General features: G+C 56.9%; 44 protein-coding genes, 1 pseudogene and 1 other annotated feature (1 of these 46 cut by a window edge). Of the genes and pseudogenes, 9 read left to right on the top strand and 36 right to left on the bottom strand.

Features of this window, described 5'->3' with window-relative positions; translation table 11 throughout:
* Positions 1–67: 67 nt before the first annotated feature.
* Positions 68–634 (bottom strand): flavodoxin family protein, encoded by a 567-nt coding sequence (locus tag B2X55_RS03260; RefSeq protein WP_286820853.1) that lies wholly within the window; start codon positions 632–634, stop codon positions 68–70.
* A 139-nt stretch (positions 635–773) separates the two neighbouring features.
* Here B2X55_RS03260 and thiT point away from each other — a divergent pair, with 139 nt between their 5' ends.
* Complete coding sequence (gene thiT, locus B2X55_RS03255) at positions 774–1,385, top strand: energy-coupled thiamine transporter ThiT (protein ID WP_286820852.1); 612 nt, start codon at positions 774–776, stop codon at positions 1,383–1,385.
* Positions 1,386–1,397: 12 nt separating this feature from the next.
* On the top strand, positions 1,398–2,549 hold the full coding sequence (locus tag B2X55_RS03250; protein WP_286820851.1) for an MFS transporter: 1,152 nt from the start codon (positions 1,398–1,400) through the stop codon (positions 2,547–2,549).
* Between the two features lie 53 nt (positions 2,550–2,602).
* Here the strand turns inward: B2X55_RS03250 and holA are convergent, their stop codons facing one another.
* From holA to B2X55_RS03220, 6 genes are all read right to left on the bottom strand, one after another.
* Entirely contained in the window at positions 2,603–3,625 is a 1,023-nt protein-coding gene (holA, locus tag B2X55_RS03245) for a DNA polymerase III subunit delta (protein WP_286820862.1), read from the bottom strand.
* A 116-nt stretch (positions 3,626–3,741) separates the two neighbouring features.
* The gene (gene gdhA, locus B2X55_RS03240) at positions 3,742–5,091 is read right to left on the bottom strand and encodes an NADP-specific glutamate dehydrogenase (protein ID WP_286820850.1); all 1,350 of its coding nucleotides are present in this window, start codon (positions 5,089–5,091) and stop codon (positions 3,742–3,744) included.
* A gap of 135 nt (positions 5,092–5,226) precedes the next feature.
* Complete coding sequence (locus tag B2X55_RS03235; protein ID WP_286820849.1) at positions 5,227–7,815, bottom strand: 3'-5' exonuclease; 2,589 nt, start codon at positions 7,813–7,815, stop codon at positions 5,227–5,229.
* A 27-nt stretch (positions 7,816–7,842) separates the two neighbouring features.
* Positions 7,843–10,263: a DNA internalization-related competence protein ComEC/Rec2 gene (locus tag B2X55_RS03230; protein WP_286820848.1), complete on the bottom strand. Its 2,421-nt coding sequence runs from the start codon at positions 10,261–10,263 to the stop codon at positions 7,843–7,845.
* A gap of 15 nt (positions 10,264–10,278) precedes the next feature.
* A complete protein-coding gene (locus B2X55_RS03225) occupies positions 10,279–10,866 on the bottom strand; it encodes a helix-hairpin-helix domain-containing protein (protein WP_036373711.1) in 588 nt (195 codons plus the stop codon).
* A 146-nt stretch (positions 10,867–11,012) separates the two neighbouring features.
* Positions 11,013–11,243 carry a hypothetical protein gene (locus tag B2X55_RS03220; RefSeq protein WP_036373713.1) on the bottom strand — a complete coding sequence of 77 codons (231 nt, stop codon included), beginning with the start codon at positions 11,241–11,243 and terminating at the stop codon, positions 11,013–11,015.
* A gap of 420 nt (positions 11,244–11,663) precedes the next feature.
* Here B2X55_RS03220 and brnQ point away from each other — a divergent pair, with 420 nt between their 5' ends.
* Positions 11,664–12,992 (top strand): branched-chain amino acid transport system II carrier protein, encoded by a 1,329-nt coding sequence (gene brnQ / locus B2X55_RS03215; RefSeq protein WP_286820847.1) that lies wholly within the window; start codon positions 11,664–11,666, stop codon positions 12,990–12,992.
* A 91-nt stretch (positions 12,993–13,083) separates the two neighbouring features.
* On the opposite strand, the gene serA is transcribed toward brnQ, so the two are convergent.
* Positions 13,084–14,670 (bottom strand): phosphoglycerate dehydrogenase, encoded by a 1,587-nt coding sequence (gene serA / locus B2X55_RS03210; protein WP_036373718.1) that lies wholly within the window; start codon positions 14,668–14,670, stop codon positions 13,084–13,086.
* A 44-nt stretch (positions 14,671–14,714) separates the two neighbouring features.
* Positions 14,715–14,908: a binding site (T-box leader), on the bottom strand.
* Positions 14,909–15,164: 256 nt separating this feature from the next.
* On the opposite strand from serA, the gene serC reads away from it, so the two are divergent.
* Positions 15,165–16,256, top strand: coding sequence for a 3-phosphoserine/phosphohydroxythreonine transaminase (gene serC, locus B2X55_RS03205; protein ID WP_286820845.1), 1,092 nt, complete (start codon positions 15,165–15,167; stop codon positions 16,254–16,256).
* Between the two features lie 99 nt (positions 16,257–16,355).
* Positions 16,356–17,099 (top strand): DeoR/GlpR family DNA-binding transcription regulator, encoded by a 744-nt coding sequence (locus B2X55_RS03200; protein WP_286820844.1) that lies wholly within the window; start codon positions 16,356–16,358, stop codon positions 17,097–17,099.
* A 78-nt stretch (positions 17,100–17,177) separates the two neighbouring features.
* Here the strand turns inward: B2X55_RS03200 and B2X55_RS03195 are convergent, their stop codons facing one another.
* From B2X55_RS03195 to B2X55_RS03160, 8 genes are all read right to left on the bottom strand, one after another.
* A complete protein-coding gene (locus B2X55_RS03195; protein WP_051652145.1) occupies positions 17,178–18,755 on the bottom strand; it encodes a DUF4127 family protein in 1,578 nt (525 codons plus the stop codon).
* Positions 18,756–18,852: 97 nt separating this feature from the next.
* Positions 18,853–19,539, bottom strand: coding sequence for a hypothetical protein (locus B2X55_RS03190; protein WP_286820843.1), 687 nt, complete (start codon positions 19,537–19,539; stop codon positions 18,853–18,855).
* A 157-nt stretch (positions 19,540–19,696) separates the two neighbouring features.
* Complete coding sequence (malQ, locus tag B2X55_RS03185) at positions 19,697–23,152, bottom strand: 4-alpha-glucanotransferase (RefSeq protein WP_286820842.1); 3,456 nt, start codon at positions 23,150–23,152, stop codon at positions 19,697–19,699.
* A gap of 45 nt (positions 23,153–23,197) precedes the next feature.
* Complete coding sequence (gene glgA / locus B2X55_RS03180) at positions 23,198–24,640, bottom strand: glycogen synthase GlgA (RefSeq protein WP_286820840.1); 1,443 nt, start codon at positions 24,638–24,640, stop codon at positions 23,198–23,200.
* 56 nt (positions 24,641–24,696) lie between these two features.
* Positions 24,697–26,988, bottom strand: coding sequence for a 1,4-alpha-glucan branching protein GlgB (glgB, locus tag B2X55_RS03175; protein WP_286820839.1), 2,292 nt, complete (start codon positions 26,986–26,988; stop codon positions 24,697–24,699).
* A 63-nt stretch (positions 26,989–27,051) separates the two neighbouring features.
* Positions 27,052–29,520, bottom strand: coding sequence for a glycogen/starch/alpha-glucan phosphorylase (locus tag B2X55_RS03170; protein WP_414683480.1), 2,469 nt, complete (start codon positions 29,518–29,520; stop codon positions 27,052–27,054).
* A 115-nt stretch (positions 29,521–29,635) separates the two neighbouring features.
* Positions 29,636–30,742, bottom strand: a complete 1,107-nt coding sequence (glgD, locus tag B2X55_RS03165; protein WP_270527843.1) for a glucose-1-phosphate adenylyltransferase subunit GlgD — start codon at positions 30,740–30,742, stop codon at positions 29,636–29,638.
* Positions 30,743–30,804: 62 nt separating this feature from the next.
* Positions 30,805–31,962 carry a glucose-1-phosphate adenylyltransferase gene (locus B2X55_RS03160; protein WP_055159972.1) on the bottom strand — a complete coding sequence of 386 codons (1,158 nt, stop codon included), beginning with the start codon at positions 31,960–31,962 and terminating at the stop codon, positions 30,805–30,807.
* Positions 31,963–32,126: 164 nt separating this feature from the next.
* On the opposite strand from B2X55_RS03160, the gene B2X55_RS03155 reads away from it, so the two are divergent.
* Entirely contained in the window at positions 32,127–32,348 is a 222-nt protein-coding gene (locus B2X55_RS03155) for a hypothetical protein (protein ID WP_286820837.1), read from the top strand.
* 65 nt (positions 32,349–32,413) lie between these two features.
* Here the strand turns inward: B2X55_RS03155 and B2X55_RS03150 are convergent, their stop codons facing one another.
* Positions 32,414–32,968, bottom strand: coding sequence for an N-acetylmuramoyl-L-alanine amidase (locus tag B2X55_RS03150; protein ID WP_286820836.1), 555 nt, complete (start codon positions 32,966–32,968; stop codon positions 32,414–32,416).
* Between the two features lie 249 nt (positions 32,969–33,217).
* Between B2X55_RS03150 and B2X55_RS03145 the strand changes: the two genes are divergently transcribed.
* Entirely contained in the window at positions 33,218–33,973 is a 756-nt protein-coding gene (locus B2X55_RS03145) for a DeoR/GlpR family DNA-binding transcription regulator (protein WP_286820835.1), read from the top strand.
* Between the two features lie 80 nt (positions 33,974–34,053).
* On the opposite strand, the gene B2X55_RS03140 is transcribed toward B2X55_RS03145, so the two are convergent.
* From B2X55_RS03140 to B2X55_RS03115, 6 genes are all read right to left on the bottom strand, one after another.
* A complete protein-coding gene (locus B2X55_RS03140) occupies positions 34,054–34,371 on the bottom strand; it encodes an L-rhamnose mutarotase (RefSeq protein WP_226867917.1) in 318 nt (105 codons plus the stop codon).
* Between the two features lie 13 nt (positions 34,372–34,384).
* Positions 34,385–35,620, bottom strand: a complete 1,236-nt coding sequence (locus B2X55_RS03135) for an MFS transporter (RefSeq protein ID WP_264293524.1) — start codon at positions 35,618–35,620, stop codon at positions 34,385–34,387.
* An 80-nt stretch (positions 35,621–35,700) separates the two neighbouring features.
* Positions 35,701–36,519: a rhamnulose-1-phosphate aldolase gene (rhaD, locus tag B2X55_RS03130; protein ID WP_226867919.1), complete on the bottom strand. Its 819-nt coding sequence runs from the start codon at positions 36,517–36,519 to the stop codon at positions 35,701–35,703.
* Between the two features lie 47 nt (positions 36,520–36,566).
* Positions 36,567–37,802 carry an L-rhamnose isomerase gene (locus tag B2X55_RS03125; RefSeq protein WP_286820832.1) on the bottom strand — a complete coding sequence of 412 codons (1,236 nt, stop codon included), beginning with the start codon at positions 37,800–37,802 and terminating at the stop codon, positions 36,567–36,569.
* A 104-nt stretch (positions 37,803–37,906) separates the two neighbouring features.
* Complete coding sequence (rhaB, locus tag B2X55_RS03120; RefSeq protein ID WP_286820830.1) at positions 37,907–39,328, bottom strand: rhamnulokinase; 1,422 nt, start codon at positions 39,326–39,328, stop codon at positions 37,907–37,909.
* A 291-nt stretch (positions 39,329–39,619) separates the two neighbouring features.
* The gene (locus tag B2X55_RS03115; protein WP_286820828.1) at positions 39,620–41,329 is read right to left on the bottom strand and encodes an ABC transporter ATP-binding protein/permease; all 1,710 of its coding nucleotides are present in this window, start codon (positions 41,327–41,329) and stop codon (positions 39,620–39,622) included.
* A 142-nt stretch (positions 41,330–41,471) separates the two neighbouring features.
* Between B2X55_RS03115 and B2X55_RS03110 the strand changes: the two genes are divergently transcribed.
* Positions 41,472–42,167 carry a hypothetical protein gene (locus B2X55_RS03110; protein ID WP_278742404.1) on the top strand — a complete coding sequence of 232 codons (696 nt, stop codon included), beginning with the start codon at positions 41,472–41,474 and terminating at the stop codon, positions 42,165–42,167.
* A gap of 102 nt (positions 42,168–42,269) precedes the next feature.
* On the opposite strand, the gene B2X55_RS03105 is transcribed toward B2X55_RS03110, so the two are convergent.
* From B2X55_RS03105 to B2X55_RS03085, 5 genes are all read right to left on the bottom strand, one after another.
* Complete coding sequence (locus B2X55_RS03105) at positions 42,270–42,551, bottom strand: family 1 glycosylhydrolase (protein ID WP_286820826.1); 282 nt, start codon at positions 42,549–42,551, stop codon at positions 42,270–42,272.
* A complete protein-coding gene (locus B2X55_RS03100; RefSeq protein WP_036373755.1) occupies positions 42,487–43,200 on the bottom strand; it encodes a GntR family transcriptional regulator in 714 nt (237 codons plus the stop codon). Before B2X55_RS03100 ends, B2X55_RS03105 begins: the two co-directional genes overlap by 65 nt.
* 136 nt (positions 43,201–43,336) lie before the next feature.
* Positions 43,337–44,215, bottom strand: a complete 879-nt coding sequence (locus tag B2X55_RS03095) for an ROK family protein (RefSeq protein ID WP_286820825.1) — start codon at positions 44,213–44,215, stop codon at positions 43,337–43,339.
* A 165-nt stretch (positions 44,216–44,380) separates the two neighbouring features.
* Complete coding sequence (locus B2X55_RS03090) at positions 44,381–45,334, bottom strand: type I phosphomannose isomerase catalytic subunit (RefSeq protein ID WP_286820824.1); 954 nt, start codon at positions 45,332–45,334, stop codon at positions 44,381–44,383.
* Positions 45,335–45,486: 152 nt separating this feature from the next.
* A complete protein-coding gene (locus B2X55_RS03085; RefSeq protein ID WP_286820823.1) occupies positions 45,487–45,864 on the bottom strand; it encodes a VOC family protein in 378 nt (125 codons plus the stop codon).
* Positions 45,865–46,196: 332 nt separating this feature from the next.
* Between B2X55_RS03085 and B2X55_RS03080 the strand changes: the two are divergent.
* Positions 46,197–46,966: pseudogene (locus tag B2X55_RS03080) on the top strand (deoxyribonuclease IV).
* Here B2X55_RS03080 and B2X55_RS03075 read toward each other — a convergent pair.
* The 8 genes from B2X55_RS03075 to B2X55_RS03040 all read right to left on the bottom strand — a co-directional run.
* Positions 46,899–47,672: a response regulator transcription factor gene (locus B2X55_RS03075; protein ID WP_286820822.1), complete on the bottom strand. Its 774-nt coding sequence runs from the start codon at positions 47,670–47,672 to the stop codon at positions 46,899–46,901. The pseudogene B2X55_RS03080 and the gene B2X55_RS03075 sit on opposite strands and share 68 nt — an antisense overlap.
* Positions 47,669–49,375: a cache domain-containing sensor histidine kinase gene (locus tag B2X55_RS03070; RefSeq protein ID WP_286820821.1), complete on the bottom strand. Its 1,707-nt coding sequence runs from the start codon at positions 49,373–49,375 to the stop codon at positions 47,669–47,671. The genes B2X55_RS03075 and B2X55_RS03070 overlap by 4 nt, the downstream gene beginning before the upstream one ends.
* Before the next feature lie 86 nt (positions 49,376–49,461).
* Positions 49,462–51,129 carry an ABC transporter permease gene (locus tag B2X55_RS03065; RefSeq protein ID WP_286820819.1) on the bottom strand — a complete coding sequence of 556 codons (1,668 nt, stop codon included), beginning with the start codon at positions 51,127–51,129 and terminating at the stop codon, positions 49,462–49,464.
* Entirely contained in the window at positions 51,126–52,193 is a 1,068-nt protein-coding gene (locus tag B2X55_RS03060) for an ABC transporter ATP-binding protein (protein ID WP_286820817.1), read from the bottom strand. Before B2X55_RS03060 ends, B2X55_RS03065 begins: the two co-directional genes overlap by 4 nt.
* A gap of 67 nt (positions 52,194–52,260) precedes the next feature.
* Positions 52,261–53,286: an ABC transporter substrate-binding protein gene (locus B2X55_RS03055; RefSeq protein ID WP_286820816.1), complete on the bottom strand. Its 1,026-nt coding sequence runs from the start codon at positions 53,284–53,286 to the stop codon at positions 52,261–52,263.
* A 99-nt stretch (positions 53,287–53,385) separates the two neighbouring features.
* A complete protein-coding gene (locus B2X55_RS03050; RefSeq protein ID WP_286820815.1) occupies positions 53,386–53,868 on the bottom strand; it encodes a hypothetical protein in 483 nt (160 codons plus the stop codon).
* A gap of 186 nt (positions 53,869–54,054) precedes the next feature.
* Complete coding sequence (locus B2X55_RS03045) at positions 54,055–55,497, bottom strand: Rne/Rng family ribonuclease (RefSeq protein ID WP_036373765.1); 1,443 nt, start codon at positions 55,495–55,497, stop codon at positions 54,055–54,057.
* A 56-nt stretch (positions 55,498–55,553) separates the two neighbouring features.
* Positions 55,554–55,575: the 3' end of a TIGR03960 family B12-binding radical SAM protein gene (locus B2X55_RS03040; protein WP_286820813.1), read on the bottom strand. 2,633 nt of this gene lie beyond the right edge of the window; the window shows 22 of its 2,655 coding nt (coding positions 2,634–2,655); its start codon lies off the right edge, out of view — the gene reads right to left on this strand; the stop codon is at positions 55,554–55,556.

Here is a 55,575-nt window from a genome sequence, read left to right as displayed (position 1 = left end):
ACCAAGGGTTTTCTATATACAAAAAACAAGTTCAGGAAATACTCCTGAACCTGTCTGCGATATTTCTTCATTTCTTCTGCAGAGCCGCTAGCTTGGCTGCCTTCTTTGCCAGGAACCGCTCGCGCATGGCCATCTTGTGCTTCATGCGATCGACAAGATCCTTAGCGTCGGCAATGTCCTGTGCATCGGGATGCGTGGAGGCGAGTTTCCAGCGCTCCATGCTCTTGGGACCGCCGTGCGGGTCATCGGGACCTGCGTTCTTGCGTTTGGCGAGCATCGCGGGGTTGATCTTGCCTCGGCATCCGAACGTGCCGAGGATCGTGCAGCCGGGGCCGAGATTGTATCCAGCACGCGCGAAGCTCGTGATGGCGTGCTCGCTCGTCGGTGACGTGCCATGCGTCTGGAAGAACACGACCTGTGCATCGCGGACCTTTGGCAGATACTTGAGCATCAGCGGGTCCGGCTGCCCGAGGCGGAGCCAGTAGCCGAGTGCCACCACCTCATAGCTCGAGAGGTCCTCCGGCGCATCCTGCACGCGAAAGACATCGGCGTCTCCTGCCTGCTCTGCGATTGCCTCTGCGATCGTTCTCGTATTGCCCGTAACTGACGAATAAATAACGGCCCATTTTCCCATGTTCGTATCCTCCTCTTTCACTCTCTGTATCGTAGCACAACGCCTTGTATTTCACAGTAACCTTTGTTACACAGTAACCTTTGTTACAATGAGAGTCGTTGTAAATCGTCTCACATTAATATTAGAAAGAAGTGTTATCATGACTGAACTTCTCGCCTCGCCGACAGCAGGCTTTGCCATGCTCGGCACGCTCGTGCTGATCCTCGGCGGGCTCTACACGCGCCACATCCGCCTGACAACGCGCACGATCATCGACATCGCGCTGATGCTCGCACTGACCATCGTACTCCATCAGATTCGCATCTTCCACATGCCGCAGGGCGGCAGTGTCACGCTCGGTGCCATGGTCCCGCTGCTCCTGCTCTCGTACCGCTATGGGCCCGGCATCGGCGCGCTCGCCGGCTTCCTCTACGGACTCGTCAACATCATCCAGGACCCGTTCATCGTGCATCCAGTCCAGGTGCTCTTTGACTACCCGCTGCCGTACATGGCGATGGGTCTCGCAGGCCTCTGGAGCGGCCATCTCTACCGCGGTACGGCGCTCGCGTTTCTCGCGCGCTTCCTCTGCCACGTCGTGTCCGGCGTCGTCTTCTTCGCCTCGTACGCGCCGGAGGGCATGAACCCGCTCGCCTACTCGCTCGTCTTCAACGCGACGTATCTCATCCCGGAGTTCGTGATCTGCTGCATCATCCTGCGCCTACTGCCCATCAAGCGCCTGCTCGCGGCCATGGGCGGCAATCCGCGTTCATAAGGGGGTATTTCCATGAAAAAAGATGGCACCTGGCTCCTGAGCACAGGCCACTTCCTCAATGATTTCTACTGCAATTTCCTGCCGATCCTGCTGCCGATTATCATGCCGCAACTCGGCATCTCGCTGACAGTCAGCGGCCTTCTTGTCATGGTCCTGTCCATCACGAGCAACATGATGCAGCCCGTCTTCGGCTACGTCATGGACCGCCACAACCTCAGCCGCATCCTCATACCGGTCATCCCGTTCGGCGCCATCTGCATCTGCTCGATTGGCCTGATCTCGACGAAGGCGATGCTCTTCATCATCATTGCCCTCACGGGGCTTTCCGTCTCGGCCTTCCACCCGCTCGGCTCGACGCTCGTCGCCAAGACGGCGCCGTCGGAACGCCAGGGCCGCTCGATGTCCTATTACATCGCGGGCGGCAACCTCGGCTACGCGCTCGCGCCGATCATCGTCATCGCCTTCCTCGACCGCTTCTCGATGGCAGAGCTTCCGTGGTTCATGGTGCCCGCCTTCCTCTTCGCCTTCGTCTGCCTCAAGAGCGGCCTGACGCGCTTCTCGACAGTCGCGGAGCAAGCCAAGGGCAAGGTCTTCCACCTGCGCGAAGTTTTCCACAATGCTGCCATCCTGCGCCTCAACGTCGCAATGGGCCTGCGCTGCTGCACGCATGTCTCGATGTCGACGCTCCTGCCCCTGCTGCTCGTCAGCCACGGCTACTCGGGCATCCTGTCAGGCACGCTCCTGACGTTCTTCCTCGTCGGCTGCACGGTTGGCGGGCTCGTCGGCGGCTACCTCGGCGACCGCATCGCCCACAAGCGCATCATCATCATCGCACTGACCCTCGCAATCTTCCCGACGGTCTACTTCTACCTACATCCTGGCACGGAGCCGCTGTCGCTCATCGCACTCTTCCTCACAGGGGCCCTGCTGCTCGCGCCGCAGCCGAGTTCTCTCGTCTGGGCACAGCGCGCCATGCCCGGCAGTGAGGGCATGGCTTCGGGCATGATGCTCGGCTTCTCGTTCGGCCTCGGCAGCCTCGGCACGGCCATCACCGCCGCCCTCGGCGACCAGATTGGGCTGACACCGGCGCTGCTCATCTCCTCACTGACACTGCCGCTCGCCGCCATCTGCACGGTCTTTGCGCCATTCCCGCAGAAAAAATGATCCTGTATATGAAAACGCCATGGACTGCCGCACACAGCAGCCCATGGCGTTTTTCATCGCTTGCAGAGTGTGATGACGGCCTCTTCCAGCAGCTCATTACCGGCCTTTCCTGTCTTGAGCAGATAGTCGGCATCGATGAGCCGCAGCATCGCGCCCTTCAAGGTATCCTCCTTGAAGGCAGCAGCCGCCCGCCCGAGTTTCTCGGCGATGAAGGGATTGAGCTCCAGCGGCTTGGCGAGCGCCTTGCCGCGCACGCCCCTCTTCATGAGCACCTTCGCCTGCCAGAGCTGGCGCACGTGGCGCGTCAGCAGGGCCAGCAGCACGGTGAAGTACGTGCCGTCTGCCAATTGACGGTGCAGCAGCATCAGGGCCTTCTTGCTGTCGCGCGCGCTGATGGCATCCATGAGCGCAAAGACCGAGACTTCCGGCAGGCCCGAGAAGACTTCGACGAGCTCCGCCTTCGTGATGCGCCGCCCCTCGCTGAAGAGCGCGAGCTTGTCGAACTCCTTATCGAGGTACGAGAGCGAGATCTGCTGCATCATGCTGACAGCTCCAGCAAAGTAGGCGTAAGCATCGCGGTCCATCTCCTTGTGGATGGCGCGCAGCTTGTCCTGCAGCCAGTCCTGGATGTTCCAGGCGCGCAAGGGCTCCGCCTCGAGCACGAGCCCTGCCTTCAAGAGTGCCTTGTAGAGCTTGCGCCGCTTGTCCGCCTTGTAGGGGGCGACAAAAATCAGGTAACTGTAGGGCGGCATGTTGCCGAGCTGATGGCAGAGCGCCTCGAGCTCCTTGCCGTCTGCCGGTGATCTGCTCTCGCGGAAGAGGTTCGTGCCCGCGAGCAGGATGACATTCTTGTCGGCAAAGAACGGCGCCGCTTCGATGCTCGCGAGCAGGTCCGCGAGCGCCATGTCACCATTGACCTTCTGCAGCGCATCCTCCATGCCGACGCCGTCGGGGAAGAGCCTCCCGAGCAGGGCCCCCTTCGCCTTATCGATGTAGTACGGCTCCTCGCCGCTCAGCAGGAATACATGCGGCAGCTCCCCCTTGCGGATGGCCGCCATGAACTCGCCGAATTTCACCAGCAACGCCCCTTTCCAAAGTCTTTCTTCCTGATAGCATTATAGCATAAAAGAACGCCGCTCCACCAAAAGATGAAGCGGCGTTTTTATATCCGTCTTATCGGAAAGGCTCGCAGTCAGACAAGGCCCTGTGCGAGCATGACATCAGCGACGCGCACGAAGGCCGTGATGTTCGCACCGGCGACGAGGTCGTCGGGATCTGCGTACTTCTCGGCATTCCTGCGGGCATTCTCGTAGATGTTCTTCATGATGGCCTTGAGGCGGCCGTCGACTTCCTCGAAGGTCCACTGCAGGCGCTCCGAGTTCTGCGCCATCTCGAGAGCCGACACGGCCACGCCGCCGGCATTTGCTGCCTTGGCCGGTGCAAACAGCACCTTGTTCTTCTGGAAATACGCGATGGCTTCGAGCGAGGACGGCATGTTCGCGCCCTCGCCGACAGCTGTAACACCGTTGGCGACGAGCGCCTTGGCGCTCGCGAGGTCGATCTCACCTTGCGTCGCGCACGGCAGCGCGATGTCGCACTTGACCATCCAGACACCGCGGCAGCCCTCGTGGTACTCAGCCTGCGGATGCGTCTCGACGTACTCCTTGATGCGGCCGCGGCGCATCTGCTTGATCTCCTTGACAGCGGCGAGGTCGATGCCTTCCGGGTCGTAGATGTAGCCGTTCGAGTCGGAGCAAGTGACGACCTTCGCGCCGTACTCCTGCGCCTTCTCGATGGCATACGTCGCGACATTGCCCGAGCCCGAGACGACAATCGTCTTGCCTGCAAGGTCAATGCCCTTGGCATCGAGCATATTCTTGACGAAGTACAGCAGGCCGTAGCCCGTCGCTTCCGTGCGCGCAAGAGAACCCCAATAATCGACGCGCTTGCCCGTCAGCACGCCGGCGTCGTAGCTGTCGCGGATGCGCTTGTACTGGCCGAAGAGATAGCCGATCTCGCGGCCGCCGACGCCGATGTCCCCGGCCGGCACGTCGACATTCGGGCCAATGTGGCGGCAGAGCTCCGTCATGAAACTCTGGCAGAAGTGCATGACCTCATTGTCGCTGCGCCCGTGCGGGTCAAAGTCCGAGCCACCCTTGGCGCCGCCGATTGGCAGTCCCGTCAGGGCATTCTTGTAGACCTGCTCGAAGGCCAGGAACTTCAGGACATCGAGCGTGACGCTCGGATGGAAGCGCAGGCCGCCCTTGTAGGGGCCCATCGCGCTCGACATCTGGACGCGGTAGCCGCGGTTGACCTGGACCTCGCCCTTGTCGTCCTGCCAGACCACGCGGAAGGAGACGGTGCGCTCTGGCTCGACCATGCGCTCCAGGATCTTGTTCTCCCTGTACTCCGGATGCACTTCCAGGACTGGGACAATACTCGAGAATACCTCGGATACCGTGTCGTGGAATATCTTCTGCTCTGGATCCTTCTGCTCGATGCTCGCGAGCACATCCTCAACATACTGTTTCATATCAGCCAAAACTAACCCTTCCTTTCCAAATCGAAAATCCCCATTCAGGCTTACAACGTTACAGTCATAGCCATCTAAAAAAATTATACTATACGAGCGCGGCAATGTATATAGTATTTCAAAAAGAAGTATAATTCCAACATCTCACTCATTCTGCACGAACTCGCGCGGCAGGTCGAGCAGGAAACGGCTCATGTGCGTGTAGTGGCCGTATTGCGTCTGGCACCAGGACAGGAAGAGCTGGCGCTTCGGACGCGTGATGGCGACGTAGAAGAGGCGCGCTTCCTCATCGAGGCTGTCGTTCTTCTCTGCCTGGAGTCCCGGGAACGTCCCCTCCTGCAGGCCCGCGACGAAGACGTAGTCGAACTCCGCGCCCTTTGCCTGATGCACGGTGACGATGGGGATCTGCTGCCGCTTCGTCATGGCGTCGAGGTTCGTGTTGGAGAGTGTCACGTAGTTGAGGAAGCGCATCAAGGCGTCGAATGGGCGCGCCTCGCTGTCGTCCATCGCGCGCGCCTGCCGGAAGAGGTCGCGAAGGTTCTCGATACGCTGCGCCTCCCCGCGCCTGCGGTAGTAATCATCGATGCCGATGTCCACGACGATCTTGGCGAGCAGCTGCCAGGGGCGCATCCTCACGGCCTCGCGCCGGATGGAGCTGATGTGTCCCGCGAGCTCGTTGAATACATCCTGCCACTTCTCCATGAATTCCTTGCGCTCTCTGGCATGCGGGCGTATATCCTTCTCGATGGCGTAGACGAGGATCTCGGCCGTCGCGCAGACATCGTCCATTGCATCGTGTGTAGAGCGGTGCGAGACATGACAGAATTCGCCGAGGTACTCGAGCTTGTGGTTCGGCAGGTTCGGGTAGAAGCGGCGAAAGATGTCGAGCGTGTCGTAGTAACGCCGGTACGCGAGTGGCGGCAGGCCGAGCCGCGCGAGCTCGCTGCCGAGGATGCTGAGGTCATACGTGACGTTGTGGCCGACGATGACGCTGCCCGCGGCAAAGGCGCAGAACTCGCGCAGGACTTCCTCCGGCTCCTGGCCTTCCTGCTGCAGTAATGCGTCGCTGATCTTGTGCACCTTGTAGCTGTCTCCAACAGAGCGGCGTGCCTTCAAGAGGCGCTTGAACTCAGCCTTTGCCTTCCCGTCCCGGCCGAGACGCAGGCCGGCAATCTGGATGATCTCATCGCGCGTCGGGTCGACACCCGTCGCCTCGACGTCGAAGACGACGATATCCTCCGCCTCGAACGCCTCTACAAGCACTGCGAACGGGTCGCCCGTGCGCCGCGCATCCTCGTCGAGGTAATCCGTGATGCGGATGCCAGCCCGGCGATACGACTCGTGCGAGATCTTGCGTATTGTGCCCGGGCCGATGCCCCTGCCGAAGCGGTTGAGAATGCGCACGAAGCTCGCCGCATCGTGCGGGTTGACGACGAGCCGCAGGAAGGCCAGCGCGTCCTTGACCTCCTGCCGCCGGAAGAACTTGAGCTCATCGAGTAGCATGAAGGGCAGGCGCTCGCCCTCCGCCAGATGGCAGCCAAGGTTGCGGAAGTAGAGCGACAGGTCTTTATTGTAGCGGTTGCTGCGCGTCAGGATGCAGACGCGCCCGTAATCCTCCACCGGCAGCTGTTGGATCTTGTAGTAGATCCACTGTGCTTCCTCCGCGAAGCTCATCGCGCCCTTCAGCACGATGGGCAGGCCGTGCTCAGCGCTGACCGCATGGATGCCCTCGGGGTAGAGCGCCGAGACGCGCTCGGGGAAGCGGTTCTTCAGCCACGCGAAGGACGCGCTCAAGAGGACCTGCGTCGAGCGGTAGTTCTCCGTCAGCACGATGCGGCGCGGATGCCAGTCGCGCTGATAGGCGCGCAGGACGACCTCGGGATGCGAGCCGCGCCACTCGTAGATGGTCTGGAAGTAATCGCCGCAGAGCAGCAGGCGGCTGCTGCCGAAGATGCGCGAGAGGATGCGGTACTCGAGCTCGCTCGTGTCCTGCACCTCGTCGATGTTGATGTAGAGGAAGCGGCGCGCCCACTTGATGGCGATATCCGCCTGAGCAAAGAGCGCTTCGGCCTGCACGATGAGATCCGTGAAGTCGAGGCCGTGCACATCGTGGAGGCGCGCATCGTAACGCGCCGCGATTGTCGGGCCCCAGGCCTGCCACGCTTCGAAGAGCTGGCGGTAGAACTGGTAGTGCTCTGTGACGGCGAGCTTCCGGACAGCAGCGGGGTCTTCTGCCAATAATCTCTGCAGGGCAGCCTTGTAGTCGGCCTCAGCATCATCCGTCTGGAGGCCGTACGCCGTCCGCGCTTCCTTCAAGAGAGCAATCAAGGATTGGACGGAGCGCACGGGCCAATCCTCGGACAGGAGATCTCGGATGATGGCGAGGCAGTCCGCCTCATCGAAGATCGTGAAGTCCGCGAAGAGATCCGAGTGGCGCTTGGCCTCCGTCTTGATGACGTCGTAGCAGAAGCCATGGAACGTCCGGACGAGCACGCGCCGCCCGGCCTCGCCGGCGCGCAGGACGATGCGCTCCTTCATCTCACGGCACGCCTTGTTTGTGAAAGTCAGGCAGAGAATCTCCTCCGGCTCGGCCCGCTCTGCCGCCAGTATGTTGGCGATGCGGCAGGCCAGCGTATTCGTCTTGCCCGTACCAGCGGGCGCGAGCAAGAGGATGTTGTCCGACAGGTTCTCCACCGCCTCGCGCTGCGCCGGATTCAGTTCTGCAAATTCCATACGATCACCTCAAGATCTGCCAATACGTCACGACTGCTTGACATGCGTCCTCACCCACATCTTCTCTCCGTCCGTCTCAAAGACGATGGCCCCTGCCTGGTCCGTGCGCAGGATCTCGATGCCCTGCTGCTCATAGCGGCGCAGGACCTCTTCCTTCGGGTGGCCAAAGGAATTCTCGAAGCCCACACAGAAGACACCGTAGCGCGGCTTGACAGCCTGAAGGAATGCCAGCGAGCTCGATGTCGCGGAACCGTGGTGGACGGCCTTGAGGACCGCTGCCCGCACGTCTTTGCCCGTCTCCAATAGCTTTGCCTCCTGTTCCTTGACGAGGTCGCCCGTGAAGAGGAACTGCGCCCTGCCGTAGGAAACGCGGTAGACGTTCGAGACTTCATTGCCCGTGCCGCCGCCCTCCGGCGCAGGCGGGGCAAACAGCACCTCCACCTTGACGCCGTCTACGGTCAAAGCATCGCCCTCCTGTGCCCGGCTGAACTTCTGCAGCAAAGGGTCGGCATCGCCTATCCCCATGCTGTGCGCATAGGCGGCCGTGCCCTCGCCCGCCGTGTATACATGGCCGACCGGCATCTTCTGCAGGATGGCACCGCAGCCCTGTGCGTGGTCCTCGTGCGCGTGCGTCAGGAAGACAGCCTCGACCTCCCGGATGCCGTGATGCAGGAGATACGGCACATCGACGCGCGCGCCGATATCGAAGCTGCCATCGCGCGTGCCGCCCGTATCAATGAGCAGAGCCCGCCCCCTCGGCGTCACGACGAGCGCCGCATCGCCCTGTCCCACATCGAGGAAGTGGACCGCGAGGCGCTCCGGCGTGACTGCACGGTAGACTGCGACAGCAGCCGCCAACGCGAGAAACAGCGCGAACGCCGGCCGTCGCCAGGGCACAAGGCGGGTCCGCAGCCATTCCCGCTGCTCTTCTGTCAGCAGCAGAGTGCCCAACGCGAAGTAGTAGAGCACGACGGCAGGCCAGCCCATCGCCGAGAGGTAGAAGATGCCGCCTGGGAGACTCGCGAGTACGTGTGCGAGCTCCGCCGCCAATCCCAGCAGCAAACTCGTCGAAGCGAAGACGACATGGCCGAGAAGCGGCAGCAGGAAGGCCACGAGCCCCGCAAAGAGCCCGAGGATGATGATAAGCTCCAGGATGGGCACGACGAGCAGATTGGCGAGCAGTGCCGAAAGCGACACCTGCCCGAAGTACCAGGCGAGCACAGGAAGCGTCGCGAGCTGCGCTGAAAGCGTGATGGCGATGCCCATCGCTAGGACATCTGGCATACCCCTCGCACGTAGCCATGCCCGGAAAACAGGCGCGAGGAACAAGAGCCCGGCCGTCGCCAGATATGACAGCTCGAAGCTGATGTGGAAGAGCAGCAGCGGGTTCCAGAGCAGCATGAAAATGCCCGTCAGCAGCAGGACACAGCGCGATTCGCGCTCGCGCCCGAGCGCCAGGGCCAGGAAGGCCAGTCCGCCCATGATGCCCGAGCGGATGACAGGCGGCACGCAGCCCGCCAGGATGCTGTAGAGGGCAATGCAGGAGAGCACGAGCGCAGCAGAGACGGCGCGCGGCAGGCGCAGCGCCGCGGCCAGCCAGGCCATGACAGCCGCAATGAGGCTGATGTGCGAGCCCGACACCGAGAGGATGTGCACGATTCCCGTCGCCTGGAAGTCCGCGACGAGGTCCTCAGAGAGCCCTTGATAGCCGCCGAACAGCATGGCAAAGACGGCCGCGGCATCTTCCTTCGGCATAGCGCGCTCCATGCCCGTCCTGTAATGTTCGCGGATCCCGGCAATGAAGCGCCGGAATGCATGGCCTTCGCGTGCCTCGGTCTTCGCGCCGCCCTTGCCCGCCACGACGCTCGCCGTGATGCCGTCGGAGCGCAGCAGGAGAGCTGTGTCAAGCTGGCCGGGATTCTGGTAGCCGCGCGGCAGGCGCACCCTGCCCGAGGCCGTCACAGCATCGCCGATGCGAGCGACCTTATCCGGCATGACGGGCGCCCTCGCGTAGAGATAGCACTTCCCTGCGGCCTTCTGCCAGTCGCCGCCCGGGCGCCTGACCTGCTCCACCGCCACGAGATAGCGGACCTTGTAGATGCGGCTGCCATCCGGCAGCACCGCCTGCGTCCAGCGCGGCTCATCGTCGATCGTGCCGCTGACCTTGACCTCTGCGCCCGCCCCCGCGAAATACGAGATGTCCGCCGGCGGCAGAAAGAGCGCCGCCTGCAGCCGGACGATGCCGAGTGCGAAGAAGAGCAGCAGCACCATGATGGCGCAGAGACGGTTCCCGCGCCATAGCAGGAGCAAAGATGCAAGCAGCAAGGCAGCCAGAGCAGCCCCTCCCCAGCGGATGGAGAACGACTGTGCAAGCGACAGCTCAATGCCAAGTGCCAGCACGAGCAGCACAGCGGCGAGGAAGAGTACGGGATACTGTCCTGTCTTCATGATACCCTCCCGATATTAAAGGCAGATCTTGTCCTTCATCTTCTCGAATTTCGCCTCACCGATGCCCTTGACTTTCTTGATGTCCTCGATTGCGGTGAAAGCTCCCTCCGTCTCGCGGTACTCGATGATGCGCTTGGCCATGGCGGGGCCGATGCCAGGCAGCGCATCGAGCTCCTCCGCGCTGGCCGTGTTGATATTGATGGGGCCGTCCGCCTTCGTCTTGACTGCAGATGATGCCTTGCCGGTATTTGCCGGCAAAGCAGAGCTCCCCGCCTGCTTCTCCGGCACGCGGACCTGCTGTCCGTCCTTGAGCACCTGCGCCATGTTGACCTTCTCGCCGTCAGCTGTCGGCAGCAGTCCGCCGCAGGCCTTGACCGCATCCGCCATGCGCGCGCCCTCCCTGACGGTCACGACGCCGGGCTTGTTGATGGCCCCCGTCACATACACCGTGATCTCCGCGCGGTCTTCCTGACTGACGGCCTGCGAGGCTGCATCGAGCTGGATGCTCTCCTTCTCCTGCATGTAGCAGCCATAGTAGGTGCCCCCGGCCACTGCCAGGACGATCAGCAGCAGGATCAGCATCGATTTCCGGTACATCGGCAAGATAATCGCCTCCTTTGACTCTGGCAATTGGATTGCAGACGAGTGTATCCCTGTTAAGAACATTCGCCCTCAACGAAAAAAACTCCTGCCTCAGCAGGAGTTTTCGGAATCAAAATGATGGCAAAGGATGGCGGCCGCGCCATGACTCAGGCAATGGCAGCGCGCACGCGGAAGTAATCTTCGAGGTAGCTCGTCCAGCCGATGTCGTAGATCGTCTCTTCCCCGATCTCGTTCTGATAGAGTGCGAGGACGATCATCATGAGTGAATCGGCCACATAGCAGTCATCGGCCATGCCCATCTCCTCGTAGTTCTCGTAAATCGGAACGACGATGCGCGTCAGGCGCTCTTTCGACATGCTCGCAATGATATCGTACATCGCCTCACAGTATTCCATTGTGTCTTTTCGATACGCCATCGGATTCCGTTTTACAGAATCTTCAATATTGCGAATCTGACTCAGTGCAATCAACTTTATTCTCATTACAAGCATATCTTTCATATACATACGTCATTCCTCCATCCGTGGATTTATTATAGCGCAGGTTTACATGTATTGCAAATTGTATGCATGTATACTTTAGATATGTTTCTTTAATAGCGTGATTATTTTATATCTGTATACATGATACAGGATATTGCTGTGTACATTTTTGGGGAAATCAGAGTGGATAGAGGCAGAAAAAAATAAATTTGTCCATGCAGAATTGACATTTCTGAGAAAAGCACTTAGAATGGATGAGTCATGCCCATGGCAAACACATATACGCATCCCATCAATACGAAAGGAGTCTTTCCTATGTTCAAGCACGGCCTGCAGATTGGACTCTTGCTCTTCGGCATGTTCTTCGGCGCTGGCAATCTGATTTTCCCGCCATCGCTCGGCTTCATGTCAGGCGGCATGTTCGCACCTGCAATCCTCGGCTTCCTGCTCTCTGGCATCGGCATGCCGGTCATCGCGCTGATCATCGGCACGTTCAACCCCGGCGGCTTCCGCGCCGAGATGAACCGCAAGATCTCACCGCTGTTCTCATTGCTGCTGCTCTCCCTCATCTATCTCTCGATTGGCCCGCTCATGGCCATCCCGCGCACGGCGGCCACATCGTTCTCCATCGGCGTCCTGCCGATCACGGGTGACGGCGCCCTGCCGCTCGCCATCTTCACCATCCTCTACTTCGCCTTCGCCTGGTGGCTGGCCATCACGCCGACGAAGCTGCTCGCACGCCTCGGCAAGGTCCTGACGCCGATGTTCGCCGTGCTCATCGTCGTCCTGATGATCACAGGCCTCTTTGCCTACACCTCGACGAGCCTCCCCGCACCTCTCGGCAAGTACAGCGCCTCGGCCTTCGGCACAGGTTTCATCGAGGGATACAACACGATGGACACGCTCGCTTCGTTCGCCTTCTGCATCCTCGCGCTCAACGAGATGCGCCGCATCCACTTCCGCTCCGAACGCGAGCACTACACGAGTGTATGGATGGCCGGCCTCGCCGTCGCCGTCCTCATGGGTTCGCTCTACCTCGGGCTGGCGCTGCTCGGCAATCACTTCCCAATCCCGCCAGAAGTCTACGGCGACTCGCACATCAACCTCGGCGCCTACGTGCTCTCCCAGTCCTCGCTCCAGCTCTTCGGACCGGCTGGCATGTACTTCCTCGCCGTCATGGTCACGCTGACCTGTTTCACGACGACAGTCGGCCTCATTGCCGCCGTCTCGACGTTCTTCTATGAGGAGTTCCCCATCATGTCGTACCAGCGATACGCGACGCTCGTCAGCCTCGTCAGCCTGCTGCTCGCCAATCTCGGGCTCAACCAGATCATCAAAGTCTCACTGCCCATCCTGCTCTTCATCTACCCGATCGCTATCACGATCGTCCTGATGACGATCCTCAACAAATTCGCCGCGCTCTCCCGCTTCGGCATGCGCCTGACGGTCGCTGTGGCCGCCCTGATCTCAGCCCTTGACATCCTGCACCAATTCGCAGGGATTGACTGGGCCGGTGCTGTCATAAAGAGCCTGCCGCTCCACGAGAGCAGCCTCGCCTGGCTCCTGCCCGTCCTTGCTGCCCTCATCCTCTCCCTCTTCCTGCCCGGCAAGATCCGCGGCGAGACAGAGCTGGAGCTCCACTGAGATAACGTAGAGACAAGAATCATCACGAAATAAAAAAGCCTGTTGCAGATGCAACAGGCTTTCCTTGTCTTCCTATATATAGGGCGCAAGCTCAGATCTCATAGAAGTTGACGAGCTTGGCATCGAAGATGCCGTCGAGCGCCTTGACCGTCTCTAAGAGAGCGGCCGGGATGTCATTGTCGACCGTCAGGACCATGAGGTTCTTGCCCTCTTCTTCCGTCGTGCCGACCTGCATGGCCGAGATGTTGACGCCATTGCCGCCGAGCAGCGTGCCAACCGTGCCGATGACGCCTGGGCGATTGATGTGCGGGCAGATCAGGATGCGCGCATGCGGATCGACATCGACGCGGAAGTCATTGATGCGGACGATGCGGCCCTGCGTGCCGAACAGCGTGCCCTGTACGGAGAGCTTCTGGCCGCCGGCGACGACGTCGACCGTGATGAGGTTGGCGAAGTCCTCAGATGCGCGGTCCTTGCGTTCCGACACCTTGATGCCGCGCTCTTTGGCGAGGCCCGGTGCATTGACGTAGTTGACCTCGTTCTCCATGACAGGATTGAGGAGCCCCTTGATGACGGCCGTCGTCAGGAGACCCGTGTTGACCTCCGTGATCTCGCCGTTGTAGGTGACTTCAACCGACTCGATTGGACCGTCGGCGAGGCCGACGACCGTGCCGCCGAGGCGCTCGGCCAGCGTGAGGTACGGCGCGATGACGCGCATGACCTGCGGGGAGACAGGCGCCATGTTGACGGCCGTCGCGACGGGTTCACCGTGCAGCGCCGCGATGATGCCCTTGGCGACATCGACCGATACACCGATCTGCGCCTCGACCGTCGAAGCACCGAGATGCGGCGTCAGCACGATGTTCGGTGCCTCGAGCAAAGGATTGCCCTTCTCGGCAGGCGGCTCGCTCGTGTAGACATCGATGGCAGCTGCTGCGACAATGCCCTGCTTGAGCGCCTCGGCGAGGTCTGCCTCGTCGATGATGCCGCCGCGCGCGCAGTTGACGAGGCGGACACCCGGCTTCATCTTCTTCATCTGCTCCATCGCGATCATGCCCTTCGTATCCTTTGTCAGCGGCATGTGGACCGTGATGAAATCGGAGTTCTCGATGACCTCATCAAACGTCGCAATCTTGACTCCGAGCGCCTTCGCGCGCTCTTCATTAATATACGGATCGTAGGCGAGCACATTCATGTCGAAAGCCATCGCGCGCTTGGCCACGCCCGAGCCGATGCGGCCCATGCCGATGACACCGAGCGTCTTGCCGCGCAGCTCGACGCCGACGTACTTCTTGCGGTTCCACTCGCCCTTGTGCATCGTCTCATTCGCGATTGGGATGTTGCGCGACATCGCGAGCATCATGGCCATCGTGTGCTCCGTTGCCGCGATCGTGTTGCCGCCCGGGGAGTTGATGACGATGATGCCCTTGGCCGTCGCAGCCGGGATATCGATGTTGTCGACGCCGACACCGGCGCGGCCGATGATCTTGAGCTTCTCGGCGCGCGCGATGACCTCTGCCGTGACCTTCGAGGCCGAGCGCACGATCAGCGCATCGAAGTCCGGGATGATCTCGAGCAGTTCCTCTGCCGGAAGCTTATCCTTGACGACAACCTCGAAGTCCTTCTGCAAGAGCTCAATGCCTTTCGGCGAAATACCATCTGCTGCTAATACCTTCATGATTCTTCTCTCCTTGTCCATCAACAAAAAAAGCGCCCGTCCCGATTTGGGACGAAACGCTCGATTCCGTGGTGCCACCCAAGTGAGGCAAAGCCTCTCTCTCGATGCTGTAACGGGCATGCCCGTCTGACTTTCATCAGCTGCTCCGGGGCGGAACCTCGATGTTCCCTGCTGGCTCGCACCTGCCGCCAGCTCTCTATAAGGGTCTTCATCTCGGCTTCCCCATCTTCGCCTTTTCGTATTGTGCATTTTTCGTGCATAAGTGTATTATAGGCCATCCATTTTCAGCCGTCAAGTGTCTGCTCCGAAAAAACAGTTTTTATTTTTCTGCTTGCTTTTCTGTTTTTTTCGCGCTAGAATATAAAAAACGCCGCTTGTCCACAATGAATGGACAATATGAGGAATCAGGCGCTTCAAAAGCTGGAAAGCAGCGAATCACCCGCAAGGGATATCAAGGAATACCAAGATTCTATACGTTTTGGGAGGTTTTTTTCATGGAAGCAGGTCGCGTCTACAATTTCAATCCTGGTCCGGCAACGCTGCCGCTCGAGGTACTCAAGGAAGCACAGGCAGAGTTCCTGAACTTCAACAACAGCGGGATGTCCATCCTGGAGATCAGCCACCGCGCACCGCAGTACGCCGCTGTCCACGAGAAGGCAAAGCAGGACATCAAGGAGCTCATGGGGCTCGGCGATGACTACGAAGTGCTCTTCTGCCAGGGCGGCGCCAGCCAGCAGTTCGCGATGATCCCGCTGAACTTCGCAACGAAAGAGCATCCGGGTAGCTATGTGCTCTCCGGCAGCTTCGCCGAAAAAGCCTACAAAGAGGCCGAGCATCTCGGAGTCGGCGAAATCGTCGCCTCGAGCAAAGAGACGGGCTACCACCATGTGCCGCAGCAGCCTGAGCTCAAGATTGACCCGAACGCTGCCTACGTCCATGTCTGCTACAACAACACGATCTACGGCACAGAGTACCACTACATCCCGGAAACGAACGGCGTGCCGCTCTTCGCCGACATGTCCTCCGACATGCTCTCGCGCCCGATTGACTTCCACAAGTTCGACTTCATCTACGCCGGTGTCCAGAAGAACCTCGGCCCGGCCGGTGTCGTACTCGTCGTCGCCAAGAAGAGCCTGCTCGAAAACAGCCCTGAGTCCCTGCCGACGATGTTCCGCTACAGCACGTTCTACAAGAAGGATTCGCTTTACAACACGCCCCCAGCCTTCTGCATCTACATGGTCGGCAAGGTCGCTGCCTGGATCAAATCGCAGGGCGGCCTCGAGGAAATGGCACGCCGCAACGAGCGCAAGGCCAAGGTCGTCTACGATGCCATCGATAGCTCCAACGGCTTCTACCGCGGTCATGCTGACAAGGATAGCCGTTCCTTCATGAACGTCACCTTCCGCCTGCCGAGTGAGGAACTCGAGAAGAAGTTCATCGCCGAGGCGCTCACGCATCAGCTCAGCGGTGTCAAGGGTCACCGCAGCGTCGGCGGCATGCGCGCTTCGATCTACAACGCGATGCCGTACGAAGGCGCTGTCGCCCTTGCGGATTTCATGGAGAAATTCCGCAAAGAGAACGCCTGATTGCATTGCCTGAAAGAGCTCCCCTTGCCTGCGGCAGGGGGAGTTTTGTGTTGTTGACAAATATTGACGAAAGGAACGAATCTGATGCACCCCCGTCATATGAAACTCCTCGATCTCATCTGCCAGAACGGGCGCCTGGCCGTTACGGAACTCTCCGCAAAGCTCGGTGTATCCGAGGTCACGATACGCAAGGATCTCAACATGCTCGCCCATCAGGGCCTCCTGAAGCGCGAGCACGGCTTTGCCTGCATGGTGGCGAGCGACGACATCGGCCATCATCTCTCCTTCCACTACGAGAACAAGCGCCGCATCGCCGAGCGGGCAGCGTGCTGCGTCCAGCCTGGCGAGACGGTCATGATCGAGTCAGGCAGCTGTTGCACGCTGCTCGCCGAGGAACTCTGTGCGCGCGACTGCCACATCACCATCATCACGAATTCCGCCTTCATCGCGAGCTTCGTGCGCAAGATGCGCTCGGCCCGCATCATCCTGCTCGGCGGCAGCTACCAGAATGAAGCGCAGGTCATGGTCGGCCCGCTTGTCGGCCTCTGCGCCCGCAACTTCAAGGTGGACAAGTTCTTCCTCGGCATCGACGGCATGGACGAGCGCGGCGTCAAGAGCAGCGACCACCTGCGCATCGAAGCGGCGCAGGCCATGGCCGCCCAGGCCCGCGGCATCATCGTGCTGACGGAGTCTGTGAAATTCCACTGCGATGCGTCCGAGCTGATTTTCCCCTACGAGAACATCCGCGCCATCTACACCGACGCAGATGTCGCGGACAGCGACGTCGAGCGCTGCCAGGCGCTCGGCCCCGAGATCGTCACGGCCGCAAAGCGCCGCTCTTGAATGGCACAAAAAAAGACCTGCTGGAAGCAAAGCTCCCGGCAGGTCTTTCTTTTATCTCATAGCTCCGCGTCGCATCTCTCACTTCTTGGGGAAGTAGGAGATGTCGACCGGCTCATCCGCCGTGTGGATGATGTCGGACTCGAACATGCGGTTCCACGGGAAACGCACTTCGATGTAAGCGAGCGAGTCGATCGGCGGCAGATTTTCCTCGACGAAGCGCGTGAGCATGCGCTCGGAGCGCGTCGCCACGGCCCCCATCTTCGAGTCGAGGCTGCCGTAGACGCCATCGCCGCGCAGCCAGGTCAGCTGACGGGCAATCGTATTGCGCACGTTGGCCTGATAGGCCCAATCGTCGAGGTAGCGCGTGAGCAACAGGTCATCGACGGCCTCATCCTTCATGTGCTCGGCCATCATGCCCTCGCCGATGACGAAGCCTGTGCTGTTCGTCGGCGTGTTCCAGCCCGCATAGGCGCGCAGCTTGAAGAGCAGGCCGCGGTCGCGCAGCTCGTCCATCAGAGCATTGTCTGAGCCGTTCGCATAGGCGATATCGGCAATAGCGACAGGATATCCCTTGCCGACGTAGTCGCTGACGATGTCGGCGAAGTACTTCGTGCCCTCGCGCGGCGTGCCGTCATTGGCGCGGTCATTGGCCTCGTACGTCTTGCCGTTCGGATTCGTGTTGACCGTCAGCACGAGGTCAGCCTTCTCAGGAGACTTGACCTGCATGCCGCCAGCAGCCGTGATGGCCGCCGCGATTGAATCGCCGATCTTCTCATCGGAGTACGACGGGACCGTGAACTCGCCCTTGCCCCAGTTGTAGCGGACGTAGACGAACGGCACATCGCGGCGCATGTCATTGACGGCACGCGTGAGCAACAACATGCCGATCTCATCGATGCCCGCCATGGCCTGGAAGCGCGTCTTGCCGAGGTCCTGGCCCGCTGCGGCGAGGTGGCGGCTCTCGAGGTGCGTCTGCGAATACGGCGCATTGTCGTCGCGACCCAGCACGAAGTAGTTGAAGGCATTCTTGCGCGTCAGGTCGATCATCTTCTCGTTGGCCGCAAAGTTCTTCTCGCGGCGGCCCATCCAGTCCGCGAGCGATGCCTTTGGAATCAGGCGCTGCAGGAAGTCGTACTCCTTCTTCTCGCGGCGCGTCAGGCCCTCCATCTCCTCCTTGTCCTTGAGGACGGTGTAGCGGAAGATATCCGCGCCGTAGTTGCGGTAGTAGCCCGGCTCCTCATGGCCCGACGCCTCACCAGAGCGCGGCGTGCGCATGATCGAACCGAAGACGTAGAGTTCCATCTTCGGGTGCTCCTTGCGGAACGACTGGAAGCGGTCGGCGCGCTCGAGTACCTCTTTCTTGCTGTACTCGTGCTTGCGCGAGCCGACGAGGCTGCCGTAGAGCATCGAGTCCGACGAGATGACGGCAGCATCGGCATCCTGCGCGTTCTGCTTGAGCCAATCCCAGAGCTCATCGGGGTGACCGAGATCCGTGCGGCTGCCAAGCATGTTGTCGGGCGGCACGACGACTTCATAGCCGAGCTTGCTGATGACTTCCGCCGTCTGCTTGTCCGAGATTGGGCGGTTGTCGTGCGGGATGTAGAGGATCTTCTCTACTTTCTGTTCATTCTTGTGGTGCGCCGCGGCCTCTGGCATGCCAGTGAGCGTCACGGCGAGTGTACAGAACACTGCTGCGAGTGCTACAATCTGCTTTCTCAAAGAATCGCTCCCCTCTTATCTCATTCCATCTTTTTTATTCCAGCTGGTCGGCCAGCACGGCCACCAGCGCCTTCTTGACATCGTCGGGGACATTGAGCTTCGTGTCGAACTCGATGCCGCCGTCTTTCGGCTTGGCGCCCTCGATTTCCAGCATGTCCATGAGCTTGTGGGCCTGGTACTCTGTCTTGCCGAAGTCCGACTCGGCGAGCACCTTGCTGTAGTCAACGGTGACCGTATTGTGGCGGATGGATATCGGCAGGTCATCGGAAAGCTCCACATGGCCCACCATGCGTTCTGCCATGGCAAGCGAGACGCGTGAGAAAATCCACGACATCAAGCCGTGCTCCGGGATGTTGCGGCTGCGCACGCGGTACTTCATGTACGACTTGTCGCCCTCGTGGACGAACTCCTGGATCTCGCCCGACAGCTCGACGGGGCCGACTCTCTTCGTCTCCGCCCGGATGTCGAGGCGTCCGTTCGCATGCGACTTGATTGTCACGCCTGTGACGGAGCCGCCCTCCGGGATCTTCTTAGCAATGGCTTCATTGATGACCGAATCCGGCACGAAGAGCTTGCCCTGGCTGATCTCGAGCAGGGATTCTTTCGACCAGGTCTGCTGCAGCACCTTGATGGCCGGGCCATAATCCTTGACGGATTCCCGGACTTTCGACCAATCGACGTTCTGGATCTTCTCCATCCAGTTCGCTGGTATATCGATCATGAAAAACACCTCTATTCCTGCAGGTATCCATATTGCTGAAAAACAATACGATACTAGGATACCACAAAAACATGAAAAACAAAAATGACAGCTCCATCTTTTTCAAGATAGAGCTGTCATTCATCTCATTCCCACAGTGAAGTGGCCAGTCGATTGATCAGGCGCGGCCCGTGCGGACGGCAAGCGCATGGAGCTTCGCCGCATCAACTTTCTCGAGGTCGCCCGGGCGCATGCACCACTTCCAGTTGCCGTCCGAAGTGCCCGGTGTGTTCATGCGGGCACTGCCGTCGAGCTGCAGGAGGTCCTGCATCGGGATGACGGCGAGGCGCGCGTTCGACGCATAGGCAAAGCCGATGAGATGGCGTGCAATCTCCTCCGGCTTGCGCACATCGGCGCGCACGAGATCGGCAATGGCCTTGCGCAGCGACGGTGAGATCTCGTCCTTGAGCCAGCCGACAATCGTGTTGTTGTCGTGCGTGCCCGTATAGACGATGCTGTTCTCCGGCACAACGGTGCTCAGGCGGTGCTGGTGGTTGAGATAGAGCGTGAACTCGAGCACCTTCATGCCCGGGAAGCCGCAGTCATCGCGGAGCTTCTCGACCTCCGGCGTGATGATGCCGAGGTCCTCTGCCACAATGGGCAGGCTGCCGAGCGCGCGGCGCACCTCGTCGAAGAACGGCTTGCCAGGTCCCGGCAGCCAGCGCCCCTGGATGGCGTTCTTCGCCTTGCCGTCGACTTCCCAGTACGACTCAAAGCCGCGGAAGTGATCGATGCGCACGATGTCCACCATCGAGTAGAGCTTGTGGAAGCGCTTCTTCCACCACGTATAATTCTCCGCCTTCATGGCCTGCCAGTCATACTGCGGGTTGCCCCAGAGCTGCCCCGTCGCGCTGAAGTAATCGGGCGGTACACCGGCGACCGTATGGGCCGTGCCGTCCGGATTGAGGTCGAAGAGCTGCTGGTTGGCCCAGACATCGGCGCTGTCCTGCGCGAGGAAAATCGGCATATCGCCCATGATGCGGATGCCCTTCTCCTTTGCGTAATCGTGCAGGTGCTGCCACTGGCGGTGGAAGATGTACTGCATGAACTTCTGCAGCGCGATGTCTTCCTCCAGGCGGCTCTTCAGCGATGCGATTGCCGCCGGCTCCCGTTTCTTGACGTTCTCCGGCCAGTCCATCCAGCCCTTGTTGTCGTATTCCTTCTTGGCTGCCTCAAAAAGCGCGTAATCATCGAGCCAGTCTGCCTCCTCGCGGCAGAAGGCTTCGTAGTCCGGCTGTGCTGTTGCATCGCGCTGGAAAGCTGCAAGTGCCTTGCGCAGGCACTTGTTCTTGAAGACGCGCGCCTGCTCGAAGTCAGCCGACGAATCGAAGTCGGCATAGGTGACCTTGGCCTCCTGCTTGCTGAGCCAGCCCCTCTCGATGAGCGCATCGATGTCGATGAGCAGCGGGTTGCCCGCAAACGCCGAAGGCGACTGGTACGGCGAATAGCTGTAACCGACCGGGCCGAGCGGAAGGATCTGCCAGACGTGCTGGCCCGCCTTAGCGAGGAAGTCGACGAAGCGGTAAGCTTCTTTGCCGAAATCGCCGACGCCGTACTTTGACGGCAGCGACGTCGGATGCAGCAGGACACCGGCCTCATGCTTGTAGTGGTGCTCTGGCGGTATGTTCTGCAGCAGGAAACCCTTGAGCGGCAGGATATCGACGGTCAGCTGGCCGTTCTCGACTGTGAAGCGCGTCTCCGGGTGGAAGGCATCGGCGAAGACGCCGTCCGCAAAGTCGCCGACCTGCAACGTGACCGTCTTCGTCTCCTTGAGACTCCTGTTGAAGAGCGAGATGAAACACTCGTCCTTCGCTGGCTCGCCAAAGACATCGCGGCCGCCGCGCACGAGGCGCGCGAAGGCCATGACATCGTCCTCCGCATAGAGCGGCAACAGCTCGCCCGTCTGCAGGGCCGTGTGCTCGTTGCGCACGCGGATCATGCGCTCATAGCGGCTCCTGACGTACGTGTCGCCATTCGCCCAGTTGTAGGGGCGGCGGTTGTACGGGTCCTTGAAGCCCTGCATCGCGATCTCATCACCGTAGTAGATGCACGGCACGCCCGGATATGTCATCTGCCAGAGCGCCGCCATGAAGAGACGCGCCATGCCGAGGTTGTACTGGTCGTCCGACAGGTGCGCGCGCGACTGCTCGATGGCCGGCATGCCGTCGTAGAACGGCTCCTCACCGAGCACCGTGACGGCGCGTTCCACATCGTGGCTGCCGATGAGGTTCATCATCGCATAGAAGTTCTCGCGCGGGTAATTCTCGCGCAGGCTCTCGAAGCGGCGCAGGCTCATCTTCGCGTCTGTGCGGCCGAGCAGGAAGTCAAAGAGGATCTGGCGGAACGGGTAGTTCATCGCCGAATCCATCTCCTGCCCGCAGAGGTATTCGCGCGGCACGCCGTAGGCGACTTTGTGCGACGCATCCTCCCAGACCTCGCCGATCATGACGGCATCGGGATCTGTCTTCTTGAGCTCTGCAAAGAACGACTGCGAGAAGGCCGCCGGCAGCTCGTCGATGACATCGAGGCGCCAGCCAGCAATGCCTTCCTTCATCCAGTGGTGCAGCACGCTGTCCTTGTCGTAGATGATGAAGTCCATGTAGGAGGGCGTCGTCTCCTTGACGTCAGGCAGCGTGGAGAAATTCCACCAGCTCTCGTATTCGTAAGGGAAATTGCGGAAGTTATACCACTCAAAATAAGGGGAATCCGGTGACTGGAAGGCGCCTATCGTGTCGTACTGGCCCTCGCGGTTGAAGTAGCGGCTGTTGCTGCCCGTGTGGCTGAAGACGCCATCGATGATGATGCGGATGCCCTTGGCCTTTGCCACATCGACGAGATGGCGGAAGTCTTCATTCGAGCCGAGGATTGGGTCGATCTTGTGGTAGTCGCCCGTGTCGTAGTGATGGTTGCTCTCCGACTCGAATACCGGGTTCAGGTAGATGACCGAGATGCCAAGGCCCTTGAGATAGTCGAGTTTCTTCTCGATGCCCTTGAGATTGCCGCCGAAGAAGTCGTAGGCGACGATCTCCTTCGTGTCCGGGTCCTTGTAGTAGCACGGATCATCCTGCCAGCTGGCATGGAAGACCGCGCCCCTCTTCTCGATGATGGCATTGCCGTCGCGCGAGAAGCGGTCCGGGAAGATCTGGTACATGACAGCGTGCTTGAACCAGTCCGGCGTCTTGGCCCCCTTGTTGAATACCGTGATCTGGAACGATGGCGGCACATGGTCGTAGAGCGTGCCCATGCCGCCGAGATGTTCTGGATTGTTGCCGTAGTACCAGGTACCGTCCTCCATCGAGATGATGAAGTAATACCAGACGAGGCCTCCCTTTTCTGGCAGCGGCAGCCAACCGCTGTAGAAATGCTCCTCCTGAAACGGGTCGTCCTGCGTCTCCAAGGGAATCAGATGCTCCCCTGTCTGGTCCTGCCAGCAGCGCAGGATGACCTGCCGGATGCCCTCCTTCGTGCGCAGGCGCAGCCCCATCCTGACCTTTGATCCCGCTTCGGCCGCCCCGACGGGCGATCGGTAGTTGATATCCTGAGAATCATGCCAGACTTGATCCTGTGTCAGCATGAAAACTCCTCCTTCTCACTTACTTGCTCTATTTTCTATTTTCTCTCATGCTTCCGAGCCAGTCAGCTTCTCATAGAGTGCCTTGTATTCGCGAGCCGATTCCTTCCAGCTGTAATCCGAATTCATGGCATTCTCCACGATCTGCTTCCATTCCTCATAGTTCTCGTAGGCGCTCAGGGCGCGCTTGAGGGCATACATCATCTCATGCGCATTGTAGTCGGCGAAGCGGAAGCCATTGCCCTGCTTCGTGTACTTGTCGTACGGGATGATCGTGTCCTTGAGACCGCCCGTCTCGCGCACGACCGGCACAGAGCCGTAGCGCAGCGCGATGAGCTGGCCGATGCCGCACGGTTCGTAATTCGACGGCATCAGGAAGATATCCGAGGCCGCGTAAATGCGCTGTGCGAGCTGGTTCGAGAAGTAGATATTGGCCGAAACCTTCGTTGGGAAGCGCCAAGCCAGGCCCTTGAACCAATCCTCATACGCCTTGTCGCCCGTTCCCAGCAGGACGAACTGGATATCCTCATGCTGCAGGATCTCGTCCATCATGCGCACGACGAGGTCGAGGCCCTTCGCAGCGACGAGACGCGTGACCATGGCGACCATCGGCGTGCGGCGGCTGATTGGCAGCCCGAGGTCCTTCTGCAAGAGGACCTTGTTGTCGGCCTTGCGGTCGAGCGTCGTGACATCGTAGCCCTCGTAGAGGTTCTTGTCCTTGCTCGGGTTGTAGACATCATAGTCAATGCCGTTGACAATGCCGAAGAGCGTGTCTTGGCGGCTGCGCAGCAGGCCGTCGAGATGCTCGCCGAAGTACTCGTACTGGATCTCCTTGGCGTACGTCTTGCTGACCGTCGAGATGTAGTCGGCGTAAATCAGGCCACCCTTCATGAAGTTGACGGCATCGTAGAACTCGAGGTCGCCGTTGTTGAAGTACTTCCAATCGAGGCCGAGTACATCGCTCATGACGTTCTTCGGGAAGACGCCCTGATACTTGAGATTGTGGATCGTGTAGAGCGTGCGGATGTTCTCGTAACGCTCATCGCCCTGGTGCTCGATCTTCAGCAGAACATTGACGAGGCCAGAGTGCCAGTCATTCGTATGGATGACATCCGGCCAAAAGTCCATGGCGGGCAGCAGGTTCAGGACGGCGCGGCAGAAGAACGAGAAGCGCTCTGCATCATCGTCATAGCCGTAGAAGCCCTCGCGCTTGAAGTACTCTTCGTTGTCGACAAAGTAGTACGTGACGCCGTCGTGCTCGAGCCTGTCGAGGCCGACGAACTTGGAACGCCAGGCGACAGGGATCTCCCCGTCGTAGACATGCTCCATCGCATCGCGGAACTTCTCCGGGATTTTGCCGAATTTCGGCATGATGACGCGGACATCGACGCCCTCGGCCTTGAGAGCCTTCGGCAGCGAGCCAGCCACATCGGCAAGGCCGCCCGTCTTGGCAAAAGGCACAGCCTCAGAAGCAACATATAGAACTTTCATTCCAGAATCCCCCTCATAGTGTACATTGCAATATCGATAACAGGAACTGAACAAGATCAGGATTCACCGGCTGCGGCTTTTGCCGTCTTGCTGGCGGTCTTCTTGGCCGTTGTCTTGCGTGTCGTCTTGGCGGCCGTAGAGCGACGGCGTCGCGCCTTCTTCGGCGCAGCCTCGCCCTCTGCTGCGGCCTTGGCGGCCTTTTCGGCCTCTCTCTTGGCCTTGGCGGCAGCCTTCTCTTCCTCCGTCATGCGAGGACGGCCGCGGCGCTTCGGCTTGTCCGCAGGAGCCCCTTCCGAAGGCTCTGCTTTCTTCGCAGCCGTACGTCTCTTCACCGTCTTCTTCGGCATTGCTTCGGCGGCTTCTGCCTTGTCGGCAGAACTTTTCTCTTCATGGCCTCTGACCTCGAGCTCCGCCGGAGCCTCGTCAAAAGAATTCCGGCCAGATGCCACTTGTCCCTTGTGGCGCAGGTAGATGGTCGCCATCGGCGGGATGGTCAAGAGGATGGACTGATCGCGGTCATGCCACTTGACATCCTCCGTCTTGATCTCGCCCTCATTCTTGACACCGCTGCCGCCGAAGGTCTCATCATCCGAGTTGAACACCTCGATGTAACTGCCCTTCTCCGGCACGCCGATGCGGTAATCGTGGCGGACCTCCGGCGTGAAGTTGCAGACGGCGACGATGTAGTCGGACGGGTCCTCCGCCTTGCGGATGAAGGAGACGACGCTGTTCTCGTTGTCGTTGCAGTCGATCCACTGGAAGCCATTCCAGTCGAAGTCGACCTGCCAGAGCGCCTTGTGGTCGCAGTAGAACTTGTTGAGCGCGCGGCTGTACTCGAGCATCTTCTTGTGCATCGGATACTGCTGCGGCAGATGCCAGTCGAGGCTGTCATCGTAATTCCACTCGATGAACTGGCCGAACTCGCCGCCCATGAACAGCAGCTTCTTGCCTGGATGTGCGATCCAGTACGCGAAGAACGTGCGCAGGCCGGCAAACTTCTGCCAGTAATCGCCAGGCATCTTGCTGATCAGCGAACACTTGCCGTGCACGACCTCATCGTGCGAGAGCGGCAGCACGAAGTTCTCGCTGAACGCATACATGAAGGAGAACGTGACCTTGTCGTGGTTCCACTTGCGGTAGATCGGGTCGAGCGACATGTACTTGAGCATGTCGTTCATCCAGCCCATGTTCCACTTGTAGTTGAAGCCCATGCCACCCATGTAGACAGGCTTCGAGATCAGCGGCCAGGCCGTCGATTCCTCGGCAATCATCAAGGCCTGCGGATGGTACTTGAAGATGCTCTCATTGAGTTTCTTGAGGAAGTCCATGGCCTCGAGGTTGCCCGTGTCGCCGTACTTGTTCGGCGTCCACTCGCCGTCCTTGCGGCCATAGTTGAGGTAGAGCATATTCGCGACTGCATCGATGCGCAGACCGTCGATGTGGAACTCCTCGAACCAGAACATCGCGTTCGAGATCAGGAAGCTCTGGACCTCCGTGCGGCCGTAGTCGAAGTTTGTCGTGCCCCACTCCCAGTTCTCGGCAAGCTGCTCGTTGTCGGACTCGTAGAGCGTCTGGCCATCGAAGTGGCGCAAGCCCTGCTCATCCTTGCAGAAGTGGCCCGGGACCCAGTCCATGATGACGGCGATGCCGTTCTCATGCGCCTTGTCCACGAGATAGCGGAAGTCGTCCGGTGTGCCGAAGCGACTCGTCACGGCGTAATAACCCGTAATCTGGTAGCCCCACGAGCCATCGAAGGGATGCTCGCAGAGCGGCATGAACTCGATGTGCGTGTAGTTCATCTTCTTGACGTAGTCGATGAGCTGATCCGCGAGGTCGCGATAGGACAGGTACTCTCCATCCTTCGTGCGGCGCCAGGAGCCTGCATGCACTTCATACGTCAGCATCGGGCGCTCATAGGATGATTCCTTCTTCTTCTGCTCGAACCAGTCGCCGTCCTTCCACTCGTACTTCGAGAGGTCGTAGACGCGCGATGCCGTGTTCGGCTTTTTCTCCGCATAGAAGCCGTACGGGTCGGCCTTCATGATGCGCGGCCCTCCCCACTGCGGCTCGATCGCATACTTGTAGATGGCGCCTTCCTCGATACCTGGGACGAATACCTCCCAGATCTCGCCGTCGCGGCCGCGCGTCATCGGATTGACGCGCGTATCCCACTCATTGAAGTCACCGACGACGCTGATGGACTTCGCATGCGGTGCCCAGACAGCAAAGCGCACGCCCTTCTTGCCGTCGCTCTCGACAAAATGAGCGCCGAGCATCTCATATGCATGATAATTCGTCCCCTGATGGAAGAGATAGAGGTCGAACTCGCTTAATTCTGATGTTTTCACAATAATCCCCCTCTGTGTATCCCCTTGGAATCGGGCAGGGGCATAGCCCCTGCGATTCACAGCTTACGGGATCATGACCGGCTTGACCTGCCAGATTTCATTTGCGTACTCATCGATCGTGCGGTCGGACGAGAAGACGCCCGAGTTCGCGATGTTGATGGCCGAGGACTTCAGCCACTGGAAGCGCTTCTGGTAGCGCTTCATGATCTCGACATGCGCGTCAGCATAGGCATTGAAATCCTTGAGGATGAAGAACTCATCGTTTGCGCGGATCAGGTAGTCCGACAGTGACTGGAAATTGCCGTACGTGCCGTCCGTCAGCTGGTTGACGACGAGGCGCACGTTCTCATTCGTATTGTACTCATCCCAGGCAGAATACGTGCCCGTCGCATAGTAGTTGAGAACTTCCTCTGCCTTGAGGCCGAAGATCACACAGTTCGCGTCGCCACCGACCGCTTCGCGGATCTCGACGTTCGCGCCGTCGAGCGTGCCGAGCGTGATGGCGCCGTTCATCATGAACTTCATGTTGCCCGTGCCCGAAGCTTCCTTCGAAGCCGTGGAGATCTGCTCACTGACATCGGCCGCCGGATAGACGATCTCGCCGATGGAGACGCCGAAGTTCTCGATGAATACGACCTTGATCTTGCCCTTGATGCTCGCATCGTTGTTGACCTTGTCCGCGACGGCATTGATCAGGCGGATCGTCTCCTTCGCGATGTAGTAGCCCGGTGCAGCCTTGCCGCCGAAGAAGTACGTCGTCGGCAACATGTCGAAGTCCGGATCCGTCTTGAGCTTGTGGTACTGGTACATGATGTGCAGGATGTTCATGAGCTGGCGCTTGTATGAATGGATGCGCTTGACCTGGATGTCGAAGATGCTGTCCGGATCGACATCGATGCCATTGTGCTCTTTGACGTACTTCGCGAGTGCTTCCTTGCGCAGATGCTTGATGGCGCCGAGCTTCTCGAGAAACGGCTTATCCTCGACGTAGTCGTTGAGCAGGTCGAGCTGCTCCGGATGGCGGTGCCAGCGGCGGCTGCCGATGGTCGCATCGATGAGGTCCGAGAGCTCCGGGTTTGCGCCCATGAGCCAGCGGCGGTGCGTGATGCCGTTCGTCTTGTTGTTGAACATGCGCGGGTTGTACTCGTAGAAGTCGTGCAGCGTCGTGGACTTGAGGATGTCCGTGTGGATCTTCGCGACACCGTTGACGCTGTGCGAGCCGACAATCGACAGACGGGCCATGTGGACCATGCCGTCCTGGATGATGGAGAGCTCGTGGACTTTCTGCTCGTTGTTCGGATAGCGGTCGCGCACATCGATGAGCCAGCGGCGGTTAATCTCGTCGATGATCATGTAGATGCGCGGCAGCAGCGGCTTGAACATGTCGATTGGCCACTTCTCGAGTGCCTCCGGCATGATCGTGTGGTTCGTGTAGGCAATCGTGTTCTTCGTGATGGCCCATGCCTCATTCCACTCGAGACCCTCCTCATCGACGAGGATGCGCATGAGCTCGGCGACGCAGAGTGCCGGATGCGTGTCGTTGATGTGGATGGCGATCTTCTGGGCGAAGTCATGGATGTCCATGCCGACCTTCTTGTAGTGACGGACGATGCTCTGGACACCGGCCGAGACGAAGAAGTACTCCTGTATAAGGCGCAGGCGACGGCCATCGTAGGTGCTGTCATCCGGATAGAGGTAGCGCGTGATGCTCTCGACGAAGTTGCGGTACTCGTTCTTCTGGCGCATCTGTTCCTGCGTCAGGCGGCCGTAGTCGGAGAAGTCGCGGTTGACCTCTGCATTCCAGAGGCGCAGTGTGTTGACCGTGTTGTTGTGATAACCGACGATCGGCACGTCGTACGGCACAGCCATGACCGTCATCGGATTCTCGTAGACGAGCTTGAGACTGCCGTCCGGCATCTTCTTCATGTAGGCATTGCCGTTGAACTTGACATCGATGGCCTTATCCGGCTTGCGGTACTCCCAGGCAAAGCCGTTCTTGAGCCAGTTGTCCGGGATCTCGACCTGGTTGCCCTCGATGATCTTCTGCTCGAACAGGCCGTACTGGTAGCGGATGCTGCAGCCGTGGCCCGGCAGGCGGTGTGCTGCCATCGAGTCGATGAAGCAGGCGGCAAGGCGGCCGAGGCCGCCGTTGCCGAGGCCTGCGTCTGGCTCTTCATCGAACGTCTTGACGAGGCTGAGATCGAAGTCCTCCAGGACTTCCTTGACAGCCTCTTCGATGCCGAGATTGATGAGATTCGACTTGAGCAGGCGGCCGAGCAGGAATTCGATGGAGAAATAGTAGATCTGCTTCTCCTGGCGCTCTGCATACGTCTTATTTGTCTTGATCCAGTTGTCGGAGATGAACTGCTTTGCGGTAGCAGCCACCGTCTGGTAAACCTCATTCTCCGTGAGGTCTTTGATCTCACGGCCATACATCAGATGTGCCGTGCTGACAAAACGAAGTTTCAGATTCTCCTTGAGCTTGTCAAACTCGCGGCTCTTCTGTTTCTGTTCCTTTGTTTCTCGTGCCAAAAAAAACACTCCCCTTGGCTTTGACTTACTTGATTTATAAAAGAAAAGCCGTCGTAAATGAGTTGCCAGCCCATACCTGCCAGCGCATTTCTATTTACAACGGCTTGTCTCAATCTTAGATCACCACATTTTTCGCAACGATCAGCGGATAGTTCTGAGCTCCCTTGAGCCACTTCTCCTTCGTGATCACTACGTTCTTATCACAGATGACATTCTCGAGCAGGGAATTCTCCTGCACGTCGCACTTCTGCATGATAATAGAATTCTTGACCTTGACACCCTTCTCGATGGTGACGCCGCGGAACAGGATGCTGTTCTCGACTTCACCGCGGATGATGCAGCCATTGGCAATCAGCGAATTCTTGACGACGGCAGTGTCCTTGTACTGCACAGGGACTTCATCCTTGACCTTCGTGTAGATGGAATTCTCGCCCATGAAGAGCTCTTCCCATACAGAAGGATTGAGGATGTCCATGTTTGCCTTGTAGTACGAAGCCGTCGAATCAACATGTGCGACATAGCCATCATGCTCATAAGCATAGATGCTGTACTCGTCCGAACGGCGGATGATGCCGTCGAGCAGCAGGTCCTGGCCGCCATGCTCGTAGCTGTAGCGGATCATCTCGACGAAGATACGCTTCTCCATGAGGAAGACATTCATCGAGACTTTCGAGCCATCGTAGATGGCCGGCTTCTCGGCGATGTCCTCGACGAGCCCGTTCTCAGCCGTCTCGATGACAGTGCTGCGGCCCGCAGCTTCGTGCGAGGCCGTGTAGTAGACCATCGTGATGTCGGCATTCGTGTTCTGGTGGAAGCGCAGCAACTCGTTGAAGTTGATGTTGTAGACGAAGCTGCCGCCTGCCAGCAGGACGTATTTCTGCGAGCTGTGCTCGAAGAAGTCGAGATTGTAGTAGAAGTTGCGAAGGTCACCGCGGCGGCGCGATTCCTCGTCATGCGGAGCCGGCAGGTAGAAGAGGCCGTCATGGCGGCGGGCCAGATCCCAATCCTTACCGGAACGCAGGTGATCGAGGACGGAACGCGGTTTGTCCGGCAGCATGACGCCGACATTCTGGACGCCCGAGTTCACCATGCTCGACAGTGCAAAATCGATGAGGCGATAGCGGCCGGCAAACGGCAGCGATTCGACGACGCGACGGTCGGTCAGCTCTCGGATGAGGCTATTGTCCTCCTGAAGATTGATGATCCCCATTACTGTTTTCAATTTGATTCACTCCGATCTTCTGGTCTGTGTTCTGTTGTATCTATGAGGTTGAGCTGACAATCTTAGCCGGCCTGCTTGCTGCCTGCCGCTGTTGCGACAATCGTCTCGCCATCTGCGACGACCGTGATGGCACCCTTCTCCCCCGTCACCTTTGCTCCTTCGCCGATCTCGCAATTCTGTGCGAGGATCGCATAGTCGACGACAGCATTCTCACGCACGACTGTCGACGGCATGATGACCGAATTGCGCACCTTTGCGCCCTTGCCGATGCGGACGCCCGGGAAGATGACCGAGTTCTCGACATCGCCGAGGATCATCGAGCCCTCGCTGACCATCGAGTTCTTGACCGTAGCATCAGGGCCTACATAATGCGGTGGCATCGAGGGATTCGAGGAATAGATCTTCCAATCGCCATTGAGCTCGAACGGCGGCTGATCCTGCAAGAGGTCCATGTTTGCCTGCCAGAGGCTCTCAATCGTTCCGACATCTTTCCAATAGCCATCGAAAGCGTACGAGTAGAGACGTGCCTTATCGGCAAGCATCTTCGGGATGATGTTCTTGCCGAAGTCATGGCTCGACGTCTCATCCTTCGCATCCTCTTCGAGGTACTTCTTGAGGAAGTCCTTGTTGAAGATGTAGATGCCCATCGAAGCGAGGTTGCTTTTCGGCTTAGCCGGCTTCTCCTCGAATTCCTCGATGCGGCCCGTCTTGTCCGTGTTCATGATGCCGAAGCGCGGGGCCTCATCCCACGGGACTTCGATGACACCGATCGTGGCCTCAGCCTTATTGGCCTTGTGGGCATCGAGCATCCAGGAATAATCCATCGTGTAGATGTGGTCGCCCGAGAGGATCAGGACGTACTCCGGGTCTGCCAAGTCGATGAAGTTCAGGTTCTGGTAGATGGCATCTGCCGTGCCGCGATACCAGTCCGCACCTTTCTCGCGTGCATACGGCGGCAGAATGAAGACACCGCCCTCTTTCTTATCGAGATCCCAGGCACTGCCGGAAGCCAGGTAATTGTGAAGCTCGAGCGGACGGTACTGCGTCAGTACACCGACCTTGTCGATGCCGGAATTGGCGCAGTTACTGAGTGGAAAGTCAATGATGCGGTACTTCCCGCCGAACGGGACGGCCGGCTTTGCAATCTTCTTCGTCAAAGCGCCAAGGCGGCTTCCCTGTCCGCCAGCCAGTATCATTGCTAAGCATTCTGTCTTTCTCATACAAAATCCCCCTTGGATATACTCAGCAAGAACAGCCTCCCCTTACATCAATACGCCGCTCTTGCCGATCGTGCACTGTCAAAAAAAGATGGTACTCTGTCAGTATACCTCTTTTATCAATAATTGCAATACCATTTTATTTATCAATGAATTACGTAACATTTATGAAACTAATCGCAGTCACCTTGCTTTCTGTGAAAAACCATGAGAAAACCGCAAGTTTTCCGTTAATTCGAAAAAATCCAAAGGAACAGTTGCGCCTACCGCCCCCTGATTTCCCGATCCATCCAGAAAACTTCTTTGTATATTATGTAGGTTCTATGAAAACGAAAAAAATCCTTCACGTAAATCGCAATTTTTCGCACTTTTTTAGAAAAAAAAAATAAAAAGACCGTACCAGCCAAAATGGCCAGCAGGTCCTGTCTGCATTTTCCCATCCCGCATGCATCGGTCAGTAGAGTGCCGCCGCTCCGCGAATGATATCGGGCAGCCTGTCGTAGAGATTCTGACCGGGGCAGGCCGTCGCATTGAAGTCACGATGGCCGAAAATCGTCGAGCGCGATGGAGCAAAGCCGTAATTGCGGCAGAGCGCAGCGAGCAGCCGCTTCGCGGAGGCCACCTGCGCATCTTCCGGCATGTAATCTTCAAAATTCCCGACGATGTTGACCCCGACTGTGTGTTCGTTCTCCCCGTAGCAGTGCGCACCGACCGTGTCCATCGGCCGCCCCTGCTCGATGGAGCCGTCCTTGCGGATGAGGAAGTGATAGCCGATACCCGCCCAGCCGTTGGCCAGATGCCATTGATGAACCGTCTCAGCCGACACGTCGGCATTCGTGTTGCCAATATGGTGCACGATGATTGCGTCCGTCACACGCCGATTCGTCAGGGATCGAAAAGAAAGATGCGTCTGGCGGATGGCGACGCCCGGCAGCACGTTGCCGCCATCCTGCCAAGCTGCTTCTGCAACCTGTTTGGCGATGACTTCCGGTGCTAGAGCTAGTCCCATCCCCATGATCATCATATTCCGAATAAAATCCCTGCGCTTCATCGATTGTCATGCCCCCTGTAATTTTATCATTGTACTGCTTTCATCTGAAAATCAGCAGAAAAATGATATTGCCCCAAAAGCCAAGTCATCCCATATGGTTTTTGATTTGTTTCTATTGTACTTCGCGCAAAAACAGCCTATAATAAAAGAAAAGGGCAACAGAAACAGACGATGCCGCCGAGCGGCTGCCTCACAGGAGGGATTTTCATGCTGGGATTAGAGAGAAGACAGCGAATCATGGAGAAGATCCGGCTTGACCGGAAAGTCTACGTCTCCGACCTCGCCAAGACCTTCAAGGTAACAGAAGAGACAATACGGCGCGACCTCGAGAAACTCGAGGGACAGGACCTCCTGCGGCGCAGCTACGGCGGCGCCGTCATCACAGAGAGCACGAGCGAAGACCTCTCCTACAAGCGTCGCAGTGCCATCAACAGCGAGAGCAAGCTCGCCATCGCCGAGAAGGCCGCCCGCCTGATCCAGGACGGCGACACCATCATGATGGATTCCAGCACGACGTGCCAGGCCCTGTTGCAGCACCTCAAAGGACAGCGCGACATCACCGTCATCACCAATTCCATCCGCCTCATGAACGACTTCATGGGCAGCGGCTTCAAGATGATCTGCACGGGCGGCACGATGCGCGAGAGTTCCTGCGCCCTGACTGGCACGATTGCCAGCCAGACACTCGAGAAGTACTACGTCGACTTCACCTTCATCAGCTGCAAAGGCATCGACCGCGAGAAGGGCATCATGGAGTCAAACGACAGCGAGGGGCGCATCAAGAGCGTCATGATCCGCCAAGCCCGCAAAGCTGTGCTGCTCATCGACCACTCCAAGTTCGACAGGACCGCCTTTGTCAAATGCGACGACTTCTCCCACATCGACACCCTCGTGACGGACGAAAAACCATCCAGCGAATGGCAGTCGTATCTCGCCGACAACCACATCAACCTGATTTTCTGAACATCATCAAAGCAGCCCCGATCCTCCACAAAAGAGAATCGGGGCTGCTCATTTTTATTCTTTTTATTCCGATGAGACTGTCAGGGCAAGAAGAATACCTGCTGCATCTTCGGCTGTGCACCAGTTTCCGGATCCATCTCCATGACCATGACATCCTTCATGTACTCATTCCACTTGTCAACGACAGGGCTCTCAGCCTGATACTTCTCGGCATAAGCAACACCCTTCTCACATTCGAAGTAACCGAAGAGCTCATTGCCAACGTTCCAGATCGTATAGTTAGAGATACCCGCTTCCTTGAGAACCTGTTTCATCTCCGGCCAGATATGAGCATGGCGGTACTTGTATTCCTCGATCTTGCCATCCTTGACCGTCGCCTTCCATGCAAAACGTTCCATTTTGCAAGCCTCCTCATTTCACCTCATGGCCATAGCGTTCAATTTCAATCTGTTTCAACGTCTTGCCTTCCGTCTTCGGTGCACCGATCGTGCCGACCAGCCAGCTTATTGCGGCAAATGCTACGATGAGCATTGCTGCGTAACGGAAACCGAACGACTCCATAATCATCGGAACGCTGAAGCCCCAGATGGCAGCGAGAATACGCGTGATAAAGAACGTAAGGCCTTGTGCTGTCGCACGGTACTTCGTCGGGAACAATTCAGAGCACCAGAGCTGGTAGAAAGCCTGTTGGCCAGAACCATTGTTGATACCGGCAAAGACGACGAACATGACGAGCATCCACATGCTGAGCATATCTGCAGGCAGTGTCCAGACGAACCAAGCAATGACGTAGATACCACCAATGATACCATAGAGCAAGCGGCGGCTCATCCGGTCACCCAGCTGCATGAAGATGAAGAAAGTAGCCAGGAACGAAATGACAAATGAACCAACGCTCATGAGCTGCGAGACACTGTTGGAGAGCTTGCCGACATTCTCAAAGATGTACGGCATGAAGAATCCCCACGTGCTCGCGCAAAGGTTCCAGATTGTATAGACACCGCAGAGGAACAGGACCGTCTTCAAGTTGATGCCAGAGAGCAGCGTTGCATAGGAAACTTTCTCAACCTTGCCTTCGCGAATCAGACGTTCCTCTTCTTCCTTCGCCGCACGCCAGTCCTTTGACTCCGGCATCTTGAGGCGCTGATACCAGACCCAGGCCGCAATGATGATCAGATGGCCGAATACGATACGATTGCCCAAAAGTCCGTAGGTATTGAGCCAAGCTGACATCAATAGGACCACTGCCGGTCCGAGTGCCCAGGCAAACTGAGCCGAGCCGCAGTGCTTTGCCCTGTCCTTTGCAGGTGCCTCTTCTGCAATCAATGTCCAAGATGCCACAACATCCGCACCAACGCCAAGGCCGACGATGATGTAGCCTCCCAAAAGCATCGGGTAGTTGACACCAAAGACAATGAACAGCATGCCGACGATGTAAATCAGTAAATCATACGTATAAACGAATTTACGACCATACTTATCGCAGATACGGCCGCCAATCAGCGCGCCGACCGCCGCCGAAGCGGCATTGGATGAAAGTGCTGCCAAGAGTCCCATCTGGAGCCCGCTCATGCCGAGATACGCCTGCCACAGAGAAAGACCTGCAGCACCAGCTACGATGGACCCTGCATCAATATAACTTGTCATGGCCGCAAGAATGGTCTTTTTCCATGGAGATGGTTCCTGCATTGTCATGCTTCCTCATTCCTTTCAAGAAATCTATTCCGTCAATCCAAGAGATCTGTATTGAGATCGATGTGAAAATCCTTTGCAAGCTGGATAAAGCCCTCGCGCGGGATGGTCTGCTTCTTGCCGCCCATCGAGAGCACCTTGACGCAGATCTCAGAGGCCTTCTCGACCGTATCCATGAGGCCAAAAGCCTCATCGAAGTCGTCGCCGCAGACGAAGAGGCCGTGATGCGCCCAGACGATGACGCGGTACTTCTCCATGAGCTTGACAGATGCATCGGCAATCTCCTTGCCGCCCGGGACCATCCAGGGAACGACACCGATGCCCTCCGGGAAGATGACGGGGTCTTCCGTCGCCATCTCCCAAAGCTCGCGCGTGAATTCCTTGTCGTTGAGCGGCAGCACGAAGGTCAGTGCGATGAGATTCGTCGGATGTGCATGGTAGATGATGCGGTTCTTGCCATCCGTCATCTTTTTCTTGAGCTCGTGCGCTGCGAGGTGCGTCGGCAGTTCGCTCGTCGGACGGCCACCGTTGACGAGCCCCCAGACAATGCCGTATTTCTCACCCTTCTCATCGATCTTGATCAGCGCGACATTCTCCTCTGGTGCCAGCGAGACATTGCGCATGTACTTGCCGCTGCCCGTGACGAGGAAGTACTCGCCTGCGAGGCCCGGAACCGTGTTGCCGATTGGCTGCCATTCCTTGACCTCATGGAGAGAATCCTTGACGGATTCGACCTCCTCCGGCTTGACGCGGTACGTCAGATTGCCGCCATTGCGCTCATGCCAGCCCTTCTTGAAAGCATCGGCCGTCAGGCGCTTGAATCCTTCCATGAATGTTGAATCCTTGATATCCATGACTCTTACCTCTCTTATCATTTTCTGCATGTTTCGCGTCCTGCATCTCATCTCTTGAACAGGACATCCTTCTCGTATTCCTTGACGATTGGATACCATTTTCCATCAACCGGCACCTCATTGCGCTGGCAGAACTCTGCCCAGACATCGCCAAACGGCAGCGTCTTGATCTCCTCGAGGCCCTGCAGGACCTTCGTGAAGTCTGCACGATCCTGTGCTTCCTTGAGTTCCTTGTTCGGCGTCAGCAGGCCGTAGAGCAAAGCCTTCTGCATGTTGCGCATGCCGATGACCCAAGCCGCGATGCGGTTGATGCTGGCATCGAAGAAGTCGAGGCCGATGAAGACCTTCTGGAGTGCATCACAGCGCACGAGCTCCGTCGCGAGTTCCTTGAGCTCATCGTCGAGCTTGATGACATGGTCGCTGTCCCAGCGGACCGGACGGCTGACGTGCAGTGCGAGGCTGTCGTTGAAGAGCAACATCGAGGAGATCTTGTCGGAGACAACCTCCGTCGGATGGTAATGGCCTGTGTCGAGCAGGCACATGAGCCCGTTCTTGGCAGCGTAGTTCATGTAGAACTCGTGCGAGCCGACCGTGTAGGACTCGACGCCGATGCCGAAGACCTTGCCTTCCACAGCATCTGCCACGTTCTTGCGGTCATACTTAACGGAAAGAATCTCGTCGAGCGCTTCCTTGAGGCGCGCACGCGGTCCGATGCGGTCAGCCGGCACATCCTTCGTGCCATCCGGAATCCAGATGTTGTCGAGCGCCGTGATGCCGAGTTCCTCACCAAAGTAATTGGCGATCTTGCGGCAAGCTTTGCCGTGCTCGATCCAGAACTCGCGGATGGCCTTGTCCGGACTCGAGAGCGTCATGTTGTCCTTGACCTTCTTGTGGCTGAAGAACGTCGGGTTGAAGTCGAGGCCGATGCCCTCTTCTTTGGCGAAGTCAACCCATGCCTTGAAGTGTTTCGGCTCGATCTTATCGCGGTCGACCTTCTCATCCGTGATGCGGTACGATGCGTGCAGATTGAGCTTGTGCTTGCCCGGGATCAGGGAATACGCCTTGCGGATGTCGGCCATGAGCTCTTCTGGATTGCGGGCGCGGCCCGGGTAGTTGCCCGTCGTCGCGATGCCGCCCGTCAGGGCATCGGAGTCAAAGCCCAGGACATCATCGCCCTGCCAGCAGTGCATCGAGATGCGCACCTGCTGCAGTTTCTTCAGGGCCTCTTCTACGTCCACACCAATGGCTGCATATGCTTCTTTTGCTTCTTCAAATCTCGACATCAAAAAAACCTCCTATTAACCTTCTAACTTTTGAAATTCCCTATTCTTGTATGTATTCCATTGCTTATCTTTATTCTGAATATTCCATTTAAATAAACAGAACATCATTCGTCCATTTCGTCAGCAATGCGCTTGACATCAAATGACTTAGCAACCACCCGACGCGCTTCTTTAAGGTCTTCAAAGACATCATCGCGCAACATCTGCGCCATGATATTGCCAATGGCAGTCGCTTCGACAGGACCTGCGTAGACTTCTTTGCCCGTCACCTCGACGAGCAGGCGGTCAAGGAACTTATCCTGACAGCCACCACCCACTACATGAATGGTATCATAGGTGCGGCCCGTGACCGTCTCGATCTCTGCGACCGTCTTCGCATAGCACTTCGCGAGGCTGCGGTAGACACAGTAGAGAAGTTCACATTCCGTCTCCGGCTTCTCCTGGCCGGTCTGCTCGCAGTAATCCTGCAGGGCTCGGATCATGCTCTCCGGCGCTAGGAAAGTATCGTCATTGACATCGACAATCGATGTGAAGTACCGGCCGATGTGTGCCAGTTCATAGAGTTCCTCAAACGTGTACTTGTGCTTGAACTCGCGGCGCAGATTCTGCATGACCCACATGCCCATGATGTTCTTGAGGTAACGATAGCGGTGATGGTAGCCGCCCTCATTCGTGAAGTTGTGCTTGCGGCTCATCTCCGTGCAGTCTGGGATCAGGCGCTCGATGCCCATCAGCGACCACGTGCCGGAGCTCAGGTAGATGCTGTCATCTGAGTTCGTCGGCACAGCCATGACAGCTGAGCCTGTGTCATGCATCGCAGGCAGGACTACATTCGTCTGGAAGCCGACGCGCTTTGCCATATTGCTCGAGAGCGGCCCGACGAGCGTCTTCGGCATATTGAGCTCGCCGAAAATCTTCGTCGGCAGGCTCAGCATCTCCATGAGCTCGAAGTCCCAATCCTGCGTCTTGGCGTTGACGAGCTGCGTCGTCGTCGCATTTGTGTACTCGTTCATCGCCACGCCCGTCAGGCGGTAGTTGAGGTATTCCGGGATCATCAGGAAGCGTTCCGCGCGCTCCAATAGCTGCGGTGTCTCCTTCTTGATGGCCATCAACTGATAGATGGAATTGAAGAGCTGCTTCTGGATGCCGTTGCGCCCGTAGAGCTCCGACTCCGAGATGACCTTGTAGACTTCCTCGTCCATGCCCTTCGTGCGGCCATCGCGATAAGCGACCGTATTGCCTAACACATTACCATTGGCGTCGAGTAAGACAAAATCAACACCCCACGTGTCGATGCCGACACTCGCGGGGATACGGTCCAGCTCCTTGCACTTGCGCATTCCCTCCACCACTTCATGAAAAAGATGATCGAGGTCCCAGCAGAGGTGACCATTGCGCTTTTCCAGCTTATTCTCGAAACGGTAGATTTCCTCCATGCGGATTTTTCCTTTATCCATCCATCCGAGGATATGGCGGCCGCTCGAGGCGCCGATATCGACAGCCAGATAGTACGTGATTCCTGACATGCGTCCCATCCCTTCCAAGAACAGACATTTCAAATACTCACATTATTTATTTCTGTCTGTTATTCTTTGTTCTTACAGGTATTATAATAACGCGCCCTACCACAAAAGTCAACAGTATAATCTTCTTTTTTATATTTTAATCTTTGTTTATATGGTTTTTGTTGAAATTGCTATATTTATTTATAGTATATATCGATATATATTGATTATATTTATTATAAAACCATCAAAAACAAAAAAATCGGTCAAGTCATAATGACTTGACCGATATCAAATGATCTAAATTAAAGATTATGCTGTGACAGGACGGCACTGCCAGCTGCCGTCGCCACTTAAGTGGAGTTCTTCTTCATGCTGGGCAAAGAGCGTGGAGCGGTGGCCGACGCTGATGATGCCGGTATGCGGCAGTTCCCTGCGCATGAGCTCGTACATCTCCTGCTCGCGCGGCTCGTCGAGGGCCGACGTCGCTTCGTCGAGGAAGACCCAGTCGGGCTTAACGAGCAAGACGCGGGCAAAGGCAAGGCGCTGCTGCTCGCCGAGCGAAAGGATGCGGCTCCAGTCGTCGATGTCGTCGAGGCGCGGGATAAAGTCCGCCAGGCCGACCTTGCGCAGGACTTCCTTGAGGTTTTCTTCCGGCCCCGAGGCACTCAGCGGATAGTAGAGCGCCCGGCGCAGACTGCCGAGCGGCAGATAGGGGCGCTGCGGCAGGAAGAGGATGCGACTCTTTTCCGGGATCTCAATCCTGCCCTGGCCATACGGCCAGATACCAGCGAGCGTGCGCAGAAGCGTGCTCTTGCCGCAGCCGGAGGCGCCCGTGATCAAGAGGCGCTCCCCTTCCTTGATGGTCAGGTTGCAGTCAGCAAGCAGCACGCGGCCGTCCGGCAGTTTGACGTCAAAGTCGCGCACGACGAGCGCACTGCCAGCAGTTGTCTCGCGCGTCACCCTATCCTCGATGTCCGAGGCGCCTTCCATGTGGCGCGTGAAGCCCGAAAGACGACGGATGACTGCAGCGAGCTGTGCGATCGTATCGTAGACCGAAACGAAGTACGACAGCGCATCCTGCACGCGGCCGAAGGCCGAGGACGTCTGCATGAGGCCGCCGAGCGTCATGGCACCGGCGAAGTACTGCGGCGCCGCCATGACGAGTGGCACGATGATGGCCAGCTGGCCGTAGCCGTTGACATAGAAGTTCAGGAGCTTCGTCCGGCGCATGAGCTGCCAGTAATTCTTGATGACTTTCGCAAAGCGCTCCGCGAAGCCGACAGATTCCGGCTGCTCGCCGCGGTAGAAGGCAATGCTCTCGCTGTTCTCGCGCACGCGCATCATATTGAAACGGAAATCCGCCTCGTAGCGCTGCTGGTCAAAATTGAGCCCGATGAGCTTGCGGCCGACGAAGTGGACGCCGATTGTGCCGAGCACCGAGTAGAGCAGCGAGAACCAGAACATGTAGCCGTAGATGACGAACTCGTGGCCACCAAAAGGCACGGTGAAGGCGCCTGAGAGATTCCAGAGCACGACGCCGAAAGCGCCGAGCGTCGTGATCTGCTTGAGCATGCCGATGAGCAATTGCAGCGTCAGCGAGACAAACTGGTTGATGTCCTCGCTGATTCGCTGGTCCGGGTTATCCGTATCGCTGCGCAGGACCTGCAGGCGGTAGTAGACCTGGCCCTTCATCCAGTCGTCGAGGTAACGGTTCGTCATCCAGGTCCTCCACTTAATCTGGAGCATCTGGCGCAGATAGATTGCGTAGACCGCGAGGATGATGTAGAGGAAGGCAAGCCCCGTGAACTCCCCGATGAGCGGCCAGAAAGATTCCGCCTGATACTGCTGCAGTGCGTTATAAAAGACATTATACCAACTATTGAGGCGGACGAGCAGATAGACCGACGCGAAATTCAGGCCAATGACGAAGGCCAGGAGCCCCCTCGCTTTCCACTTCTCCTCTGAATTCCAGTATCCGCGGAAGAGATGCCAGAAATTCTTCCAAAACTTTTGCTTCAAATTATCACATCCTTAACGAATCTCAGTATAACGCGTTCCCTGCTTCCCTGCAAGGCCGCGCCATTGTCTTTCCGGCAAGCATTTGCTAGAATAGCATTATGTGCAGTATAAGACAAAAATCTGAATTTCCGGAGGTGGGAACATGCTCATCTACATAGGCGCGGCCATCGCAGTCGTGCTGCTCGCACTGCTCTACCACTACATCCCCAGCCGCAAGATCTTCTTCGCCTTCTTCTTCGTGCTCTGCGCGGCCAGTGCCATCGTCTTCTTCGCTTGGCCTTCGCCGCACCGCAATGGCGATGCCGTCATCAGTCAGGAGATGCGCGAGGAGCGCCAGCAGCAGCAGCAGATCTTCGCCGGATGGTACAAGGATTATCAGAAGGACATCGAGGACCTCGACCGCAACTGGCAGCGCTACCACAAGATCCTTGCGGACTTCAAGGCAGACATCATCAGCATCCAGACGGCCTACCTGCGCCTCTCGCAGCTCGAGAAGGACAGCCAAGCGCTCGATACGCGCATCGCGAGCCGAACGCCGCCGCTCGCCCTCAATGATACCTGCTACGACCAGTCCATCGAACTCGTGCGCAAGGCACACGCCTATGCCGAAGCCCAGCACCGCGCCATTGCGCTGACGCGCGCAGCGGCCGACCCGGCCAACCTGAAGACCGACGACCAGGAAGAGCAGAGCCGCATGCTGCAGGCCGTCATGATCCGCGAATCGCCGCCCGCCCTCTTCATCGCCGACGAGATCGCGGCCATCCGCAATTACCTCGCTCTGCCTGAAGAAGACGTCGCGACAGATATCGCAGAAGACGCCGCAGCAGAACCACAGTGAACCCTTGCACGGTTGGTGCAGACAGAGAAGCCCCCGGCTCACAAAAGACGTGAGCCGGGGGCTTCTTGCAGGAATCAACAAAAACAATCAAGAGCGTGCGATTCATAACCCATTCTGTGCAGCGACTTCGCGGAACCAGCGGCCGGACTTCTTGATGGTCTTCATCTCATCTGCCGTCGCATCCCAGAGCACGCCGTCGCGCGCCAGGACCTCGACGAACTTCTCGGGGAAGACGCCCTTGACAGCGGGGTCGAGGAAGGACTTATAAATAAAAAGAGCAGCCCTCTCGGCTGCTCTCTTCTGTTTGTTCAGGCTGCGTTCAGCGAATGCTGACGACCCGGAATACCTGTTTGTCTCCGCGATGGTGTGCCTTGGAGTACTCAAAGGCACGCCCATCGTCGAGGAATGCAATCTGCTCGACCTCCAATATCGGCATCGTTCCATGATCGATGCGAAGCAGTTCCTCCTCCTCAGGCGTCGGCAGAAGGGCGCGGATGAAGCGGTGTGCCGACTGGATCTTGAAATGAAGCTGTTCCTCGATGTAGCGGTAAATCGAGTGTTCGAGCACCTCGCGCTTGATGCCTGGAATCAGCTCAATGGGCATATTCGTGTACTCGATGACGACGGGATCCCCGTCCACCTGGCGCAGGCGCACGATATCATAGACGAAGTCATCCGTCGTGATGTTGAGCTTCTCCGCGACCTCTGCCGTCGGATGGATGATGTCAAAGCGCACGACCTTCGTCGCAATCTCATGCCCTTCGAAGACCTTCGAGAAACCTGAGAACTGGTTGGCCATGCTGATATCGTGGACATCCTCACTCGCAAGGCTCTTGACGAAGGTGCCCGATCCGCGCCGCTTGACAACAAGGCCATCCTTGACAAGCTGGTCAACAGCCTTCTTGATTGTAATGCGGCTGACGCCGTACTGCTCACACATCTCGCGCTCCAACGCAAGCTGTTCCCCTGCCTTATAGACACCCTCCTGAATCTGATTGCGCAACTCATTTGCTATTTCCTGGTATTTTACCATAACACATATTCCTCTATAATAAATCATGTCTTTTTCTTTTTATTATATAACATATTTATTATTTTATCAAGAAAAAGATATAAAACAGCGGCCCCTCAAAATGAGGAGCCGCTATGGGACATCCACCCCCCTAAGGTCATTTCGTCTGCAGGAAGTGGCGCACCGCGCCGATGAGGTTCGCATCGTTGCCAAACTCAGCCGTGCGGACGTCGGGGCGGATTCTGGCGACCTTAACGCGCTCCAAGATCGCATCGATTGCTTCCTGGATGGCAGGAACGAAGTCCTCGCGGGCACTGATGCCGCCGCCGATGACGAAGCATTCCGGGTCGTACGAGTACTGGATGTTGTAGATGGCGCGTGCCAGAGACTCTATCATCTGCTTGACGGCCTTTGCCGCCTCCGCATCACCCTCTCCGGCCAGTGCAAAGACCTTGCGCCCATCGAGGCTGTGGTCTGGAAGACCTTTCAGTCGCTCGCAGAGACGCGCGATATTCTCTGTCGAGCCAGCGGTGCTGAGGATTGTGGCACCATCGTCGCCGACCATGTAGCCGAATTCACCGCCGTGGAGATGCGCGCCGTGGTGAACGTGGCCATCCTTGACGATGGCGCCGCCGACGCCACTGCCGATGACGAAAAACGCGACATCCTTGCAGTCCTTGGCGATGCCGACCCAAGTCTCGCCGAGCGCCGCACAGTTCGCATCGTTCTCCATCGCGATGGGCAATCCGAGCACATCTGCCATCGCTGACTTGATGTCAAAGTCATGGATGTACGGGATAGCGCTCGAACCACCGATGACGCCACGGGCATCGTCCACTGCACCGGGCATGGAGAAGGCTGCGCCGCTGAAAGCATGCCCCTTTTCGAGCTTCGCCTTCGTCTGCCTGAGCCCCTCGTAGAATCCCTCGAGGTCAGATGGCGTCTTGAACGAGCCTTTATCCTCAACCGTTCCATCTTCCTGCACGACAGCGTACTTCACGCTGCTGCCACCGACGTCAAAAGCTAGAATTGCCATACTCAACATCCTCTCAATAAACATTTTTTCTATTTTATCGTATTTATTATTATAATAAAGTATCTAACTAATGTCAACTATAAAATATATCTTTTGTATTTATAACAAATTATATAAAAGACACCTTTTCACTGCGGAAAAAGTGTCCCAAAAGCAAATCCTATTTTATATCTTGCTGAGGACCAGGCGTGCCTTGCCCATCAGCGTGTAGGCACCGAGGCCAGCAGGCAGGAAAGAAGTCTCCCCCTTCTTGAAGGTCAGCTCCGCGTCACCGGCCTGCAGCTGCACGCTGCCGTCGAGCACCGTGAAGCTCTGGAACGAATCCTCGCCAGCCATCAGATGGCTCGTGCCGTCAATCTCGAGCTCATAGACCGTGAAGTACTCGCACGATGCGAGCAGGCGGGCCTCAGTATCCGCAAAGATATCGATGGGTGCATCGAGATGCGGGCGCTCCTTGACCGGCTCGAGGTTCGTGACGTCGATGGCCTTCTTGACGTGGAGCTCACGCGGCTTGCCGTCCTTGCCGAGGCGGCCGTAGTCGTAGACGCGGTACGTCGTGTTGGAATTCTGCTGAATCTCGCAGATGATGATGCCCTTGCCGATGGCGTGCAGCGTGCCCGAAGCGATGAAAAAGACATCCCCCTTGTGAACGGGTATCTGGTTGCAGACCTCGAGCAGCGTGTTATCGGCGATGCGCTTCTCGAATTCCTCCTTCGAGACGGCGTGCTTGAAGCCATAGATCAGCGTGGCGCCCGGTTCGCAGTCGACGATGTACCACATCTCCGTCTTGCCGTACTCCCCCTCGACGCGCATCGCGTAATCGTTGTCCGGATGGACCTGCACCGAGAGGTTGTCCTTCGCATCGATGAGTTTGATGAGCAGCGGGAAATACGGGAACTTTCTGGCGTGCTCGCCGAGGACAGCGGGGCCCGCCTCATCGAGATACGACTTGAGCGTACGGCCCACCTCCGGACCATTCTCGATGATACTCATGCCATCCTTGTGGCAGGCGAGTTCCCACGACTCCGAGACCTTCTCGAGGTCCGTCTTCTTGCCGTAATCCGTCTTGAGCTTCGTGCCGCCCCAGATGTAATCCTTGAGCGGTGCCTGTAATTTCATTGGATACAAATCCATCAACCCCCTATTGCACTCACGTATCGTCGATCGGGCTTTTCCGGTCTATCTGCCTTTCATTATACGGACTCTCCCGACCTCTGTCAATAAAAATCATATCTTTTATTTTTATAAAAGATTACTTTTATAATGTAAGCTCAAGCATAATGACAGAGTTCGACGAGATTGCCGTCGGGGTCGCGCAGGTAGATGCTCTGCATCGCACCGCGGCAGCCGTGACGCGCGACGGGGCCAAGCTCAATGCTCGCACCTTTTGCCAATAGCTCCTGCTTCACCTGCTCGATATCCTGGGTCACGACAAGGCAGAAGTCCAAACTGCCGCGCTGCGGATGACGCGCCGCCGGCAGGAACTCCGCCGGTCTCTGGTGGATATTGATCTTCGTCGTGCCAAAGAACAGCGCATAGCGCCCCTGCCGCTCCTCCACCCGCATGTCGAGCAAATCGCGATAGAAGTGCAGACAAGCCGCCAAATCTCCCGTCGTCAGCACAATATGATCGAGTGCTGCAATCCTCATACCATCGTCTCCTCTCAAAAAATCCTTCACACCTGTCGAAGGCACGGGTACGACGTTGCGTCGTCCTCGGGCCTCGTTGGCATGCAGTGGCAAGGCGCGACGACGATATTCGTTACAAATCTGAAAAGAATCATCGCACTGGGGGGGCTGAAAGGCCTCCTATTTCGCCTCTTTTCGCACATCAAAAACAAAAAGCGCATCAGAAGATGAGAATATTCATCAACTGATGCGCTTTTTTCTACCTGTGGATAACTCTTCCTCAGAGAATCACAGCTTTTTCAGCGGCCTCCCATATCGGCTGCCACCTTTCTTCGGCCAAGGGTTTCCTTGCCATGGGCAAGGAAGCCGTAACGCTCGGTGCCGATGTATTCGCATTCTTTACGCGCAATCCGCGCGGCGGACGGGCAAAAGCACTCGACCCTGCAGATATCGAGGCTTTTCTCACTTTCCAGCAGGAGCATGGCATCGGCACACTGGTCGCCCATGCGCCGTATACCATGAATGCCTGCGCCGCCAAGGAAAACCTGCGGATCTTCGCGCGAGAAACCATGGCTGATGATCTAAAGCGCCTCGACCAGCTGCCAGGCAACCTTTACAACTTCCATCTAGGCAGTCATGTCAAGCAAGGCGTGGAAACTGGCATCGAGCTGATTGCCCAGCAGCTCAACGAGGTCCTGCGTCCAGAGCAGAAGACCACCGTGCTGCTTGAGACCATGGCCGGCAAGGGTACAGAAGTAGGACGGGGCTTTGAAGAGCTTCGTGCCATCATCGACCGCGTAGGACACGCGGAACGGCTCGGTATCTGTCTCGATACCTACCACGTCTGGGATGCCGACTACGATATCCGAGGACATCTCGATGAGGTACTCACAGACTTTGACCGCGTCATAGGACTTTCGCGCCTGTGCGCCATCCGGCTCTTCGTCAGCTGCCGTTCATCCTCGAGACGCCCAATGATGCCACCGGCTATGCCCGCGAAATCGCCATGATGCGCGAGCGCGCGTCCCTTAAAAACCAATCAAATCCATCATCATTCAGGCCTGACGCCCTTCTTTATACTCAGAAGGCGTCAGGCCTGTTATGCGTCGGAAAACCATGCTGAAATAGCGCGTATCCTTATACCCGCAAAGTTCCGCGATTTCATAGATCTTGCGGTCACCGTCATGGAGCAGGCGTATGGCGCGCCGGATGCGGCACATGGTCAGATATTCCCCGAACGTGTAATTCGTATATTGGACAAAGAGGCGATGAAGATAGGAGGAACTGATCTTCACCACTTCGGCCACGTCACGGATGGTAAGATTCTCCTGGCACTCTGCTTCTATATAGCGGATGGCTTTTTCCAGGTATTGGTTCTTGCTCTTGCCTTCCCCGAAATTACGGAAGATATCCAGCTGGACACCATGCTCCAGCTCCATTTTCTTACGCTTTTTCCCTTCATCCACATAAGCAGCCGCTTTCCGGACGGCCTCAAGCAACTCATCATCATCCACAGGCTTCAGCAGGTAATTGCGCACGCCCAGACGGATTGCCTGCTGCGCATAGGAGAATTCTCCATATCCCGACAAGATGATGTATTCCACATGGCTCTCCCTTTGCATCTTTTCAATCAGTTCCAATCCCGACTCCCCAGGCATGCGTATATCCACGATGACGATATCCGGCTGCAATTTCCGGATGAGTTCCATGCCTTCCCGGGCATTGGCAGCCTCCCCTACGACCTGGCAGTCCACTTCTTCCCACGGCGTCATCGAGACCAGGCCCTGTCGCTGGATCTGTTCATCGTCAATCACAATAACCCTCTTCAATTCCGCGGCACCTCCTCCAAAACCAAAAGACGGATGATCACGCGAGTCCCTCCTTGCGGTCTAGGCTTGATAGCAACGCCACAAGCCGCATCTCCATTGAGTTTGGCACGCAAATGTACATTATAGAGCCCGACGTGCTGGTCATCGTGGCCTTCAAGATATTGCCGGACTTTGGCAGGATCCATGCCAACGCCATTGTCGGCGATCTCAAACACCATGTATTTTCCCTGCAAGTGGCTGGAAACACAGATTTCTCCTTTTTCTGTCACACTGCCCAGACCATGCTTCACGGCATTTTCCAACACAGGTTCCAAGATCAGCTTGGGCAGGTATTTTTCTGCCAAAGCAGGGTCCAGGAAAAATTCCACCTGTATCCTGTCGCCGAAGCGCTTTTCCTGTATCGTCATATAGGCCTGCAGGATCTCAAATTCTTCCCGGACCGTGATGAAGGCAGACTTGCCCAGGATCTTGCGCAGCAGCCGTCCCAGCGATACTGCCAGGAGTGCCACCGTCTTCGTATCGCCGGCTTTGGCACTCCATTTGATGAGATCCAGTGTATTGTAGATGAAATGTGGTTTTACCTGTTCCTGCAGGCTCTTGATCTGTGCAATGCGCAGGGTCTCCTCTTTTTGTTTTGCTTCCCTCAGCAAACGGCGGATATGGTGGACCATCTTATTGAACGTCGCTGCCAAAGCGCCAATCTCATCTTTGCGCCGGATGGGTATACGTACCGCCAGATTATTTTGCCGCACACATTCCATGCCGGCAACCAGATCTCCCATAGGTTCCCACAAGTCACGCGTGAGCTTGTACGAAAGCAGCACGATGATGACCAGGACAATGAGGTCAAAAATGGCAACAATACGCCGCAGTTCATAAAAACCGCTTCGATTCGTGACTTCTTGCTGCATCACGGCAATATGATATTTCGGTTCATGGAAATAATAGATTTTTTTATCCGGATTTTGGGAGTCCCTGACAATGCCGCTGTCTGCTGAAAACTTCCCACTGCCTGTAATCCCGGAAATGACTCCTTCCCGGCTGCTTCCCCAGGTATTATAAAAAACATAATGATGACGATCCGTCAGGATAAGGTTCCGAGAAGCATACTTGTTCAAGATATCCCATATCGCCCGACGTTCCACATCAACGATGACATAGCCAATGATCTGCTGATCCTTGCGCACAGCCTGGCACAGAGTCAAGACAATATTCCGGAAGTCTGGATCCTGCCTGGGAGCAGATACCAGTACGGCTTCCTTAGACTGCGCCGCTCTGGCAAAGATTCCCCAGCCATTATTCTCAGGCAAATGATAAATATGCGGGATATCCGAAGTCGAGAGCGCAACATGTCCATCTGCTGATAAGACATGCAGGGCAGCCTGCTCATGATTGCCCCGCATCAGCAAAAACATCTGCCCATAGGCTTCACGCACATCATCGGAAGATTGATCCAGGACATGTTCGATGACGACGGACTCCGACAAAGCGTCCACCATCTTGACATATCCGTCCACAGAAGTCGAGACCTGTTCAGCAACGCTGTGGACATTTTGATATGCCTCCTGTGCTTCCGTTCGATCGATATTTTGATAAACGATCAGCAGGACACCGACCGATAAAACCAGGACAGGCAGAAAGCCGGCCAAAAAAATATAGGACAAGAGACGCAGCCGATAACTCATTTTCCATTTACGGATCATGCCGCACTCCTCCTGTCCCTTATTTTGCCTGCCAGTACAATATCATTTTATCACAAGTAGGCTATTTTGATAATGTTTAGAACATTTTACAAGGAAATCTTACCTCCTGACAATCGCTTGCAAAGCCAGAGCGAACAGATCGTGGCAACGGTAAGGACCGTAGCGAGGGCTGCCGCCGTGCCGAAATGGGCTTTGCTCGTAACCTCATTGAAAATCGCCACCGAGATTGTCTGCGTGGCACCGGTATAGAGGATCATCGAAGAACTCAATTCATTCATCGTCGCAATCCAGCTCAAGATAGCTCCGGAAATGACACCTGGCAGCATCAAGCGCGCCGTGATCTTGAAAAACGTCTTGAACGGAGGAACACCCAGACTGATGGATGCTTCTTCTACGCTCGATTCAATCTGGTACAGGATACCGATGCTGGAACGCAGGGTAAACGGCATCTTGCGGATCACATACGAGAGGATCATGATGCCCGCCGTTCCGGTCAACAGCAGCGGTTCGGAGTTGAACGCTGAGACGAGCATGATACCAAGTACGGCACCCGGCACAACATAGGGGAACATGACCAGCATATCGATCAGATTGACGACACGGGAACTCTTCCGCACGATCAGATAAGCCAGCAGCATCGCACAGAAAATCATGATGGAAATCGCGATGATGGAGAACATGAACGAGTTGGAGATGGCCAGAGACATCTTGGAAAAAGCTTCGCGATAGCTGTCCAGACCAAACCCAGGCAAAAATACAGGACCACTCGTTTTCACAAAAGAAGTCGCCACGACCGTGATCTGCGGCAAGACCCCCAGGAAAGCCACCAGATAGACGCCTGCCGTGACCACCATACGGGAAACGGTCGGCAGAGATTTTACTTTGGGCGGGCGCAGATTGCTCATCGTATAGTTGCGCCCGGCAATCGCCTTTTTCTGCAGCAGCAGGACCAGCATGGCAAAGGCGATGACTACGACGCTCAGGACATTGGCAAAGGCCGTATTGCCGCCCAATTCACTCATGTACTCATCATAGATGCAAACCGGCAGGACGCGGAACCCTTCGCCGATGAGTGCCGGAGTACCGAAATCAGCCAAGGAGGTCATGAAGACCATCAATGCCGCTGACAGGATTGTCGGCATGATCAGCGGGAACGTGATCGTACGCAGCTTCTTCCAGCCGCCAACACCGAGACTCTCTGCCGCTTCTTCGAGGGAGGCATCCATGCTCCTCAGGGCTCCCGACACATAGAGATAAACATAGGGAAAAAGCTTTAAGGTGAAGACCAGCAAAATGCCCACGAATCCATAAATCGACGGCATGGTGAATCCGAAGTGGGACTGCATGAATTTCGTGATGAATCCCGCACGTCCCAGAAGCACGACCCAGGAATACGCGCCGATAAAAGGCGGCGACATCATGGCCAGGATGCAGAGATTGTCAATCAGAGGTTTCCCCGTGATATGATACCGTGAAGTGAAATACGCCATGGGGATGCCGATCATACAAGCCAGTATTGTTGCGCTCAGCGATACAATGAAACTGTTGAACAAAGTCTGAAGGTAGTAATCGCTGTGAAAGAATGTCACATAATTGGCAAAAGAGATCTCTCCTGTCTCCGTGACAACCGAATGGATTACCAGGACAGAGAACGGATAGATGATGAACAACAGGATCAGGCACAGGGAAACAACGGTAATGATGGTCCAGCAGTTGAAGCGGTCATAAAGAGACATTGCATGCCAATTTTTCATGACAACAACACCTCCCCACTCGCATCGTATATATTCATATGTTGTGCCGATAAGCGCAAGCCTACTTTATCCCCGGAATGATAGACGTCATCCGAATGGATGTTATAGGCATTGACCTTGACATGCGTCCCATCGGCAATCGCAATCTCATATTCGTATCGCGTGCCAAGGAAGATCGCACGCACGATCTCGCCAGGCAGGCCGTCCTCATGACCGCGCAGCAAGACAATCTGTTCTGGGCGTACAGAGATCTGCACGTCACCTTCATAAGGTGTTTTCGGTGTAAAATCATACAAGGCCTGATTGAGGATGGTCAAGTGCCCATCTTTCACAGTACCGTGAATAAAATTCGAAGTACCAATGAAATTTGCCACAAACGTGTTGGCCGGATGTTTATAGATATCTTCCGGATTGCCGACCTGCATGATCGTACCGCTGTTGATTACGGCAATGCGGTCGGAAATGGCTAGGGCTTCCTCCTGGTCATGTGTGACGTAAATCGTCGTGATGCCCAGGGTCTGCTGGATGTTCCGGATCACCGAACGCATCTCCAGGCGCAATTTTGCGTCCAGGTTGGAAAGCGGCTCATCCATCAGCATGACATCCGGCTCAATCACGATGGCACGCGCCAGAGCCACACGCTGCTGCTGACCGCCGGACAGCTGCGAAGGCATGCGGTCTGCCAGATTCTCGATCTTCATCATGGCCAGGCCTGCCCGCACCTTCTTTGCCAGTTCTTCCCCTTTGAAGTTGCGAGCCTTCAAACCATAGGCAATGTTGTCCGCCACGCTCATATGCGGGAATACGGCATAGTTCTGAAAGACCATGCCAATGTTGCGGAGATAGGAAGGAACGTCATTGATGACGCGATCGTCAAACGAGATCGTGCCGCCATCAATGGGATTGAAGCCGGCAATCATGCGCAGGAGTGTCGTCTTGCCACAGCCGGACGGCCCGAGCAGCGTGAAGAATTCTCCATTCTTTATCGAGAGCGTGATATGATTGACAGCCAAAAAATCGCCGTACTCCTTGACTGCATCTTTGATGTGGACAGCAAAACTCATAACATCTTCCCCTTCTTCCCTTATCAAAAAGGAGGGTGGGAAGCCACCCTCCTCCACCTGTTCACTTTTACTGCGTTACGGCTTTGCGCCAGAGTCCCAAGAACGTATCTTTGTATTCAACGGCATGCTTCGTGTCAAATGGCACATAATTGATTTCCGAGACCGGCTTCAGATCCGACGGAGTCGGGATATCTGTGCGCGTTGAACGGCGCTGATACTGGGCAAAGCGCTCGTGTACTTTCTTGCTCATGGCAAAATCGATGAACTTCTTCGCGTTGTCCATGTGTTTTGCACCCTTGATGATGCCAATGCCGCCCGTACTGATGGCAGTTCCCTCTGCCGGATAGACAATCTTCATATGCGAACCATTGACGATATACTTCATGACAGCCTCTTCAAACGTGGCAGTCAGTGCATATTCGCCATCCGAAAGGGATTTGATCTGAGCAGCCGAGCCACTGGCAATCTTGCCGTCAAGATTCTTCACGAGCTGATTGATGATGGCCGGATCTCCGCCCAGCTTATCCATCATGGTCAGCAGTACAGCATACGTCGAACTGGATTTTGCCGGATCAGCAATGGCGATTTTCCCTTTCCATTTCGGATCGAGCAAATCTTTCCAGCTGGTCGGCGCTTCTCCCGGATTGACCAGATCCGTATTGTAAGCGATGACATAAGGATCCATCGTGATGTTGTAGAACGAATTGTCTGCTACGACAAATTGCGGATTGATATTCGCTTTCTCAGGAGACTCATATGGTTCCAGGTACGGGGAAAGTGCCAGATAAGAGTCGCCCGAACCACCCCACATGACATCGCCGAGCGGATTGTCTTTCTCTGCTTTCACGCGTGCCATCAATTCGCCGGAACCACCGGAAACGAGCTGGACTTCGATGCCCGTCTCTTCCTGGAATTCCTTGACTATCGGAGCCGTCCAGTCATCCGTATTGCAGTTGTAGACCACCAGGACATTCCCGTCATCTTTGGCACTTGAACTGCTGGATGAATTGCTTTCGCCACCGCATCCTGCCAGGAGCATGCTGCCTGCCAGAGTCGCTGCGGTCAGGAACATGGTTATTTTACCGAACTTCATATTTTCTCCTCCTTTGCCTCTTGATTCGTTACTTTAATTTTATGATTTTTGTCTATTCAAAACAATACGTTAATTCTGGACTTTGGTAGGATAATCCTGCTAATTACCGACATAAGGATTTCCTATTATCAAGGATAAAAATGGGTCAATGCAAAATGTTGTGGGATGCCCTGATTTCCCTTTCGGCGCTTTGCACTCGATGTAGTCGAGGAAGGCCGCGAGGTCGCTGTCGATGCCCTCGCGCCTGCCCTTGCTGCTTAGAAAGATCTTCGCCGTCTCGTCGCCCGTGTCATTGACGAGCTGCAGTTCTTTGGATAATTCCGCAACGTCGATCTGCGATTTGTTCAGGGACGGCACCATGCGGCGGATCATGCCCTCGCTCCAATGCTGATTCCCTTCAATCGAAACAGAAGAGACATCCATGACAGGTGCTGCGCTGGCCGATGCCGAGAAGGCAGCGGATACAGACATCCCCAATCCCACAGCGACAGCCATCATGGCTTTTTTTCTTTGATTCATGTGAATCGCCCTTTCTTCCGGGGTTCCCCCATAGTCAACGATAAAACCATTTGCTCTGAGCAACGATTTAGAAACCTCTTACAGTTTAATTAAGTGTTGCTAAGTCCTATCATACTATAAATGTCCCCCCCGCAAGACATTTGTGGCATTTGTTCATGATTTCAGTCAACATCGACAAGAATCTATAAAAAGAAACATCCCTGCCAGAGTCATGTCATGGAACATGGCTTTGGCAGGGATGGAAATCACTCAGCTCTGCTGAAGGATGGTGTAGTTCTCGGGATGCATGCCGGGCTTGACGGTGACTTTGATGTCGGTGCCGAACTCGGCGGCGAGGTTCATCATGAGCTGGTTTGCCTGGAGCTCTTCGGCGACGGTCTCATGGACTTCGATCTCATAGCCCTCGCGCGCGTGGGATTTGCGCTCCATGCGGCGGATGTCGCGGCTGATGCGGATGGCGACGGTCTCGGGCGACTCGATGCGGCCGCGGCCGTGGCAGATGGGACACTCGCTGTAGACGATGCTGTCGATGTTCTGGCGCGTCTTCTTGCGCGTGATCTCGACGAGCCCGAGGCTCGTGATATCGACGATATTCGTCTTCGTGCGGTCATGCTTGACCTGCCCGCGCATGTAGGCAAGCAGCTCTTCTTTCTGCGACTCTTTCTCCATGTCGATGAAGTCGACGATGATGATGCCTCCGATGTCGCGCAGGCGAATCTGCTTGAGGATCTCGGCAGCGGCCTCGAGGTTCGTCTGGTAGACAGTGTCGCCGAGATTCGTCTTGCCGACGTACTTGCCCGTGTTGACGTCAATGACGGTCAGGGCTTCTGTCTTATCGATGACGAGGAAGCCGCCCGATTTGAGCTCGACCTCGCGGGCACCGAGCTTATCGATCTCCTCCTCGATGTGGTACGCCTTGAATATCGGCGTCTTCGCCTCGTAATAGCGGATGCGGCCGACGAGCTCCGGCGAGATAGCCTCGACGAGACTGCAGACGCGCTGGTAGGCCTCTTTGTCGTCGATAACGAGCTCATCGACATCTGCGCTGAAGCGGTCGCGCACAAGGCGTATGAGGAGGTCAGCGTCGCGGTAGAGGAGCGCGGAGCCCTTCGACTTGAGCCTGTAGCGCGCGAGGATGGACTCCCAGAGCCGCACGAGGTAGCGCACGTCAGCGGCGAGGTTCTCCTCGCTCTGGCCCGCGGCGACCGTGCGGATGATGAGCCCCATGCCCTTGGGGCAGATGCGCTCAGCGATCGCGTGCAGGCGCGCACGCTCCGCCTCGTCCTCAATGCGCCGCGACATGCCGATGTAGGCGGCTGTCGGCATCAAGACGACGTTGCGCCCCGGCAGGGAGATGTGCATCGTCGCGCGCGGCCCCTTCGTGCCGATGGCGTCCTTGACGATCTGGATGGGCAGGCTCTGCCCGATGTGGATGCGCGCGTTCTGCGGCATGGACTCGATCGTCTCGTGTGGCAGGCCGTCGCCGATGTACAGGAAGGCGTTCTTCCCGGTGCCGATGTCGACAAAGGCGGCCTGCATGCCCGGCAGGACGTTCTGCACGCGCCCCTTGTAGATGTTGCCGACGAGATGCGAATGCGAGGAACGCTCCATCTCCACCGCCTGCAGCTCGCCGTCCTCGAGGATGGCCATGCAAGTCTCCTCTGGCACCATATTCACGATGATGGATCTCATAACGTCACCTCACTCCAATCCTTGATGTTTCGATTCCCAGATGTGAATGCCTGTGCTCAGGCAAGGTCAATGAGCTTC

It is taken from the genome of Mitsuokella sp. UBA4253 (assembly GCF_002395285.1).
Lineage (GTDB): Bacteria > Bacillota > Negativicutes > Selenomonadales > Selenomonadaceae > Mitsuokella > Mitsuokella jalaludinii.
Note: the sequence above shows the minus strand (reverse complement) of the source record. Positions and strands in the feature narration are given on the sequence as shown.

Bases quoted from the DNA above. Each gene is read 5' to 3' on its own strand.
- B2X55_RS03260 (WP_286820853.1), bottom strand. From the start codon at position 634: ATGGGAAAATGGGCCGTTATTTATTCGTCAGTTACGGGCAATACGAGA.
- thiT (WP_286820852.1), top strand. From the start codon at position 774: ATGACTGAACTTCTCGCCTCGCCGACAGCAGGCTTTGCCATGCTCGGC.
- B2X55_RS03250 (WP_286820851.1), top strand. From the start codon at position 1,398: ATGAAAAAAGATGGCACCTGGCTCCTGAGCACAGGCCACTTCCTCAAT.
- B2X55_RS03235 (WP_286820849.1), bottom strand. From the start codon at position 7,815: ATGGAATTTGCAGAACTGAATCCGGCGCAGCGCGAGGCGGTGGAGAAC.
- B2X55_RS03230 (WP_286820848.1), bottom strand. From the start codon at position 10,263: ATGAAGACAGGACAGTATCCCGTACTCTTCCTCGCCGCTGTGCTGCTC.
- B2X55_RS03220 (WP_036373713.1), bottom strand. From the start codon at position 11,243: ATGTACGATATCATTGCGAGCATGTCGAAAGAGCGCCTGACGCGCATC.
- brnQ (WP_286820847.1), top strand. From the start codon at position 11,664: ATGTTCAAGCACGGCCTGCAGATTGGACTCTTGCTCTTCGGCATGTTC.
- serA (WP_036373718.1), bottom strand. From the start codon at position 14,670: ATGAAGGTATTAGCAGCAGATGGTATTTCGCCGAAAGGCATTGAGCTC.
- serC (WP_286820845.1), top strand. From the start codon at position 15,165: ATGGAAGCAGGTCGCGTCTACAATTTCAATCCTGGTCCGGCAACGCTG.
- B2X55_RS03200 (WP_286820844.1), top strand. From the start codon at position 16,356: ATGAAACTCCTCGATCTCATCTGCCAGAACGGGCGCCTGGCCGTTACG.
- B2X55_RS03195 (WP_051652145.1), bottom strand. From the start codon at position 18,755: ATGCCAGAGGCCGCGGCGCACCACAAGAATGAACAGAAAGTAGAGAAG.
- B2X55_RS03190 (WP_286820843.1), bottom strand. From the start codon at position 19,539: ATGATCGATATACCAGCGAACTGGATGGAGAAGATCCAGAACGTCGAT.
- malQ (WP_286820842.1), bottom strand. From the start codon at position 23,152: ATGCTGACACAGGATCAAGTCTGGCATGATTCTCAGGATATCAACTAC.
- glgA (WP_286820840.1), bottom strand. From the start codon at position 24,640: ATGAAAGTTCTATATGTTGCTTCTGAGGCTGTGCCTTTTGCCAAGACG.
- B2X55_RS03160 (WP_055159972.1), bottom strand. From the start codon at position 31,962: ATGAGAAAGACAGAATGCTTAGCAATGATACTGGCTGGCGGACAGGGA.
- B2X55_RS03155 (WP_286820837.1), top strand. From the start codon at position 32,127: ATGAAACTAATCGCAGTCACCTTGCTTTCTGTGAAAAACCATGAGAAA.
- B2X55_RS03150 (WP_286820836.1), bottom strand. From the start codon at position 32,968: ATGGGACTAGCTCTAGCACCGGAAGTCATCGCCAAACAGGTTGCAGAA.
- B2X55_RS03145 (WP_286820835.1), top strand. From the start codon at position 33,218: ATGCTGGGATTAGAGAGAAGACAGCGAATCATGGAGAAGATCCGGCTT.
- B2X55_RS03140 (WP_226867917.1), bottom strand. From the start codon at position 34,371: ATGGAACGTTTTGCATGGAAGGCGACGGTCAAGGATGGCAAGATCGAG.
- B2X55_RS03135 (WP_264293524.1), bottom strand. From the start codon at position 35,620: ATGACAAGTTATATTGATGCAGGGTCCATCGTAGCTGGTGCTGCAGGT.
- rhaD (WP_226867919.1), bottom strand. From the start codon at position 36,519: ATGGATATCAAGGATTCAACATTCATGGAAGGATTCAAGCGCCTGACG.
- B2X55_RS03125 (WP_286820832.1), bottom strand. From the start codon at position 37,802: ATGTCGAGATTTGAAGAAGCAAAAGAAGCATATGCAGCCATTGGTGTG.
- rhaB (WP_286820830.1), bottom strand. From the start codon at position 39,328: ATGTCAGGAATCACGTACTATCTGGCTGTCGATATCGGCGCCTCGAGC.
- B2X55_RS03110 (WP_278742404.1), top strand. From the start codon at position 41,472: ATGCTCATCTACATAGGCGCGGCCATCGCAGTCGTGCTGCTCGCACTG.
- B2X55_RS03100 (WP_036373755.1), bottom strand. From the start codon at position 43,200: ATGGTAAAATACCAGGAAATAGCAAATGAGTTGCGCAATCAGATTCAG.
- B2X55_RS03095 (WP_286820825.1), bottom strand. From the start codon at position 44,215: ATGGCAATTCTAGCTTTTGACGTCGGTGGCAGCAGCGTGAAGTACGCT.
- B2X55_RS03090 (WP_286820824.1), bottom strand. From the start codon at position 45,334: ATGAAATTACAGGCACCGCTCAAGGATTACATCTGGGGCGGCACGAAG.
- B2X55_RS03085 (WP_286820823.1), bottom strand. From the start codon at position 45,864: ATGAGGATTGCAGCACTCGATCATATTGTGCTGACGACGGGAGATTTG.
- B2X55_RS03070 (WP_286820821.1), bottom strand. From the start codon at position 49,375: ATGATCCGTAAATGGAAAATGAGTTATCGGCTGCGTCTCTTGTCCTAT.
- B2X55_RS03065 (WP_286820819.1), bottom strand. From the start codon at position 51,129: ATGAAAAATTGGCATGCAATGTCTCTTTATGACCGCTTCAACTGCTGG.
- B2X55_RS03060 (WP_286820817.1), bottom strand. From the start codon at position 52,193: ATGAGTTTTGCTGTCCACATCAAAGATGCAGTCAAGGAGTACGGCGAT.
- B2X55_RS03055 (WP_286820816.1), bottom strand. From the start codon at position 53,286: ATGAAGTTCGGTAAAATAACCATGTTCCTGACCGCAGCGACTCTGGCA.
- B2X55_RS03045 (WP_036373765.1), bottom strand. From the start codon at position 55,497: ATGAGATCCATCATCGTGAATATGGTGCCAGAGGAGACTTGCATGGCC.